Raw genomic sequence first — 57,671 nt, forward strand, 5'->3', positions numbered from 1 at the left:
TGAAGGACAAGCGTTACGAACCGGCGCGGCAACGCAAAATGGCCACGAAGTGGTTATGAGTACTGTTTTTATGTTAATTGGCGAAAACAGTCGTACTGTTGCAAACGCTACTGCACAAAAACTAAAAGAAATTAATCAATCGCTTCCTGAAGGTATTATTGCTACTGCGGTTTACGATCGCACTAAATTAGTGGATAAAACATTAAAAACCGTGCAAACAAACCTGTTAGAAGGTGCATTGCTAGTTATTGTGATTTTATTTCTGCTATTAGGAAATATTCGAGCTGCAATTGTTACGGCGTTGGTTATTCCCTTTGCAATGCTGATGACAATTACTGGTATGGTTCAAACGCGTGTTAGTGCAAACTTAATGAGCCTTGGTGCCTTAGATTTTGGCCTTTTGGTCGACGGGGCAATTATTATTGTTGAAAACTGTCTGCGCAGATTAAGCAATACGCATTCAACCTCGAAAACTCTACCCTTAAACGAGCGTTTACAAATAGTTTTTGAGGCCACAAAAGAAGTTATTCGCCCTGCTCTTTTCGGTGTGTTTATTATCACGGCCGTCTACCTACCTATTTTTGCGCTTGAAGGTACCGAAGGCAAAATGTTTCATCCTATGGCTATTACGGTGGTGATTGCCCTGTTGTGCGCAATGGTACTATCGGTAACGTTTGTGCCTGCTTGTGTCGCCTTGTTATTTAAAAAGCCGGTTAAAGAAAAAAAGAACATTATTATTTCTTCGGCGATATCCGTTTACAAACCAGCATTATCTTGGGTATTGAAACATCGCATGTCAGTGGTTTGTGCAGCCACGGTACTAGTTATTTACAGCGCTTTTACCGCTATGCGTATGGGCAGTGAATTCGCTCCTAACCTCGATGAAGGCGATATCGCCATGCATGCCTTGCGTATTCCCGGAACCTCGCTGTCACAAGCCATATCAATGCAAGAAGTGTTAGAAGAACGCATTAAGGAGCAGCCAGAAGTAGAATTGGTTTTTGCAAAAATTGGCACAGCCGACGTTGCCACTGACGCTGTACCTCCGAGCGTTGCAGACAATTTTATTATTCTTAAACCTCGCTCACAATGGCCGGACCCTAGCAAACCCAAAGCGCAAGTAGTTGCTGAGTTAGAAGCGTTAGTTACTGATATTCCGGGCAATCGCTATGAATTTCTTCAGCCTATTCAAATGCGCTTCAACGAGCTCCTGTCAGGCGTGCGGGCAGAATTGGCGATCAAAGTTTTCGGCGACGACTTAGAGAATTTAGCGAATCTGGGCAGTGAAATTGAAGCGGCAATTGAATCTGTAAACGGTATTGCTGATGTACAAGTTGAACAAACTACAGGTTTGCCTATGTTAGTGATGGAGCCTAAAACCGAGAAACTTCGGCAGTATGGCGTCACAAAGCAGCATATTCAGGAACAGCTAGCGACTGCTTTTGGTGGCCGTATTTCCGGTCAGTATTACGAGGGTGATCGCCGTGCGGATATTGTGGTTAGGTTGGAAGAAAACTTGCGCAACAATGTCGATGCAATGACACACCTTCCCATTCATATCGGCGACGGTATCAGCGTGCCACTGCAAGAATTGGTTTATTTGGAATCCGTGCAAGGTTACAACCAAGTAAATCGTGAAAATGGTAAACGTCGTGTGGTGGTTACTGCTAATGTTCGAGGAAGAGATTTAGGCAGCTTCGTCAATGATATACAAAATGCCATCGCCAATACTGTAGAAATACCGAGCGGCTATTGGATTGAATACGGCGGTACCTATCAAAAATTGCAGTCGGCGTCGCAACGATTATTGGTTGTTGTGCCATTAACACTGGCAATGATCATTGGCCTATTAATATTAGCACTGGGATCATTCAAAGACGCCATGATTATATTCACTGGTGTGCCACTTGCCCTGACTGGCGGAGTGGCTGCATTGATTTTACGTGATATTCCATTTTCTATTTCTGCTGCGGTTGGTTTTATTGCGCTGTCTGGTATCGCAATTTTAAATGGCCTTGTTATGGTGTCGTTTATTCGTGAACTAGTCCGAGAAAAGTTACCGTTAGATAAAGCAATTATCGAAGGTGCTTTAACACGCTTAAGGCCGGTATTAACGACAGCGCTGGTTGCATCTTTGGGTTTTGTTCCTATGGCTCTCAACACGGGTATTGGCTCAGAAGTACAAAGACCGTTAGCAACGGTAGTCATTGGTGGAATACTATCATCAACATTGTTGACTCTTTTTGTGATACCAGCGCTTTATCGACTGTTACACAGAGAAACTCATGAATACGAGCGAGAACTAGTCAATGCGTAAGAGTTTAAAATTTAAGTCTGTATTAACAATTTTACTGTCGGTACTTTCGGTATGTGTTTTTGCTCATGGGGTTGATGATAATACCCGCAGCTTTCTCGAAAGTAATACCGGCGTTCAATTGATTCCTTTTATGTACATTGGCGCAAAGCATATGGTAACGGGATACGACCATTTACTCTTTTTGGTAGGTGTTGTCTTCTTCTTATATAAAAGTAAAGACATTTTGCTTTATGTGACGATGTTTACCATGGGTCATAGCATCACCTTGATGTGGGGAGTGCTCGGTAATATCAATGTTAATGCTTACTTGATTGATGCCATCATTGGTTTGTCGGTAGTGTATAAAGGATTCGATAATCTGGGCGGATTCAAAAGACTATTGGGCTACCAACCTAATGTAAAATGGGCAATTTTAGTTTTTGGATTATTCCACGGTTTTGGTTTGGCCACCAAATTACAAGAGTTTAAGTTACCCGAGGCTGGCTTATTGGAAAATCTAATTGCTTTTAATATAGGTGTAGAACTAGGTCAATTTATCGCGTTAGCAATTATTTTGATTGCCATTAATTTTTGGCGTCATTCAAACACTTATGAACGATTTGCAACAGTCACAAATACCGCATTAATGAGCGCTGGTTTTATATTGATTGGTTTTCAAATCACAGACTTACTAATTTCAAACAACGGTTAAAATACAAGTAATGGAACAGTTAACGAGTTTATCGCAATTAATAAAATCGACAGTAGTGGCAATTACTGTCGCTGTAGCAATATTGGTGTTATTTGTTTTGCCCGCCGAATACGGTGTTGATCCTACCGGAATTGGTCAGCGATTAGGTTTAACTCAGCTTACTTTAACCAATAAAACGAATGATACAGGTTCAGAAGTATCATCGAATTCATACGTTGAAAAAGTAGTAGAAATTACTGTTCCAGCGAACAGAGGCATCGAATACAAAGTTAACATGAATCAACATGATAAATTAAACTATGAATGGGTAACGAACGGTACCCCTTTGTACTTCGATTTACATGGGGAGCCTAAAGGAGATACAACCGGTTATTTCGAAAGCTACGCCATAGCAACCGCTCACACCATGCAAGGTAGTTTTACCACACCTTTTGAAGGAACACACGGTTGGTACTGGAAAAATAACACTAGTCAATCTGTTGTTGTACGATTAATAATGAATGGTACTTTTGAAGTTATTGATGGACATTAACTTTCAACTTTCCTAAAGGGCTTGCTTATTAACAAAGCGTTTAACTGCTCGAATTAATTCTTTCGGTTTTTCTCTGTGCGGTACATGACCGCACTCTTCTATAATTAACATGCTGGCTTCGCCATTGGTGCGTGACGAGATGAATTCAGGAAAAGCAATGGAGCCGTATTCATCGTCGTCACCATGAATTACCAATGTCGGAAACTACAAACTTAATGTGCTGATAGCTGCTCTCAATTATCACGCCGGTACTTTTTCCAGTTTCACCGGAACGTATTTATGATAAGGCGTTTTGGTGAATGGATCGCAATGGTTCCCCAAGGTTAATTCATTTAGCGCAGGTCCATTTTGCTCACCTTTGTATTTGTTTCCATAACCGTGTGGCAAGGTTACCATGCCAATTCTCACTGAGTCATCGATATCAATAATCACATCCTGTTGACCATTTTTTGACATCACTCGGACAGTATCGCCTTCACAAAGGTCGAGTTTTTCTGCGTCTTGAGGATGAATTCGGAGTGCTCCGTGTTTATCTATTTTTCGCCATTGTGGGTTGCGAAATATTTGGTTTGCGTTGTAGGCTCGTCTCTCCCCTGCCATTAGGATGAACGGATAACCATCCATTAAATCTTTAGCATTTTTTAAGTTTCTTAATTCATCAAGTGCTCGGTCAATTTTGAGATGAATTTTTTTGTCTTTATTTTTTATAAAATGCCATAAGTCTTTGAATTCATGTTTGCTGATGATGGTTCCAGATTTGCTGGTGATTATTTTGTTAAATAAATTACCGCCAAGCGTAAATTTGTTTCCGTTAATGCCGCATCGTTTGACAGCTTCTGCGTGTTTGCTTGCGTAGTCTAACGCTAAAGGCAGTAATAAGGCTGCAGATTGCGCGCTTTTGGGTAATGCTTTACCCAATGTTTGATGAAGTATTGATGCACCATAAGGTGCTAATTTTTTGTTGGCTTGCACGGTTAGCATCAATGCCATCAAAAAAGGTTGATAACCAGCAACGGAGCCATACTTAGCAGCTTTCTCTAAAACCGGAAATCTCTTTGGCAATATACGCATTTTTATCAGTAACCGAGTATAAATTTCAGGCTCCGTCAAGCACTCCCCTATGGGATCTAAAAAGCCGTGACGAAAGTGAAAGAAATTCTCGGGGAATTCAGCGTTAAACCCTGTGGCTTCGCCTTTTTCAAATTGCGATGCCGCAGGCAGAATATAGTCGGCCAGTCGGGCTGTTTCAGTCATGGCCACGTCAACAACCACAAGAAGATCTAACTTTTCGAATGCTCTTGTGTATGCCTTTGAGTCTGCCATAGTTACAACGGGATTACTTGAATCAACCCATACCGATCGTATTCGATCATCGCCTTGGTGTTCAATTTCGTCAGGAAGAATATTCGGAGGATACATTCCTGAGATGGGTAACATTTTATGATGAGCCGTGAGTTTTAAATCTTTTTTGCGTTCATCAGTATTACCGAGCAATGGAATAAAAAGGGTGTGAAGATTATTCACACCTGGGCGACCAAAATTGCCGGTCACTAAGTAAAGTAATTTTTCAAGATAACCTGTGAGGGTTGAATGCAACGATTGCTGTAAACCCAAATCAATTCTAACGCAGCCTCTTTCGGCGGCGGCAAAATCACGAGCCACGGTTTGAACCAACGCCATTGGCACGTCTGCTTTTTCAATATGATCGGCAATGGGTATTTTTTGCAGTTCAGCTTCTAAAGCGTCAAAACCGGTGCAGTGCTTTGATAAAAACTCGGTATCGTGCAAATTTTCTTGTACGATAATCGCGAGTATTGCCGACATTAAATAGGCGTCCATACCCGGTTTTACCTGCAAGTGAATATCCGCCATTTTGGCGGTTTCAGATACTCGGGGGTCTACCACCACCATTGTGCGTGATGAATCTTTTTTGATGTGTTTTAACGTATCGCGGGCGTTGGGAATACCGTGAGCTTGGAATGGGTTACAGCCAATAAAAATAACGTAGTCGGCGTGTTCGACATCTTCGGTACAATGAATTCGTTGGTCACCGAACATTCTGCCATTTATCCAGAAGTCCATGGTTTTTTCTTGAGCTAATGATGTATAACGATACCGGCTCCCCATGGCTCTTAGAATTTGCTGACCAAATGCGCCACCTAAATGATTTCCCTGGCCTCCTCCACCGACAAACGCAAATGCGTCGCCACCGAAATCTGCCTTTATTCTTAATAATTTCTCAGCAATTTCTGAAAGCGCTTGATCCCAACTTATTTTTTCAAACGAGCCATTTGGTGTTTTCTTTAACGGATGAGTAAGACGGTCTGCGTGATTTTGATAGTGATCTAATCGAGCGGCTTTTTGACAAATATAACCTTTGGTCATGGGGTGTTTAGGATCACCCTTGATTTTAGCGAATTTGCCTTCGTCAACATCAATGGTAATGCCGCAATTTCTCGAACATAAAATACACGCTGAAGAATGGGTGTTTGCGCTGGTGGCCGCTTTCGCATTCATTGATTACCTCAGAAATTTTTATTGTGTTTATCGACTATTGTGTTTATCGACTATTGTGTTTATTGATTACAGTGTTTATCGATTACGGTGTTTATTAATTTTGGTCGCTGGCGCCGATTTTTAAGATTAAGACAACCTAAACAAACTCCGAGTAATGACGGTATTAGGTGCCTGATTTTTATCAGCTAGGGCGTTTCTTGAATCAAAAAATTAAGGGATACGCCGTTGCTTTCGCAAATCATTAAAACTAATCATTGGTTAAGAAATGCTTAACCTATCGAAATAGCATAGTCTGTTGACGATAGTTTGTATGTGAAGTATTGTAGTTCACATACAAAGTATATTGCCAATGATTGCTGTATCGCGCTTAATCCGCGTCCTAGAGGCCAGTAGAGGGTTACGCTGAGGCAATCAAGATGACACGGGATTTGGTCGCTGAAAGTGTGTATCTGATGGTACCGAACGGCTTGGAATAAGCCATCAAATGCGTCAACTAACCGTTCTGATTGAATGCGGGAATGGTGAGAGAATAATGTCTGATTACCAAAATTTAATGACGTTAATTACGTCAAGCAAGTCACTGAATAAACTGTCACTACAAGAGCAACCCGCTGCTTGGCTGACGACTTTAAGCCAATACTTCAATTCAACCAGCATTCAGTGTTCATTTATTGGTGGCTATTACGCTCACAGTGTGGGTTATGCGTTCTGCGCTGGGTATCAGAATGCGGTTAAGTCTTTGTTTGGTAACCAACGCAATGAGTTAGTGTCACTTTCAATAACGGAAAATGGCAACGCTCATCCAAGAAATATTCAAACAATCTACAATGTTGACAGTGGCACTCTTAATGGAGTCAAACATTTTGTGATGTTGGCAGATCAAGTTGACGAGTTATACGTGCTTGCGAAAATCAGTAAACGCGAGCTTTCAGAAGACCAACGCTCTTCTTTTAAAATACTTCATATTCGTTCTGATCTTGAAGGGGTAACCATACAGACTCAACCGCCTCTTCCGATGATTTCTGATATCAAACAAGGCTTTGCGCATTTTAAAAACGTACCAATTACGCCAGATAATGTGCTCAAGGGCGATGCTTACACCAACTATGTAAAGCCCTTTCGCACTTACGAAGATGTTCATGTGATCAGTGCTCTGTTGGGATACCTTTTTTCAGTGGTTAATCGCAACCCTTGGCCACAAGGTATAAATGTAAACATTACTGATTTGAAGATACGCCTTCAATCCATTAGCTCTTCAGATTTAACCGCAGCTGCTACGCACCTTGAGTTAGACGCAGTAATTTATAACTTTAAACAGCTCATCGAACAAATTGAAGAGCATTGGCAACGTTCTCAACCGCCGGAATACACGGCTTGGTTGCGAGATAAAGCCATTTTAAAAATTGCTGAGTATACGAGACGAAAAAGAACAGAAAGGGCCAAAGCGTTAATGAAAACAGCACAATAATAAGATTTTATAAAGCGGAAATATAATGCAAAAACCACCACCCATACAATGGCTGCCGGTGTTTGAAGCAGCGGCAAGATTATTGAATTTTAAAGAAGCATCAGAAGAATTGTGTGTTTCGCCATCGGCGGTGAGTCAACAAATAAAAATTCTAGAAGAATATCTTGGTGTTTCACTGTTTGATAGAAGCACAAGAAAACTCCGCTTAACGGATGCCGGTCAGTTTTATTATCAATACGTAGAAAAAATTATTAAAACCCACGTTAATGGCTATCGTCACTTTGAGCGGAAATACCGGCACCCTACTTTGCAGTTAAACGCCCCCATATTTGCGGCACAGGAGTTACTCATACCGAATTATCCGTATTTTAGCCAGTACTCTCCTGGTATCGATTTGCGGATCACCACCGGCAATAAAATTATTGATTTTGAAAGTGAACCCATTGATGCCGCACTGAGATTTGGTACCGGAAATTGGCCCGGTTTGGATTGTCGATTTATCATTGATGTAGAACCTAGATTAATATGCAGCCCTCAATATTTACAGCAACACGCGTTAAATCCAGACTGTTTACTCACACAAGAAGACCTTGAACAGCATACGTTGCTCTCTGTTTTTGAGGATTTAAGCGATTGGCAAGATCTGTTAACTCATGTGGAGCCCAGCAAAAAAATTGTCTGTGACTCGTACTTGTCAGTTATCCGTGCAACCGAAGAAGGCCTTGGCCTTGGTATTGGCCTAAAGCCCGTGGTTAATCATTTGGTGGACAATCAACGTTTGGTCTTTCTAAATACAAATCCCATGAGCACAGATTATTCTTATTGGCTTGTGGCACCGCATAACCGTGCTAATCCCGATCAAATTAATGCCCTGTATAAGTGGCTTAAGTCTCTGTTCGATACACTCTAAACCCTAACTTTAAAGGAGGATATTTTAATACTTGAATCTGTATATACTTCACATATAAACTTTATCCATAAAGCACATAAAGTTTGTTGAGAATTGATAATGGAAAAACGGCTATTCACTCTGATTAATGCAGCGCAACACCGCATGTTCAAATTTGCAGATCTAGAATGCGAAAACAGGCTTGGGTTGACTGTCACTCAGTCAGCCGCGCTGATGTTTATCGCAAAAAATGAAGGTTGCCAGCAAAAAGCGCTCGCAAACGCAACTGGACTTAACCAATCTGCGGTAACTGGGCTTATCAATCGCATGAAAAAAAATGGTCTTATTGAACGAAAAGCCTGTGCCGAAGACGGAAGAGCCTCAATGCTTTATTTATCAGAGAAAGGCCGTTTAAAACTTCCAGAGATTTTCCCACTGGTGGGTGAACTCAATGACAAATTAACAGCAAACTTTACCGACAAAGAAATCGATATTGTTACCCGATTTCTTAATAACGTTATCAGAGAATTTAAATAATTTACGTTTTCTACGGGAAGCGTAAAAAGGTAGTTAATATGAGCCAATTTCTAGCAATGTTCAATCAAATGGGGTCTGAGGTATTTTCTCAAGGCGTTGGGCAAGTTGCCCCGTATTTTGCAACGATTGATCCTCAGGTAGTTGAATTAAAACCCGGTTATTGCGAAGTACACCTTAAAAACCAAAAGAAAGTACACAATCACCTCAACACAATACACGCAATTGCAATGTGTAGCGCAGCAGAATTAGCCGGTGGAATGACCACAGACGTTTCTATTCCCAGCGGCTCACGTTGGATTCCGCAAGGCATGACGGTTCAGTATTTGGCGAAAGCTAAAACGGATTTAAAAGTTATTTGTGATGCTGCCGATGTCGATTTTTCTCAGCCAGGTGAAGTTATTGTTCATGTAGGTGCCTTTGATACCGACGGTACGAAAGTATTTTGCGCAGATATTACCATGAACGTTAAATCTGGCTGATTGTTACATTTACATCACATATTGGTATTTTAAAAGCCGCTCTATGCTAAATGGAGCGGCTTTTTTGTTGTTGATTTTGTTGGTTCGCCTCTTAGTTTCTTAGCAGTATTAGAAAAGTGATCTCCAATAAACGTTAATCAATGCGATTCATTAAATATGAATTAATGACAGATTAACTGTCGTAAATAAATACTAAATTTAGCGCCTAATTTTTATAGATATAATAACTGCATTAAAAATAGTGCTGCTTAAATTGCAATTTTCATTTACAGATAAGCAGTTAAAGACATGCGATTACCCGTTTATTGAAGGAGTCCTTTATGGCATTTAACACCGAAACCGTCGTCAGTGTTAAACATTGGAACGATACGTTATTTAGTTTTAAAACAACACGTGACCCAGGATTAAAGTTTCATAACGGGCACTTTGTTATGATTGGCTTGCAGGTTGAGGGAAAACCTTTGATGCGAGCTTACAGTATTGCCAGTCCGAATTACGAAGAGCATCTGGAATTTTTAAGTATTAAGGTGCCTGATGGTCCACTGACCTCTCGCTTGCAACATTTAAAAGAAGGCGATGAAATTATTATCAGTAAAAAACCGGTGGGAACGCTGGTGGTGGGTGACTTAACCCCGGCTAAAAACCTATATTTGTTTTCTACCGGCACCGGTTTAGCACCGTTTATGAGTGTCATTAAAGATCCGGAAATCTATGAACGATTCGAAAAAGTTATTCTTGTGCACGGAGTACGGTATGTAAGCGAGCTTGCTTATAAAGATCATATTCTGAAAGAGTTACCCAATCATGAATACCTGGCCGAAGAAATTTCAGAAAAACTCATTTACTACCCCACCGTAACTCGGGAACCCTTTCAAAACAGCGGCCGCTTAACCGACTTGATTACCAGCGGCAAACTTTGCTCCGATATTGGTCTTCCTCAACTTAACCCTAACACTGATCGAGCCATGATATGCGGCAGCCCGAGCATGTTACAAGATACTTGCAACATTCTGGATAATTTAGGGTTTGTGGCTTCCAAGCACACGGGAGACCCGGCCGATTATGTCATCGAGCGGGCATTTGTAGAGCAGTAACTCATAATAAATTATAGGAAGCTTATAGATGACATTCGTTGTTACGGAAAATTGTATTAAATGCAAATACACCGATTGTGTTGAAGTTTGTCCGGTTGATTGCTTTTACGAAGGGCCTAACTTTTTAGTGATTGACCCCGAAGAATGCATTGATTGTGCCCTTTGCGAACCCGAGTGCCCTGCCGAGGCAATTTTCTCGGAAGACGAGGTTCCTGAACATCAACAACACTTTATTTCACTCAATGCAGAGCTGGCATCTCATTGGCCGGTGATAAACGAGAAAAAAGCGTCGTTGCCGGATGCGGCCGAATGGGATGGTATTCCCAACAAGCTGCAACATTTAGAAAAATAAGAATTATGAATTCTATGTTTTCTTGGTAAAGAAAATAAAATAATGACGACCACAAAAATACGAATAATTTTTTAATTATATTAAATTAAAAAGTCAGTTCGCCCAGTGGTCGTCTGTATAAATGGTCGTCTATATAAGCGGTCGTCTGTATAAGCAGTTGCCTAACAAATAAAAATACTAGTCTTCCATTTCAACCACTATTTCAACTTCTACTGCCCAATCGTTCGGAATCACCATACCTACAGCAGAACGCGCGTGATTATCGTCAAACAATTTATTGAAGAAGTCGGTTGCACCATTGATCACACCTGAGGTGTTGTGGAAACCTTCAGCCACGTTAACCATACCGAGTACTTTCACCACTCGTTTGATTTTGTTGACGTCGTCGATGGCTCCAACCGCTTGTAGACAACGATAAGCGCAAAGTTCGGCGGCTTTATACGCGGTTTCTAGATCCACCTCTTGGCCTACTTTACCCTGGAATTTAACGTCACCTAACGCGGACACCTGCCCGGAGGTGAAAATTAAATTACCCGTGCGAACAGCTTGATGAAAGCCGTGAACTTTTAGACCAGCAGGCTCATAGTCATAGCCAAGTTCTTTTAATTTTTCGGTTAAACACGTTGTCATAACAACACCTTTGATGATTACAAAAGAATAAAAAAGCACCTGAAAGCTTTAAGCTTTAGGTGCGAAAGGCAAACTCATTGCACAATAGAGTTTAAAAAGACAATCGTCGGATCAAGACCAGATTTAATGCGCTAAGGTTTTGGCGCCCGGACGACGCGGATCTGACGCGCCGTAAAGTAGATTGTTGTCAATCATGATCGACTGAGTACTTCCAAGCACGCGAGTTTGCTCAAGAGCGTGACCTTTGTGCTCCAGCAGTTTTAGCGTGTCTGGGCTGATGCCGCGCTCAACGTTCAATACATCGGGATACCACTGGTGATGAATTCTCGGTACGGACGACGCCTCAGCTATGTTCATGCCGTGATCCACCACGTTGAGAATCTGCTGCAAGACAACGTTAATGATCTTGCTGCCACCGGGGCTACCCACCACCAAATAAGGGTGGCCGTCTTTAAACACCAGCGTTGGCGTCATGGAACTTAATGGACGTTTTCGAGCTTCAATGGCATTAGCACTGCCACCGAGTAAACCAAAGGCGTTGGGTGATCCAGGTTTGGCCGAGAAATCGTCCATCTCGTTGTTTAATAAGAAACCCGCACCGGCAACGACAATGCCCGAGCCATAACTAAAATTGAGTGTGTAGGTGTTCGAAACCACATTACCGTGACTGTCGGCAATGGAGTAATGCGTGGTGTCGTGGCTTTCGTAAGGAATGTCTGCTCCTGGCTTAATCTCATCTGAGGGACGCGCCTGATTCGGATTAATTCGCTCTGCCAGACGTTTGCCATAGGCTTTGTCACTCAATAACGTCAAAGGAACGTCTACAAAATCGGGATCGCCAAGGTATTCACTGCGATCGGCGTAAGCGTACTTCATGGATTCCGCGAGCACGTGCAAATAGTCGCTGCTGTTGTGACCCATAGCGGCAAGGTCGTAGTTTTCGAGAATGTTCAGCATTTGTATGACATGAATACCGCCAGAACTCGGTGGCGGCATAGAGACCACCTCGACATTGCGATAATTGCTGCGCACAGGCTCACGTTCTTTAACGACGTAATTGGCCATGTCTTCTTTCGTGATAATGCCGCCGTTTCGTTTTGAATCCTTAACGATTTTTTTGGCAATGGCGCCTTCATAAAATGCCTTGGAGCCGTGTTTAGCAATTTGTTTGAGTGACCAAGCCAGATCTTTCTGAACAAACCGCTCTCCGGCCTTATAAGCTGAGCCGTCGGCTTTAAAGAAGATGGCTTTTCCGGCTTTTGAACGTGACAGCTGGTTGCGACGACTTTTCAGTTCATCGGCGAGTTCGTGGCTTAAAACAAAGCCTTGATCAGCCAGTTTAATGGCGGGAGCAATCACCTCAGCAGGCGTCATGGTGCCGTATTTGCCAAGGGCGTGGAGCAATCCTGCAACTGTACCTGGCACACCCGCTGAGCGAAAGCTTTTGCGGGCAAGGTCAGTATTTACGTTGCCGTCACTGGCAATGAACATATCGCGACTGGCCGCCAGTGGCGCCATTTCTCGGTAATCAATTGCAATGGTTTTTTGTTCTTCTGCCAAATGCAGCAACATAAAGCCGCCGCCGCCCAAATTACCAGCCTTGGGCAGGGTTACCGCTAAGGCAAAGCCAACGGCAACGGCGGAGTCAACGGCATTGCCGCCCTGGCGCAAAATATCTAGGCCCACTTGGGTAGCCAAGGCCTCCTGCGACGAAACCATGCCCTTTTGACCAACTACCGGATGAAAAATACTTTGATGATCGATGATTGCCGCCGGTTCTGACCAGCTAACCGAGCAATACACAATCAACAACAACGACAACATTTTACGCAACATAATACCTAACCTCTTGGCCTGGATCTTCAGGCTAATTTCTTATGTCACCAAATATACCGATGCCCTGTAACCGCACATTTAAAGCGAGGTCTATGAGTGCTACAAATTGTTAATGGATTATTAATAAGCCTGTTTTCGATGTCTGGGCGGGCTATTATTGGCTCAATAAACCCAATTGGCACTCACAGCAAATCGCACACACGCGACTTATTGAAGGCGAAACATGTCTTTACACCCATTTCCAGTTCGTAAAAGTCTGTCCTATCAGCAAGCGAAAAACACCGTTATCACCGCATTTTTGATTGGCGTTGTTTTCAGCAGCTTTCAGATTGCTTTTGATTATTTCTCTTTGAACGAAGAAGTTAAAAGCTCGGTTGACGACATTCTGATTACGGCAAATCGCACCGCCTATCACGCGGCTTACAATCTGGATGATAACGGCGCTCAACAGATTGCACGTGGTTTGGTGAGTAACCCGGCAATTATCGAGGCGTTAATTGAAGATAATTTTGAAAACACGCTCGGCAGCGCCGCCAAAGAATACGATCACGAGGTCAGCCTTGTGTCTCGTTGGTTATTTGGCCCGCCCAAACAGATCGAAACCGAGCTGACGGGATCTTCGCTGACCGATCCTTGGGTTGGCCGACTGTTGGTTACAATTGATCCCGCCACCAGTGCTGAACATTTTATCCGGCGAGCCAGTGTGGTGTTGATTTCGGGTATTTTTAAAAATTTTATATTAGCGCTAGCTCTGATCGCACTGTTTTATTTCACCTTAACCAAATCCATTGTCGCTGCCAGTAATAACATTACCAGTAAAGAGAAAGAACGCCGAATTCCCATTGATGACAACCACCGGCACGATGAATTTGGCATGTTACTGAGCGCGTTTAACAATCATCTCGACATTATTGAGCAACAACATAAGCAAATTGTTGAAACCAATAACAATTTAGAGCGACTGGTTGATCAACGCACTCAGCAATTGGACGAGAAAAATAAAGAGTTAGATAAAGAAAAGAATTCAGCATTAGAAGCAAGCCAGGCGAAGTCGGATTTTTTGGCCATGATGAGCCACGAAGTAAGAACGCCAATGAACGGTATTATCGGAATGACCAATCTTTTGGATAAGGGACTTACTGACAATAACCTAGATCCCGAAAAAGAGCGGGAATACATCAGAGCTATTTTGGATTCCAGTAACTCCTTGTTGAGCTTACTCAATAGCGTATTGGATTATTCCAAATACGAAAGCACAACGCTGGAATTCGAGCAGCGGGCATTTGATTTGTACCTCCTGGTTAACGGCATTGTATTTCTCCTTTCTGCCTCGGCAGAAAAAAGACAAAATCTGCTCAGCATTAATATGGATGATCAGGTTCCGCAATTTATTACTGGCGATCCAGAAAAGCTTCGCCAAGTGTTATTAAATCTGATTACTAACGCCATTAAGTTCACCAGTAACGGTGAAATTTGCGTTTTGGTGCGTTGCAGTAATCACGTTGATGCCGCAGCTACCAGTCACTATCGTTTGCAGTTTGAGATTCGCGATACCGGTATTGGCATTAACAAAGATGATCAAAAGAAAATTTTTGAACCCTTTACTCAAGCCAGTTCCTCTATCAGCCGTCGCTATGGTGGCAGTGGTCTTGGTTTGGCCATTTGCCAACAGATTGTCGAACAACAAGGCGGTTGTATTAACATTCAAAGTGAAAAAGATTTGGGCAGTTCTTTTTTCTTTGAACTCGAATTTGAGGCGGCTGAACACAGCGAAGAACACCAGGAAGTTATCTGTAATGAAGTGGATCTTCCCGCGTTAAATATTTTGGTTGTCGATGACATTGCGATTAATCAAAAACTACTCAAAGGTCAGTTGGAGCGTGATAACCACCGAGTATTGATCGCCAACAATGGCAGCGAAGCTCTAGAGATTTTGCAGCAACACCCCATCGATTTAGTGCTGATGGATTTAAACATGCCGATTATGGATGGCCTTGAGGCCACTCGGGCAATACGCGCTAATCCGCTCATTGAAGCCACTGCTGTCATCGGCATTACTGCGCATCCGTCAAAGGAAAAGCAGCAAACATGTTTGGATGCGGGTATGGATTCGGTTATCAGTAAACCGCTTGATGCCAATAAGCTGCGCAATATCATGGCTCAGTTGCTGGATATCGATTTACGGCAGACAAAATCGGTGGAAAATAATCTGGCGGCTAATTTAGACAGCACGCTTATTGGCGAGCATAAAAACGCACTCGGTTTGGACCGCTGTACCACGCTTTACGAAGAAGCCATTTGTTCAGCCAAAGAGAGAATGGCGACGATAAAAGATTACTTGTCAAAAGTTGATCGAACTATGGCAGAGACGCACGCCCACGCCCTGGCGGGTCTGTCGGCTAATTTCGGTTTTACGGCTTTATGCAAGGCATCAACACGATTTGAAAACAGTGCAAAAGAAGCGGAATTTTCTCAGTTAACGCAACTGCACAAGGAACTTGAAAAAATAGCGGAAACAACCTTTTCGAATGTGGTTGCTTTGCTTGAGGAGCAACGTTTGAGAAAAAACGCTTGAGGAGCAACAACAGTGATACTTAATACACGGCTGCGTTACAGTAAAAACGTTTTTTTAGCTTTGATAATAAGTTGTTATCAATGTATTGCCTCGTACGAGGTTACTGCCAATGAACCGGTAATGGTTTTTACCGAAAACTTACCCATCACCTCTCCTACTGTGAATAATCCTTCCGGTGGTGAAGCCAGTCGTTTCGTAAAATTGCTGTTGGAAGAAGCTGGTATCGACTATCAACTGCACATTCTTCCTTGGCGAAGATCGTACCTAAAAGTACAGACGCATCCCAATACCATGATCTACCCTATGGCTCGCACACCCACTCGTGAAGATCAGTTTCACTGGGTCGGTGAGCTATTGCCAATTCAATATTATTTGTATCGCTTAAAAACACGCACAGACATAAAAATGGAAACACTAGCCGATGCCCGAAATTATAAAATAGGCGTCGTTAATTACTACGCAATGCATGAATACCTGTTGGATAAAAACATTCACAGTGTTGAACCAGTCAACAGCTCGGAACAAAACATTAAAAAATTATTGCTGGGTAGAATTGATTTGTTTGTTGCCAGCGACAGTGGCATTTTACCTATGTGCCGAAGAATAAACGTTGATTGTGAACTGATAACACCCGCGTTCAAACTGGCGGATGAAATATCGGGTTTGTACCTCGCCTTTAGTCAAGGAACCGACCCAGAATTAATAGAAAAGGCTAAGTTAGCCGACGCTAAATTAAAAGAACAAGGCGTGCACAGAGAAATTTTTTCAAACCGTTTTAACGATTTGGAAGGTTTTTACAGTTTGTGGTCGGATGATATCGAGATGACGATTCATCCGACCCAATAAATGATTGCGCTAAAAATTCCTTATTTATCGATTCCTTGAGTCAGCGCTCCCGGGCGACGAGGGTCCGAGGCGCCGAGAAGATATTCACCTTTCACCATAATTGATTGAGTGCTGCCCATGGTTTGGGTGATTTCTACGTCGTGACCTTTTTGTCGCAACAGCTCTGCGGTATCGGCATTAAAGCCCGGTTCTAACTCCAAGCGATCGGGATACCATTGATGATGAATACGCCGTTCATTAGTAGCCTCGGCAATGTTCATGTTGTGGTCAATTACGTTGGTAATAATCTGCATAACGGCATTGATGATACGACTGCCGCCAGGACTGCCTACCACCAAATAAAGCTTACCCTCTTTTAATACCATCGTTGGCGACTGAGAGCTTACTGGACGTTTGAAGGTTTCTACTTTGTTGGCTTCGCTGGCAATAAAGCCGATGGCTCCGGGAATTCCCGCTCTCACAGAGAATGTGTGCAACTGGTTATTCATTAAAATTCCCGTGCCTTTAATTACTTTACCAGCACCAAAAGAGGCAGAGAGCGTGTAAGTATTAGAAACCGCGTTGCCGTGGCGATCGACAATAGAATAATGCGTGGTTGAGGGGCTTTCGGGCGGTAGTACATCGCCTTCAATTTCGGTGGACGGAGTTGCGCGATTAAGGTCAATTCGATCGGCTAATTTCTTGGCTCGCTCTTTACTTACTAACCATTCGATCGGTACAGGATAGAAATCCGGGTCACCCATGTAGGTGCCGCGATCAGCAAAGCTCAGTTTCATTGCCTCAGCCATAACGTGCATGGTGTTGGCAGACCGACCCCACTGGGCCAACGGAAAGTGCTCGAGAATATTAAGCATCTCGATAATAGCGACGGCACCCGAGCTTGGCGGTGCCATAGAGACCACTTCGTAGCCACGGTAACTGCCCGTAACCGGTGGTTTTTCTTTTGCTTCATATTGCGCTAGGTCATCTGCGTCGATATGACCGCCGTGACGTTCCATGTCGGCAATAATTTTTTCCGCAATGGCGCCTCGGTAAAAAGCATCAGGGCCGTGCTTTGCGATTTGTTTTAGCGACCAGGCCAAATCAGGAAGCACTAATTTGTCACCCGCCTGATAAACCTCGCCATCTTTTTTAAAATAGGTTTTCGCGGTTGAAGGGTTTTCTTTGAGCCACTCTTGTTTTAAACCCAACAATTGAGAAAGGTCATAATTAACGGCAAACCCTTTTTTCGCCAATCGATAAGCGGGATCAATCAACTTTTTCCAGCTGATGTTACCACTGCCGTATTGCTCCCAGGCTTTGTACAATCCGGCAACGGTGCCGGGTACTCCCATTGCGTGCCAAGAATCTCTGGATTCTGGATCTTTTTGCCCGTCTTCCATTAAAAAATGCTGAGCGGTAAGACCTGTGGGTGCGGTTTCGCGATAATCGATGGTGGTAGTTAACGATTCATCGGCCAAGTGCAATACCATAAAGCCACCGCCGCCTAAATTTCCCGCGCGAGGTAACGTCACGGCCAACGCAAAACCCACGGCAACGGAGGCGTCTACGGCATTGCCGCCCTGCTCAAGAATTTCCAAACCCACTTGGGTCGCAATGGTGTTTTGAGAGGAAACCATACCAGAGCGACCGACAACCGGGTGGAAAACATCTTCGTAACGAACGATGCCTTTATTGCCCATATTGTAGGGACCACTATCGCTTTGTTGTGCCACGGTTGTGGCAGCGATTACAAAAGAGCAAGCAACGCTCGCTACTCGATTCAGAGAAAAAAGCTTCATGTTATTAATTGTCTGTATGCCTTAAAAAAAGAGCCTAATATCAATAATATTAGGCTCTGGTTATCTTACTAACTAAATAACAATGTCTCTTTTAGAACGTGTATTTAGTGTCGAGATAAAAGTAACGAGAACGGTTAGAGTGCAACTCACCTTCAAAACCAAATGCTTCATTGGCAAATGGAGGATCTTCATCAAACACGTTATTGATGCCAAGCCGTATTGAACTGCCTTCACCAAACACACCGCGATAGATACCAAACAAATTAACGGTGGTGTGCGAATCCACTTTCAACGCGTCGCCCGCGGCATTTGTTACCGTCGGTTCGGTGACAGAGCCAACGTAATTCACAAAGGTACTTGCGCCCCAGCGGTCGTCAGCACTGTTCCAGTTAAGTGAAGCTGACGCTCGCCATTTGGGTACAAATTCGCCTTCGATTTGCGAACCTACGGCCGAACCAAGCACGGAAGGATCAGCCCCTGCGGCTACCAGTTGCGCTGCGGCGTTGCCTGGCTCTTGATCGAAGGTGAGAATTCTTGCGCCATTGAGTTTCAGGTCATAAGAGCCTGTGTCGTTGTAGAAGCTGTAGTTCACGCCCAAATCAACGCCTTCAACGGTGCGCTTGTTGAGGTTTTCAAACCGGCGCGTAATGCGAAGAATCTCACCCAAAGGCTCGCCCTCTGCAGGTGCGGCGCGAATCACGTTCGGGTTAGACAAACCTTGAGCGCGCAATACCGCGTCGAGACGAGACTCGTTTTCATCGCTGAGTACACCCACGGTATCGGTGGTTTCGATCTCCCACCAATCGGCGGTAAGTACCAAATTATCGGTTGGTGTCACAACAATACCGAAGCTGAGGTTTTCGCTCTCTTCCGGTTTTAGATCTGCGTTACCCGAAGTTTCTAGAATGTAGTTACCGTTGGATGGCCCTTCATTGATGTCACCGGTGCCCAAGGCAATACCTTCGGCGTAATCGTCAACGCTGGTGGTAATTGAGGTTGCTGGGGAGTTCAATTGAATTAAATTTGGCGCGCGGAAGCCTTCTGAATAAGCACCTCTGAATTTCAGCCAATTGTTTACCTGCCAAGACAGTGCGAGTTTAGGACGGGTAATGTTACCGACATCGTCAAAGTCTTCGTAGCGAACCGCAACTTGAGCATCGAGGCTTTGAATCCCCGGTAGATCGGTTACTAGAGGGAGAATTAATTCGCCGTACAGTGAGAACACCGTGCGATCAGCTGATACATCGGGACGAACGCTGCTGCCTTGCAAACTGCTGACGTTGGTGACTTCGCCGGGTGCTAAATCCGTATCGAGTGGATCAATGAACGGCTGTGAGCCATCAAAAATAGCGCTGTTGTTTTCATCCAGTTCTTCTTTGCGCCATTCAATACCAGTACCTAAGGCGGCATCACCTGCGGGTAAGCTGAAAATAGCGGGGTTGGAGATTTTAAAATCCACCAACGTTAAGGTGGTTTTTACGTCGCGGGTTGCATCGACGATAAACGGGTCAATGCTGGATCTTGGGTTGACGGTTAAATCACGAATACTGGACGGATCAGCTGGATTAACACCGGTAAAAATATTGTAGGCGTCGGGGGTGTCTAGTGATAACTGAGCCTGTAGCAAAGGCGTGCTGATACGATTTTTTGCGGTATCTTCAACTTCGGCTTCACTGTAAAGCACCGCCGTATCCCAGCTCCAAACGCCCCAATCGCCGCGCAATCCGTTCAGGAAGCGATAGCTGGTGCTTTCCACTTCAATCCGTCTTGGTCCGGTATCGACTGGGCGAAAACTGTTTAGCTCAAAGCCCAGACCTTCTTCCGGCACAATGCTGGTATCTAGGCCAGGAAGACGATTTGGGTTGACGCGGCCATCGTCAAAAGTGACTGGACCGAATGGGTTGTAGTAATAATCCGCAGGCACATGAAAGCGACCGTTACTTAAAATGGCAGACTGTTCCCAGAAGCGTTCGGTTTTGGAATAGTAGTATGATGAGTCGTTGTAAAACTCTACGCCGTTATCAAACTCATGGCTTAAAAAGCCAAACAGATTAATGCGTTCAACGTCAGGCGTGAGTGTTCGGGTTTCATTGCGGTTTGGCCGCAGCGCACGGTCCTGACCACTGCTGTCGAGGCAGAGATCTTGTACGCCGTCGTTGTAGACCGTATCGGCACCCTCAAGCCCTCTTCCACCACAGTCGCCAACGCCCAAAACGCCGCCGCTGTCGGTTACTAAATCGAGTGGGCGAACGTGAAATAACCCTAAACCGTCGAAATCAACGCGAGCAAATGCTTCTAGACTGGATCGATTATCCAAACTGGTATCAGACCGGAATGCTTCCGGTGCTAACGGGCGTAAATCTTGGTTGCGTGAATAAGACTTTTCTGCGGCAGTAATGCCGTTTTTCTTGTCGTAACTGGCCGATACCGTAAGATTGGTTTGCCCTTCGTTGAATACAAACCCTTTCACGCCCGAAACGGTTAAATCGTCGCGGCTGGATGCTTCTTCGGTGCCCACCCGAATATTAAGTTCGCCGCCTTCGTAGTCTGTTTTGGCGACATAATTAACTACCCCGGCAACAGCATCAGAGCCGTAAAGAGCCCCTGCGCCATCGCGGAGTACTTCTACTCGTTCTAAGCCTAGAACCGGTAGCGTATTGGAATTCACGGAAGTGACTGGAACGCCGTCAATACTGGAAGTCTGAGTGATTGGGTGCAAAACCATGCGTCGGCCATTCAACAACACCAGCGTATTGCCTTCACCGAGACTGCGAAGATTAACGGATCCAACATCGCCACGAGCAGCATTGACCCCGGTAATTCCGCCGCGTGAAGCCCCGAATCCCACCGAGCCAATTTGAGGAATTGAGCGCAAAAGCTCATCGCCATCTAAAGCACCCGTTACGGAAATGTATTCACTGTCGAGAACAGTAACCGGTAAATCTCCAGCTACATCGACGCCTTTAATTTGGGTACCGACAACAGTGACTTCTTCGAGCTCGACATTGTCGCTGTTCGTCCTTGCGATTTCTTGAGCACCAGCCAGCGTACAGCTCATTGCCAACGCGCCGGCCACGGCGAGGGATAATCGATTTTTCTGAAACATCTTTGCTTCTCCCGTGTTTCCGATGCAATCGAACTTCCTTCGACAGCTACGGTCCACTTTTTTAATTAGTTATTGTGGTCGCTGATGTGCCTCATCAACTGATACTCATACTATCTAGAGCGCGTAAACCTTAAATGAGGAGTTAATGTCAGCTTGTGTCATTTTGTAAACAGGTCGCTAATTCACCTGCCTACCCCCCGATTTGATTAACAAGCCATTAACATTTACCGTTCAAATTCCCCTCGCTTTTAATTAGCTTAGATGCATATTTAGTCATCGAGAATTTAAAACAAACAAAACCATTGAAACTGAATTAATCAATAAATTTATTATTTGATTGGTTATTGAATTTTTCAGCAATAGATTTAGAAATGAAATTTTAACAAAGTAATCAGCGGATTTGTTTTATGACAATGGCCTATTTTTAGGTATTTATTTTTTGAAGTGACTGTATCGGAGTGACTATATTGAAATGATTGTATTTAACTAACTGTATTGAAGTGATCTTATTGAAATGGCTTTATTGACGTAATACTGTTAAAAATCGTTGAGATTTTGCTGGGATTTTAAGGGACCGTTACGGCCCCAATCGCGAAATATCATTTTTTAAAATACACAATGCATTAACAAATGCTAATGTGTTTCAACTTGTTTTTCTAATAGAAGTTCCATCATTGCTGTTGCTGCAAAATCAGCGACGTTAATTACCGCATTGCGCGGTGTGTGATCTCCAACCTCGTAGGTTAAAGCCGGTACATTCAAGTCTCTGTAGAACCAATTTTTTGAGACGCCGCGACTTAAATTGCCGGGCCGGTCTTCAATAAAGTAATCGGGAAATTGGTTGTTTATTCTGCCAACCCAACGATCAACAATATCGTAACGGTTCCCTGTTAGTTCACGATTTACGCTGTAAAAAATGTCTTTATGAGTGGAATGAAAGTCTAAGGCAAATCGAATACTCTGGCCCGGTTTGTTCGCCTCTTCCTTAAAAACGTTACTCGCGGCTTTAATTTCAGGCTGATAAATACTGTACCAATCCCGATTTAGATCGACGCCATTGATGTTATGTCGCCAGTGGCCATTAATAACACCGTCGGGATTCATTAATGGAATGATCAATGTTTTAACCTTTTCCCGATAGCGTTTTGATAGCTCGCTGTCGTCAGACAAGCGCCGCACAAACGCTAACTGGGCAATGGTGCCGGTGACTTCCGGTGGGTGTTGGCGGCCGATTAAAACCACGGTTTGTTTCGCTTTTGGATTGCCCAAGGTAAGCATTTCGATGGGTCGCCCCTGAACCGATTGGCCAATGATGCTGTGCTCAACAAACGTTTTTTGAGCGTAACGCTTCATCCAGAGTTGAATGTCTTGCGCTGAATAATTGAGTTCTTGAGCTGAAATCCATAATTTATCGGGCCCAACTCTGAGTTTTAGACTGGCTCTGCCGCTTTTAGAGACACTGTACTGGCGATCTGTAGCTGGCTGCCAGTTTCTTCCGTCATGACTTATTTTGGGGTGATAGCGATGGTCGCCGTCGCGATACTGGAACAACAGCGTTATTTTTTGCGGTTTGCTGGCAACCACATTGAATGAATACCAGGGGCTGTTATTAATTGGCGTATTTTCAGGCTCAATGCGTAGTAGAAATTTTCGCTTAGCCATTTGCTTAACGCCATTTAAGCGGGCAGAGTTAAAACGATTGCTAAATATGATTTGATCATTATTAAAACGAAATAATCGATGCTCAGGCTCAGAAACCGACGGTTGCGTAAGTGCATCAAACTCTGTGTTCAGATCAGCCAGAGCAAAAGATGAACAAAGAATGCTGAGCAATAAAAACCAACGCAAGCGCGTGTTACCTAATTTAGGCATGGATTAAACCTTTTTATTCGCCATTAAAAAAGGCGGCTCAAGGGCCGCCGAAGTACATAGAAATTTTAAAAAAAATTCTATGATAAGCTCTGACTAAGCTTCCTACTGCAAACTAGATAGTAATCAGCTAACGTAAATAACCGATGGGATGGTCATTACAATTTGTCACTTATCATTAATGAATTGTAAACGCGCAAAGTCTTAAGCGTATTTTCTCTGCGGATTAGTTGTAACCGAGCACGTAACACTTATCGTCTTCAGACTTTTCTGAGCGGGGCCGACCGTGACCGAAACGGTTCAAATTCTTTTTCGTACTGTTGCTCGCGCGCTGGCTAATCGCTTCTTTATGGCCATTTTCTGAGGGAGAGCCGATGTGCTTATAGTCTGAAACTTTCATTACTTTTACCCGCTACTTTGTGCTGCCAACGCCGTGGCCTTGCTCTATTATTTATTTATGGATTAGCAGTTAGGAATGAATTTATAACAACATATATAACAACAAGGAATTTGAAAAAAATATCAAATGTATCCAAGATATAATAATTCATGCATTATTGTAGATGCTTGAGAAATTCTGCCATTGACTGCTGAGAGGTCAAACTATAACAAGCAAAGCCGGGAAAACTATTACACTGCGGCAGCAGTATGTAAGAGTTGTTGAAATGAGATTAATCGTTTGTGAACAATAATAATGACTGAAAACATCCCTAGAATTTTAATCGTTGAAGATGAAGTTGCTAGCCTCAATTTATTGGCCAGTTACTTTGAAGCTGAAAATTATAAAGTATTTAAAGCAACCAATAGCGAAGAAGCCGATGTTATTTTGGCGAAAGATACCGTCGATATCATCCTATTGGACATCAATCTTCCCGGTAAAGACGGCCTTTCTTTAACTCGAGAAATTCGCAGCAAATCGGATGTGGGAATTATTTTGGTGACCCACAAAAGCGACGACATAGACCGCATTGTGGGTTTAGAGTTGGGTGCCGACGATTACGTCAGTAAACCGTACAACACGCGGTTGCTGTTCGCTCGCGTTAAAAACCTGTTACAACGGGTTAGAGCCAATCCGCTGTCGGGTCCAACCGGCCTTAAAAGCACCGAAGCTCTGGTCTTTAATCCGTGGACGTTACACGTTGGACGCCGTTTATTAGTTAATAGTGACGACGACAGTGAAGTTCAATTAACTGAAGGTGAATACAAGTTACTGATCACGTTGATCAACCATGCCGGTACTGTACTCAGCCGCGATCAAATCATGAATCGTATGGAGCGACGCGAGTGGTTTCCCACCGATCGAACCATTGATGTGATGATTGCAAGAATTCGGAAAAAACTCGGCGATGACCGCGATCATCCCAAATACATTAATACCGCTCATGGAACCGGCTATATTTTTATTGCCGACGTACGACCTGCCTAAATGGGCAGGATCGTTTACATCGTGTTAACAGCTATTAACCCCACAACATACTAAGGCAATAGCTCCGGCACATCCGCTTGCTAGACTGGTTCGACATTCTCAAACAGGTCGATAACCAATAATGGATAAGTACCAGACTGCTTCGAGTGCATCTAATTCAGGCTCGAAAGCCCTAGCCTCCCTCTTCCAGCGCCTACTGTCTCCTTCTTTGTGGGTGCTTATTGTCAGCATGCTGGCGGCCTTATTTGTGCATTATTCGGTTGAACCCGAGTGGCGTGAGCATAAAACCGTATACCAAGTTTATACTAATGATACAGGCGCTTTGGCTTATATGAATCGGGGCAAAGAAGTCTTGATTGGTACGCCCATTCCTTATGAATCCTCTACTTTGCGCCAGGAGGCTCTCGATACTCTTCAAGGTAAACCGAGTTCTGGGCATTGGGTTTCGGAGCCAGACAACAACGGCAATATCACGTATTCGTTTTTAGACGCAAAATTTCATTTTGGTTTTTGGTCGTTGTTGCCTGCTTTGGTGGCGATCTCGTTGTGTTTACTGACCCGCGAACCCCTTACCGCCTTGTTGGGCGGTATTGTCGTTGGCGCTTTCATGCTCGGTCGTTACGACATTACCGATGCTGTACTCATTCCCAGTCTTGCTACTGAAAGTGCTGCCGGTGTGCTCTTGCTTTATCTTTGGTTGTTGGGTGGACTGATGGGTATCTGGTCTAAAACGGGAGCCGCTCAAGCGTTTGCATCGTACATGACCAAACATTTTGTGCGCGGCCAACGCTCAGCCAAGTTAGTTACTTGGTTTTTGGGCGTTGTTTTTTTCCAGGGTGGCACCATGAGCACGGTACTGGTAGGTACCACCGTTAAACCTCTCGCCGATAAAGAAAAAATCAGTCACGAAGAAATGAGCTATATAGTTGATTCGACGGCATCGCCAATTGCCTCTGTGCTCGCGTTTAATGCTTGGCCTGCGTATATTCAAGCACTGATTTTTGTGCCCGGTGTTAGCTTTTTAGCAACAGAGGCTCAACGTCTACAATTTTTCTTCAGCAGTGTGCCCTTCAGTTTTTACGGTATTTTTGCGGTGTTGGGTACGTTATTACTGAGCCTCGGTATTACCCGATTTTCTGGTCAAGGCATTCGCAAAGCGCATCACCGCGCTAAGACCACCGGCCAATTGGACGCCGATGGTGCCAGACCACTCAGTTCGCGTGAGTTACAAATACCTCAAGTACCGGAGGGTTACACCCCGCATGTTTTGGAGTTTTTTCTGCCGATTATCGCCTTAATTGGTATTGCCGTTGGTACATTTGTGGCAACCGGTTCACCACAGGTGAATTGGGCATTTGGTTTTGCGTTGTTACTCGCTGCATTGATTGCGCTCAGCAAAGGCATGACACTGAATCAACTGTTAGAAGGTGTGGGCGAAGGTCTTAAGGGCGTGGTACTGGCATCCATTATTTTAATGTTAGCAATTACTGTGGGTGCTATCAGTAAAGAGATTGGTGGTGGGTTGTATCTCGTCGAACTGCTCGGCGGCACAATTCCCTACTGGAGTTTGCCATTTTTCTTAGTTTTATTAACGATGATTACAGCATTTTCTACCGGTACCAGCTGGGGAACTTACGCCATTGTATTTCCTCTAGCAATCCCGCTGGCCTGGGCGATTTCACAACAAGGGGACATCACACAGCCCATGTTGTACATGTCAATTTGTTTTGTTGCCGTTCTCAATGGCAGTGTTTTTGGTGATCAATGCTCGCCGATTTCAGACACCACAATTCTTAGCGCAATGACCACCGGCTGCGATTTAATGGATCACGTTAAAACACAGTTAATACCGGCGTTAATGGCAATGGCATTGGCGACATCACTGTGGACGTTGATCGTTTTATTCTTTGCTTAAAATAAGATGTCGATAAAAATTTTAATTTCTTACATCTGGTTTACAAGTCAGAAAAAACTGATCAACAAGTGTTGTCTATAATGAGCGCGTTTTAAATCCAGGTATAAAAAGTTATGATTGATCGATCTAAACACGTAGTGATTGTTGGTGCAGGCGTTATTGGCTGTACTTGTGCACTGGCGTTGGCTGAGCAAGGCTATAAGGTGTCTGTTGTTGATCGTAACAAATCAGTTGCACAAGGCGCTTCACAGCGCAACGGTTCACAGTTGAGCTACAGCTATTGTGACGCTTTGGCGCAGCCATCCATTTTAAAAACCATTCCTGGACTTTTGCTTAATAAAGACGACGCCTTTCGAGTAAGCTATTCACTCGACCCAGACTTTATTAGCTGGTGTTTGAATTTTCTTAAAAACTGCACTGAGAAAAAATTCCAACAAAACACCGCAGCAACGCTTGCCCTCGCATTAGAATCTAAGGGACAAATGTTAGCCTGGCAGAACAAATACAACTTTGACTACCAGCAACAACAAGTCGGCAAGTTGCATTTATACACCGATGCCGTCGCTTTTGATAAAGCTCGCAGAGCAAGCACTTTTAAAAATTCTCATGGTGCTCACCAAATCCCAATCGATGGTCAAGCAGCACTAGAAATAGAACCCGCCCTGCAACAAATGAATGCCAACATTATTGGTGCTATTCATTCGCCCGATGAAAGTGTTGGTAATGCAAATATTTTTTCAGAATTGGCTGTGCAAAAAGCCATAAGTATTGGCGGTGGTGACTTGTTTCTGCAAACGGACGTGTTGGATTTATCCGTCAAAAACGGTCAATGCCACGCGTTAAAAACCAGTAACGGTGATATTAACGGCGATATTTTCGTTTTTTGTACAGGTTATGAAAGCGACCAACTTGCAAAAAAATTGGCCGCAAAGCCCAAGGTTCAACCCATGGCCGGCTACAGCCTTACCTATCCGGCTGGACCTAATACACCCAAAGTCAGCTTAACAGATACCGACAAGCGCATGGTGTTATGTCGCTTAGGTGATCAATTACGAGTTGCAGGTATGGCGGAGTTGGGTAAGCATTATAAGGTGGCACCGGCAAAGAGAATTGCAACACTAAAACAAAATCTATTGGACCGTTTCCCTGACGCTGGTGATTATACGCAAGACGGCGAACCTTGGGTGGGAATGCGTCCCATGACTTGTGACAGCCAAGCGGTAATTACCAAAACAGCGCTAAAAAACGCCTATCTTAATACTGGCCACGGTATGCTTGGTTGGACACTGGCGGCAGGCTCTGCGCAACGTTTGGTTGAGCTTATCAAGCAATAATCGTACAGTAATTTTGAAGTGAATCAGAGGCTTCTATATTATTACCTTTGCGTTTGAATATTTTTCTGACGGAATGGTTTTAACTAACAATGCCAATGTTTTTAACACCGCGATAAAAGCTGAACGCCGTTTGTGAGATTTGACTCGCGTGCCTCTTGATCAAAGGTAATACATATAATCCTTTTACCTTTAGATAATAAAGTGTGTAAATTATCAGCACTTTCTAGTCCAAAGGAATTACTACTGTCTTGGCATTGGGAAAAACAATCCTAGCTTCTTGTGCTATTTCTTTTGAGTTAAAACCATTGAAGAATAAGTCTATAACCCCTTTATCTTTTAAAAAAAGGCTAATTACAGCAGCTTCTTGTATCAGCTCGACGCTGTCTTTCCGAATTTGAACAGTTCTAGGACCAAATGGCCAAGTGCCTAGAGAAGTAGTAATTTCAATTCGATCGTCAAGATCACGAAAAATCCTTTTCTCAATATTGTGATATTTTTTCTTTATATATCTTTGAGTTAAGTACGGCGTCAAAGATGCAATAAGAAAAGAACTCAATCCAGTTATTAAATATTCCAAGATGCCTACCCTAGTATCTCTGATGATTGGGCTAATTAAAGACGCACTGCGACTTCTGATTTGGCCCACTTGTTGTACGTTTTGAATATCATAACAATTATTTTAAAACGTCTTAAGTTTCTTTACTAATCTAGCCAGTTCACAAATATCTTCTTCTCGAATTACATCAGCCATTATTTTCATTTAGAGATGTAACTTTGCCGGTAGAAGTAGGTTGAGCTTTTAATACATCAAGTTGCCATTCTTTGTATTATCGGGAATTTTCTGTATTGAATCCCAATGTTCCACTATTTTTCCGTGTTCATCAAACCGAAAAAAATCCATAGTCACGTATTGATCATTGCCGGGCCAAATTTGGTGAGTATGCAATGCGACTAGATCGCCCTCCGCAACAGCTCGTATGAAATTGATAGATTTATCAGGATAATCTCTAGACATTTCACTGAAGTAATCTATAAACGCTTGTTTTCCATTTCCAACTAGAGGGTTGTGCTGAATGTATTCTGAGCCAACATAAAGCTCCACAGCCTTTTTCGGTTCACCAGAATACGCCATTTTATAAAACTCGATCGCATTCTGTTTATTTATTTGTAGATCTTGTTTCACCTAAACCACCTTTTTGAATTTTGGATTGTTGTATTCAAATATCAAAGAAACTCCGAATTTCCTTTACTAGTCTCACTGGATCTTCTTCGATAACCAAATGACCTGTATTAGGCACCGTCACAAGTTTGGAGTTTTCAATTTTACTTTGAAGCAAGTAAGCTTGTTCGCAAGGTATCCACTGATCTTCCTCTCCCCATAAAATTAAGACTGGCGCGTTTATATCAGCAAGTTTGTTTTGAAATTCATCTGTGAACTTTGAGTCTGCTTGCGCAATTTGTCTGTAAAATTCTGACTTTCCACACGTATATGTGAGTATAAAAACGCTATTTATGAGTATGTAGAGCTTATAAGGGGGTTACGGCTGTTTACTCTTAAGCGCATATATAGAAATTTATTCCTTGTACTTTCCTGCTAGCAGTTTCCCCTCCAGTTCTTTTTTACCTTGATTTTCATCTACTTTCACAAGTAAAGGAGTTGAACCAGCCGCGAACTTAGTATCGACTTTCCACCTAAAGTAATATGTTTTCCCAGCTTCCACGTCTAATGTATGCAATTCTTTGAATTCTGGATTTGAGTTTGTGCGTATGGCGCCAATAGCTTTTATAGCATCGAGAAGTGCACTACTCGCAGACGTTGGGGCATAAAGCGGGCTCACTAGTCTAGCAGCGCTAAAAACGACTTTGCCAGGTGCGACCGAATGTGCATAGTAGGTGTTATTTGAGATGACGGCTAAATTTTTTCCGTGATCAGCTAATATCCATGAGTTGGCAGAACCAGTAAAATTGTTTTCTCTGTAGATAAAAATTAAAGCTTTAGATGGTTCAATGCTTATTTGGTTTGAGTCAAAAACCGGGCCTCTCGGCTTTGAGGCGCAGCCGCACATGAAAATAACTAATATTAATAAGGTGATATTTTTCATACAAAGATCTTTAATCATTGATTAGAGTTAGCAGCCTAAGCTAGGCGATCGCTAGTAAGTCCAACCCAAACTGTTGGCCCGTGAAGTACACAAGTTCTGCCACTCCCTGAAAGTCTAGCTCTTCGTGGTCGGCGTGTACTTGAGCAATTTGTTAATCGTTTACCCCAGAAAGAGATCCAAAAAATAGAATAGAAATAATAACACAAAGAATGACAATAATTTTTGAGCGTTGGTACTTGCAAGCTAATTGGTATAAATTTGGATCACTTATTTTTGAAAGCCCTTTCGATGAAATCCACTTGGATAACTGTGTTGAGTAACCTGAAACTTCACCCATAGCACTGCCTAAATGAAGCTCATTCCACAGGCTAGGATGATTTAAAGCTATGTGTTTTACGATTTTATGACGAGCTATAACCCATTGGCTTGTGCCATAAATAGGTACAACAATAATTACAGCTAAAATTAGAATTTCCACATTACTATACATTTAAGATTGTTATAAATTGTTTCTTGTAGTTGATTGTCTTGTGATTACATAGCCTTAAATCGCAAAACCAGTCATGGAAAAGACATCAAACCTCGGGATCTGGTTAGCACTGGTTACTCCACAACTGTTTACATTTAAAACCATACTTAATAAGCTCATCGCTTACTAACTTTGATTCTTTAACATTTTCAGTAAAAAAGCATGATTCTTCATTTTTAAGAGCTTTATCGATAATATTTTTTGAATCTCGCATATTTAAGCCCGATTTAGCTTTTATCAGTTTTACTGCAGCCACCTTATTAGCACCTTTATGCCAGCCATATACAGAGATCTTTTTAGTCAGCTCACCTAATGGATCACCGCATGACTCGAATGCCTCGACATATTGCTCTGTGGAATACGCTGAGCCAGTTTCAAAAACCGTGCCTGTTTTTTTACATACTAGAAGCGGCCCAAAACCCACACTCATATCTCCAAAATAGCGAGACTTTATAAAATCCTTACTTTGGTAGTAAAAAGCAAAGCAAGTAGGAAATTCTTGAGTTAGCTCATTCATTAATGAGAAATTCTCTGATTTTTCGACTATTTTCCTAGTAACGATCTCTTTTGCTTCGATTTTATTCATGATTCTTAAGTGTTAATGATTCCAACAGTAGCCGAACACAGTATGGACCAACGCACACACTGGCGTCGGTGATTAGATTTATTTTGAATTTTAGATTCTTGGCACATTATCCATAAACGTTACAATTTCATTAGCTACATTGCCTAGCGCTTTAGCAACGGCTTCTAGTTCAGCTTTTTTAATAGTTTCACTAAAGCTAGTATCACTTGAAGATTTTATTGCTGTGAAATTCTCAGTGCTTACTACCGACTTCACAATAATTCCCGAACGAATATCAAGAAGCACTGCCTCAACAGAGCAATACGATTTGTTTTCGTTGGGATCGATAAATCTGTATTTTTGATAAGATTGACATGAGCTTCTGTAGGCGAGTAATAAATCTGCTTGGATGCGTGCAGCAGCTTCTCTTAAAACGGGTACGGTTCTTTTTTCCGAGACCAGCATTGCTGGCAAAAATGAAGCATCATATACTCGGCTCGTTGCTCTAAGTCTAGTAATTAGTGATTCAACCAACGAGTCGTTCAACTGCGTAAAATCATTTGAGTAAAACCGCCAATAATTATCGGTGCTAAGCTTCAAGATTGCGATTCTGTTCTTTTCAGGAAGTTTTACTTGATAATTTAATAGTTCGTTTATCTTTTTATCATCATCCCCAAAAATAACACCCTCAACCAGCCCATTATTGGATGTTGTGGATGTTTCTTTATGGTAGCTTCCAGGCCGATCGACTGATCCAACGGTGGCGCAGGCCTGAAGAAGTATGCAGGCAATGACTACATATATTATTTTCATATTTTTCCTTACTTAATATTTATAACGCTTGGATAAATTCAAGGCGCGTGGCGACTTTTGATTTACCCACTTGTTGTACATTTCGACTACAAGAATTACATTTACTAAGCCTTAATTTACCACGAAACTGCCGGGCCTGAGAGCGAAAATTCACTGCAAATCAACCTGGTGACAGAAAACATCGGTTGAAACATTAAATATTCAATAATGATTAACTTGACCAAAGAAGAACAACCAGAAAAGTGTATGAAAATTGGAAATATCATGTAACACTTTAGTTTATTGAAATTTCAGCAATAAAGAGTTTCAATTGTGAAAGACAGAAAAGTAAATTAAAGCAAAAAGAGTTTTACGGAGTGCGTAAAATGCGCATATAAGCGGTGGAGTAAAACAGATTTCAGCAATCGATAGGGAATGTATTTAACGTAGTTCTCATACGTATTGAATTGTATTTGAGAGGAAGTTTATCAACTTTTATTAGACAAAAGTTTTCTAATAAAAATAGCTTGCTCGTCAGTTATAGCACATGAATAATTGAACAGATCTTATTCTAGAGCATTTTCTATGACCGATAAGAAGCTTATTTGAGATTTTCGCTATGAGTTAATTTTAACGCCGTATTTATCCATTTCTGTGCCGCAATTCTTACAAGTCAAGCCACCCCATAAAGCTTGCTTTAAGTTAGTAGGTTTACGGATTTTTGGCATGACCTCTTTGCAATTAGGACAGCATACTTTCTCTAGGTTGATACCTATTTTTCCGTTTCTTGGCCAATGTTTTAGAAATAAACGGCTTATTAGTACTATAAGTATTGAGGCAATTACTATTATTGTTAAGTCATTCATAGGTAAACTAAATACTCATAACGAATATAGAAAGGTTTCTGTTTAAGCATTCGACAGTCTATGCTTATTAGTGGCACTCACTGTTATTCTCTACTGAAAAATAGTACTTAGCGATAAAATTTGGGGCCTGCGGAGGTGCAAGTAACTTTGAGTACTAGACGTTGAGTGGCTCATATGGATATTTTTTATTTGTTTAAAAGCCATCTTGGCATTCTTGAAGCGTACCGGATGAACTCATTTGTATACTTAATATTTTATAATCAGGTACATAAAGTTTAGCGGTAATGTAGGGCAGCCCGGTGCTTTCATCTAATTTATTTGAATTTGCCCATCCAACTAAAACAACTTCTTCAGGTCGGGAAGAAGACAATTGAGAAGCTAAATTTAGAGCAGCTTCCCCATTTGTTTTGATAGTCCTAATTGCTCCGCACTCATGATCACAATTTCCAGTGGCGCATTCTGGAGTGTCTAAGTCTTCATTCTGGCACGCTGGATTCCAACTAAAAATTAGCGACCCAGCCTCAAGTGGGGTTGTGTCCTTCTTTTCAGAAAGTTCACTTACGCCATACAGAATAAAGCCGAAACTCTCCAAATAATTTTCGTCTATCCCACAATTTTCGCTAGCAAAACAAAAGCTACTGAGCGTAGAGATAAGAAGCAATAATACGTAATTCTTCATGGGTATCTAATGCCGTAATTTGCACTAAAAGTAGCGAATCCGCAACATTGCTTTGCTATGAGACTCATACGCATGATTGCCGCCTAACATCAACAACACTCAAATCAATTGTACGAATTGCCTCATCAAACCGCTCTATTCCTTTTGCTTTTATCAAATCGTATTCTGCTCCATGAATTGGCACAACCCACAATAAACTGACATGCTGTAACCCAATATTAAAGCAGGATAATTCTTCAGGCTCTCCAGATGGCTCGTCGAACAACAAGGCTTTTGGCCAACCGGCAGGTGCAAGTGGACTTTCTGGTACCAGTGTTTCAGCTTTAGCATTTCTGCCAAGAGTTTGTAGCAAATATGACGAAATATCGAATATGTAGTTTTCTATAGTTCAGATTGCTCATCTAGAATATAAGTAGGTATCGCTAAAAATAGTTCAGTATTACATTGCTTGCTATTCGACATGGTACACGCTGATAAGCCAACGGTGGCATACCTTTGAATCAACTCACCTGGAAATGTATAAAGCTCAACGTTTTCTTCATCTTTAGACATGATTCGACGAAACTCGGGCATGCCCCAATACTTTATGTAGTTAGAGAGGATTATTGACCTACGGATATCAAATTCTAAACTCATTTTATCAATCTACTTTTCTGATAACGCTGTGGTAAATTGCGGGTATTTAGTTGATTTTTTCGCGATAACTGGGCGACAGTCACCAAAACAAGCGACGGAACAACCGTTAATTTGACTACCTCGTTAGCTCTGTACCGCCAAAAATACAAACACAGCCATACAACCTATAAACCAGACAACGTGACCCTGATATCCACGATACAAGACGGACTGATTCGGACGTTTGGGATTGACATAGATAGTTATATTACTTCCCTTGACGATACCCGACAGCATTTTAGATGCGTTGCTATAGTTATTAGACCAAAGGTCACCATACTTAATCTTACTACCTTTATAAGAAGAGCCCATGTATGAGTAATGATATTTTATACTAGGCTTACTCTCCTCGACTCCGTCATTTACCCGAGTATCGATACGGACATCCGTAACTTTTGCTGTATGTGCCCGCCAATTATCGGAGGCTCTTCCTTTTAAAATCTGATAAATTTCATATAGGAATATGAAAAGCGTTATACACCAAAAAATAACCTTCCCATATATTCCGAGTTCTATTTTCATACTTTTTAGCTAGTGAGCTCTTAATTGATTTAATTGTTATGTGTCGGTATTACTGGCCTTGATTTGCCTTCCAACCTTCAACTCCACCTTCAAGGCTCTGTACAGAGATTCCTGCCTCATCAAGAATATGAGCGACCTTTTGGCTTACCCACTTTCCGGCAACGCAATACACAACGACCTCTTTGCTCTTATCAATTTGTGCTATCCAGTCAGGAATATTCTCAGGGTTTTTGTATTCAGCTCCCGGAATGAGAGTAGGATCATCTTCGAAATCTTCGTGCAAACGCACATCCAATATTACGACTTCGCCGCTTTCCTGGAGTTTAGCCAATTGGTCAACAGTCAGAGACTTACTGTATTCGGGCCTGAAATCGTTTCTGAACTCGAAGTCTTCGATCTGGCTCAAGGCTGCAGAAGAGACTATAGATACGATGATTCCTAATATGAACTTTTTCAATGTTTGTTCCTTCGCGTAGTAGGATATTTAGATGAGATACATAATGCCCTGCCAACAGATCAGGGTTGTTGGTTGTTTATACTATTAAAACACAAAATGAGCGACGCAATAGAGAGTCAAACAGCGCCAGCTGATGGTTGCGTAGTTTGTTATGGGTTGCCGCGAGCCCCCGCTATTTGCCAACCCTTAAAGCAACCCACAACCATGCCAATACAACCAATAAACAGCCCCCAATTACCTAGATAAATAGCAATTGGCGCTATCATCAAAAAAGACAAACCCATAAAAGCAGATAAGAACTTAAGGCCTCCGATAGAAAAAAGCCCGCCATTTTTATTGGGTCGATTTAGTAATAGTCGATAGGATATTAAACCAAACCAATATGTGAAAAATAATAGAGCTAATCCACCAATAACGGTTACATACTTCAATCCGCTACTTAAAGTGAACTTGAAAAGTGAAATGATAAATATCGCTGTGATAAAAGCAGTTACGAGACCTACAATGACTTCAATAAATCTTCCTGGAGGTTCTTGATATTGATTCATTACGATTACGCATCATGTCTGCAATAGAATTTGAAACCCACAGAATAATTATTCCGTGTGATTGCGTTTGTTATAAGTAGTCGCCAGTTTGAACTTGCTCAAGCTGATTAGGATGCAAATCAAAATAACGCTCTCTCACTTTACAGGAGCTAGCATCAATTGTTTCTAGAGTACTAGAGCTACAAATTAGGAGTCTAAATGGTGATTTTTGATCGTGATTTGTACAACCCCAATCGTATGAAAACTTGGATTTTCTCGTGCATTTGTATTTGCTATTCATCTCGAATCTAAACACGGATTTTTTGTCGCCTCGTGAGGCAAGAATGTCAACGTGCGTAGAACTTTCCAATTGATTGAGAACCAATATATCCCAAGTTTCGCTGACAACTCCCTTTGTTTGCACTTTGCTAGTCAAATTGGCACCGTTTTCTGCAAAGATTCCCACTTATCAACAATAGAGAGAATCCATTTTTTATTTCTAAAAGTTTAAAAGGCCCCGATACGATTGTTAAGCTTGCTGTTAAAGAAGCTGCCCTAAATCTAATTGAACTTAAATATACAAAGTTAGATTTGTAATGCGTTACATAGGAATTAATTTAATACAGCTTTCGTAAATTGCTTTCAAATTGTTTCACAATAGGATCATTGCAAGCAAATTGGCTCTGTATTTGTTCGACACCTCTTACCACTTGCAAACGGTAGTCAGGGTAACCTGAGTTTAATAACATACTTGCCAATCTAAATGCTTCTGGGTTCATTGTGCCGACTTGCCTAAAAACATGTGCAAATTCTTTATTGACTTTATAAGTATAGATTTTGGAAAATCCATTAGTACGCCACATTTCAACACCAAGCATATTTGTTGCAACCAAGCCAGGAACCTTTTCTTCTACACCAAAAGTTTCAGCATCACTGCGCAAGCATTTTGCAAAGCGGTTTTCATAGTGAAATAAGTATTTAGCTGATACTGAGTCATGAATATTAAGAGCACTGAGTGCTTGACTAATGATACCACCGAGAAGACCCGGGTTATTATTGGTGGCCAGTGCATATAGCTTTTGCAGACTTATTGCGTAATTGTTATTGGCTTGTTTAACAAGCTCAAATTCACCGTGGTAAATAGCATTTAAATATTTATCTCCCGCTAAACCAGTGAACGGGCCATTCATATTAAATTTTGGTGTATAAACAGTCGATGCTAATTTTTGTTGGTGATTGTATTGTCTGACTTTTGCTATCTGTTCGTTACGTTTTTGTTTCGCTTCTCTTAATGCTTTACTTTTTTGTTTTTGTGCGTGTCTTGTAATCCATTGTTCTCTTGCGGTGACATTGCCAAGATTTTGTGTTGCTTGTATGTTCCCAGATCCGTCAATACTTCTAATGAGAGCAAGCCCAATAACGGATACTGCCTGTCCTTTGTGCTTGCATAGCTTCTCAAAAGTATTAACGGTTTCATTGACTAAGCTTTGAAGATTATTTTGAAAGTGCTCATAGCTTGAAGGATCGTTAATTTCATAACCCGCCTGTACCGATACACGCATCTGTGGTAAGCAAATGGACTGTTTGAGGATTAAACCACTAATAGGGCCTTTGTCAGTCATTACGGATGCAATTTTCAGGTAGCCATTGCCCATGTTTTCTAATGACGAAAACGGACCTTTAGCGTTTGCGAAATAACCCGCACTCAAACCTAACAATAAAATGGCTAAGTGAATAAGTTTGTAAGTATTCATAATATACTTGGCCTTTGCCTCTTATAAATCGGACTAGCTTCATTTAGGAGTTGGGCTACGTTTTTAACTGAGTGATTGTTACCGTGTATCAATAGTTATAAATCAAAGGCGTCGTCCATTAATTGTAAAAACAATAAGCAAATTCTGGACACATAATGCCCTCATAAAAGGCTAGCAACTTGTTGTGAGTCCAGCGTACATAGTGCACGATTTTTGATGGCTTTGTTATGAATTTTTACATACTCATAGCCCATAAAGGAATTTCAGGTGCCGCTGATCGGCGTGTTCCTATGTTTGAGCTAAACGTGCACTATTATGGAACTAAAAGTCTCTAGGAACTTGGGTATTTGAGGACGATAAACCATTTTTACTTTGAAGTTTTTATCTGATTTACACGAATTAAGCAGCTTACAAATTTACCACTTTTCTTATGCTGCCTAATAGCGACTGCATCTTCATTCATTCCATGATACGCCTCAACAATATGTGCCTCTGCTCCATTTTCATTGATTACTCTACTTTGATGTATAACGCTACGTTAAATGTCGAGCTGACAAGCGAGTCAGCACGCTGTGTTAGCTCTTATGCTTTAGTGTTTATAAGTATCAATATCAACGAAAGCACCAATTGCCCCCAAAAATTCTATTGTTTCGACTTCAAATCCAATTGCAGGGGTAGAATGCTCTTCATTTCCTGAAAAGGTGAGAACTATCTGAAATCGTGGTTCCACCTTAAATAGGGTTTTGGCCGCTATTATTAGGTCTAATTTAGGCTGAAGGACACTAACTATTTGAGCAGACATTTTAAATATGTCGATATGCTCTTTAACAATTCGCTCTGTTGATAATTCCCATGAACTCATATTGGGAAGCTTCCCAGGAATTTTTGATCCCTTTCGCTTGATATTTGTGGGCTCCAAACCAAGAAATTCGGTTATCTCTTGTGGATTGAAGTCATCTCCATCAAAGGCAAAATAAACACGCCCTTCATTGTTTTCCACTCTGTTCTCCTTGAGAGCTAACGCCGCAGTACAACGGATAGCACCGAGACTGTAGCGAGAATTCACATTTCGTATTTCTACCTTAACGCTTTGCATTGCGGCGTGCGTTAGCGCATCCAACGGATGGCCAAATTCTTTGTGGCCGGAACGAATAACAGCAACTTGTTAGTATTGGGTTCACTTATATTCTTTTGATATCGCAAAATTCATAACTGCAAATGTCGTTTTAGGAGTTGGAGACTCATTGTCATTGATAACGTACTTAAATTGTCTAACGGCCCCATTGCAGATTTATCAAAAACAGATAATGGACTTGAATCAATTACGCTGATGTTCTCAGTAATTCCACTTTTAGATATGTTATATTTAACTGCGACCCACCCTTCTATTCCTTTAGACAATTCTCTTCTAGGATAAAGAGGTTTGGCATGAACAGTTTTTTTCCAATTTACTTTCGTATTCGGATCTATAAAGTAAGACAAGCTTGGTTTGGGTCTTGGTGGAGGCTGTATAGCATTTGAAATACAGCCAGATAGCATTAATAATAGAACTATTACAGCACTAAACTTGATCACAAAATCCTTACTCGATAAAAACACTTGCGACGCGGTACGAGTTCGGCACAGAAAGCGCGATTTTTAATGGCCTTGGTAACGCTTTTTTCTGCGTTAAAATACACTCTTAAAAATACAACTACTGTCGCCACTTTCTACAGCAAACTCTGATTCCCAGATTGAGTTAACGTTAATACCGCAATAGCCAAATAGAACTGACTTACCAATAGTTATATAGGATAGTTCGAATTCATAATCTTTATATGACTTCGTTTTATTAGCGATTTGAAGGTCGAGTTCAACAACCTTACCAAGCAAACTTCTGAGAACTAGTTTATCGTTCTCGGATAGCACTGACTTACCTTCAACTATTATAGTGAATTCACAATTATCCACTTCAATGTCGTAACAAAGATCACTTTCATCTACGTACCAACCTTCTTCCTTGAATCCCTCTAGGAAGTTAGGCGGATTCTTTTCATTAAGTGTATGTATATTGTTGATCATAATGTAGTACATAGCTTTGTTAAAACTATTTATCTGTATAGTAAACCACAAATTTTGTTGATCTACTTTCAATGCCAGATATTAGCTTATAGGTCCTAGTAATATTATGGCAATATACCGGTTTGTAGCTGACTAAGTATTTAGCAAAATCATCTGCGCTAAACCATACCGAGTTTTCATTACATTTAGATCCAGAGCTGACTAAACAATAAAGATTGGGATGTCTAGGTTTGTTTCCAAATGCTGACTTTTTGGCAGGTTGTGACTTATCTGGTTTAGTCACGTATTTCGACGAATCAACTGATAACGTTGAGTATTCTCCTTGCTCATTTTTGCAAGATAAAGCTACTTCTGAGAAAAGAAATCCTGAAAGTAAAATAAGTAAAGTGTATCGATTCATAGTGAGTTTTAACGCCTCAATATGGGGAGCACATATGCGTGGCTATACTTAGAGGAGAATGAGCGCAAGCCGTGCGTTTTGTGTTCATATCATAAGTGACTTGTTAGCAATTTAGCTAAGACAAACACCCGTTTTACCGTGCAAAAGAGGAACGGGTATATTAGGGTTTTCAACCTGATAGTAGATTGACAATATTTGCCATTTGTCACCCGCTAAATACAGTTGGATACTATTTACACCAACAAAGTCAGGATCAATTTGATCTCGTCGGTAGCGACTTTCCACTACGCTATAGACATGAGCAAACCTATCGTAAATCTGCATCTTTCTTGCTACTTCACATTCATAAAAACCTGTTTCAGACTTTTTATCCAACATTTGAACAAAATCGTTTGCTGACCAAATTTTTAGTTCGGGTGAATCGTTCTTTGTACTTGCTCCATATATTACAGCGTTAGGATGTAGTAATTCTTTTAACTTAGTAATATTCGGCTTTTGTTGAGGATCACTAGAAAGAGACTGCCATAGTTGTTGCACTGCATTTTCTGGGCTGGTTTCAGCTAACAAGGATGCCGAGAGGAATAGAGAAAAAATCAGAAGGTATTTCATTTTAATGCTTCACCATTTTGGTCTATCTATAAATTTCAAACCAATTGAATTGCTAACCCCCGCTAAACGTCAGCCACGCAGTGGTGAGTCCAAGGCAAAAGCAGTGCTGTTACCTTGTGTTTGAGCGATTTGTTAGATTTTATTTTTTCACTTCATCTTCGAATCTAGAAATTAGAATCTTCTTCGTCGAGATTTCCAGTAGATAATTGCGACTCCAAATACTTCATGTATTTATTAAATGCCGCAAAGGATAATTATATATTTTTAGCCCAACCTCTCTGGGAGGCATGGTTCTTGGTTTGTGCATTTGAGGGTTAGTTGTACTTCCATGCCTAAATAAATCAATAGGCAGTTTTTCAAAATACAGTTCTTCGATTATTTAACCCGCTATGGTTCCTTATTATCTGAATAGGATCTAACACCACAATTACCGGCGGGCGCTGCTACGCAGCCAGCAGCTTGGATAGATTGCCTTGTTAGCATCTCGCCGCTGCCACTACTTCAACAAATTGATTAAAATGATCGGCCGATTCAAAATTTGAACTAGCTACAGTTAATCGAGAATCCGACATCCTAATTTCAAATAACTGGTTTTTACTCAGTGAAACGACCTCAATCGAGACCACTGTGCTCAAATCATGTTCTCGATGCGCAGGAGACCATATGGGCCCGGGGGCAGAAACGAAATTACCATGCACAGTAATTTTGGGTTCGATTACAAACCTAGAAATTATACCAACGACTCCTAGCGATCCAGTGAGAAACATTATCATTGCTAAGGTCCAAATAAAAACAAGCCCAGGAGTTCCCGATAAGCTTGACCTTCTTGATTCAATTGTACCCGAATAATTTAACGCCTCATTTAATGCAAAAGCGAACAAACCGTAACCAATAATAATTAGAATCAATATAACCGCCCACTTTTGCTTATACGTAAATTCCATCTCTTCAGTAATGGTCATTCGATCTCCTTTTTTGGTGCTCACGCCCAAAGCAAGCGTGTTTACGCATCACTTTGCCTTTGATTGTTAGCAGTGGGGAACAGGAACCGCTTAGATTCATGCGCTATTGCTTCCAGCTGCCCTGCCTCGATTATCATTGCCACTTCGGAGCTCCAAAATGGCTCCCAGTTACCAGACCACACCTTTATTGTGAGAGTGATGTGCCCGGTGCTGTCAGACTCAGCCGACATTTTATATTCACCCTCTAGGGCTACCCACTCTTTCTCGCCTTCCCAACCTTGCCAGTTGGCGGCTAGCATAGAGAAGAAATCCAATGGGCTTTCACCACATGGTGAATTACAAACACGAATAGTCGAGTTCATGGCCCTACCCGCTAGAGATAGTGAGTAATACTCAAGCCAGCCCTCAGAATTCATTTCTGGTGAGTGGAACTCAACCGATATTTCGTTATCGCTACTGATCTTCATCTTTGGTGGCTGCTAACACTCGCAATATAAGTTGGAAAACCGCACCAGCGGTTTCCGAAGGGATTTGCCTGTGTACCTGCGCTTGTTATGAGCTGACATAGTAGTTACTGCCCATACCGTCTACTTTATAGATTGAGCCATTAGATACTGCTTGTTCAACGGCAAATTTTATTTTTTGTTCGGTGTTTAACGTCGATTTGATGTTGTTTTGACTGACGAAATTAAAAAGGCGCCAAGCGTCAAAGCCATTAACCTCTCCATTATGACCGAAGTCAAAATCTATCTTAACTCCATCAATATTAATTTCCATTCCGATGCCATGCGGACGAATTTTATAGCCCCCGCTTTGATAAGCCTTATCACGGATCTTCTGCTTGCAACGTGTGGTAAAGTCCATTGCCGACTTTGGGCGAGGACAGTTAAACTTCGATTCAAAAGGATATCAACCGCAGCTTTTTGGGCTTCATTAAACTTGTTGATGATCTCCCACAACTCTCTATCCATGCTTTATCTCTGGTGTGCCCCACAAAAAGTAGACAGTTATCTAAGCAGCTAATACCGTTTGTTCCTCGAACGCTACTGGACTTAAGTAACCATTCGCTGAGTGTCTTCTTTTTCGGTTATAAAATATTTCGATGTATTCAAAAATATCAGCTTTCGCCTCTTGAACACAACGATAATCTTTCGCGTAGATCAACTCGACTTTTAACCGACTAAAGAACGACTCCATCGGCGCATTATCCCAACAGTTTCCCTTGCGACTCATACTCAACTTTAACCCGTTTTTTTCGGCGAAATCGATATATTTCTGAGCGCGATATTGAGTGCCTCTATCCGAGTGAACGATTAAACCTGGCTCACACTTACGCTGCTTCAAAGCATCCTCTAGCGCCCTTTTCGTCAGCGCCTCTGTCATAGTATTATCCAACGCCCAACCCACAATTCGACGACTATAAAGATCCATCACCGTCGCTAGGTATAACCACTGATTATCAACCCAAATATAGGTGATATCCGATGTCCACTTCTGGTTTGGGACGTCAGCTTTAAACTTACGCCACAGTAAGTTCTCGGATACATTCACCACTGTACGGCTGTGATGGCGGTAGTTGAACCCTCTACCATTACGTGCCTTTAAACCTGCACCCTGCATGATGTCTGCGATGTAATTCGTCGAACAACCGTATCCGAGCGCTTTTAGTTCATCCGTTATACGACGCGATCCGTAGCGCGCTTTAAAGGCTTTATAGGTTTCTTTGACTTGCCGCGTCATCTGCTCACGGCGTTGGCTGCGTGGACTGGGTAAACGATCTCGCCAGCGACCATAACCACCTCGACTCACAGATAAGGTTCGACACATCAATGATAGAGAATACTCACCCTCATACTCTTGAACGATTGCGTACTTCACTCTTGGTTTTTGGCAAAGTACGCCGCAGCCTTTTTTAAAAAATCCATCTCCTCTTGCAGTCGTTTATTTTCTCTACGCAAACGTCGCAGTTCTTCGCTTTCTTTTTTTGAGTAATCGACGCCATCAACAGAGTTAAATTGTTTATCAGAAAGGCGGGTAAATTGACGTTTCCAATTAGCGATTTGTTGGGCACTTACACCCAACTCTTTGGCAACTTGCGCTTGAGTAGCCCCCGGTTTTTCCGACCGCTTTACCGCCTCTCGACGAAATTCTTCTGTGTAAGATTGATATTTTTTACGTGCCATTTGAGCACCTCCACTTTCAGTTAAATATAACTATAGAAGGTGACTACTAATTATGGGGCAGTCGGAGCCATAACGCCTAAATCAGGTGCGCCGTAGGCGTCACTTGGATTTACTTGTTATGCCAAGTCGAAATTTATGAAAAACGCTATTGAGTGTAGAGAACTTTTGAGAACATCAAGACAGATATCGTCTGTGTGTATATTAAGATTGTCATCTTTATAATTGTGATGAGCAAAGTAGTTTCTTGATGTCACAAGCTTGAGAATACTACTGAAATAGTGTTTTTGTTCTTTACTCCAGTTCTTTCCAGTCTGGCTGGCATTTATTTTACCAAAAATATTCTCTGGCTTATTGTTTAACTCGGTTAATCGCCATTTTTCTTTATCTGCTATAGAAAGTAAAATATTGGCTTTTTTCGAAGAGACGTTTAGATCAGCAAATGTCTTTATAACATCTCTTAATGCGTAGGGAGGTTCTTGTAATGAGAACCTTTGAAAAATCATTCTAATTATGATCTCTGTTCTTATTGTTAGTACAAGGAGATTATCCAAGATTCTAGGTTGTCTAAACTCTACTAAATTATCACTACTTTCGATATCTTCATGCATGTCATGAAAAGCTCTAATCCAAGGGTAAAATCCGTCAAGAGATTCTAGTTTATTGTATATTATTTCTGCAGATAGTGTGGATTCAAAACTATTTAGCTCGGTTGCATAATGTGAGAAAAGAGTTATAAATGTGTTTTTAAAATCATGCTCCTCAAAGTCAATGACCGTTTTTATTTGTGGGTAATCTTCTATAATCTCAGATTCGCATTCGCATAGACCTGCAATGATTTCATACAAATAATATATATCTCGCTTTAGCAGTCTTAATGCTGATTGATATAGCTTAGAGTTGTCTTCTTCGTATCTTTTTTTCCAGTCGATGTATTTTTCTACAAGCTTTATCAAATCCTCGTGAAGATTTTCTTTTGTACAGTTAGATATCGATAAAATAAATTTTGAAATTTCACCATAACTCCATGACTTATGTGTGCTCGACATATTGTAGAAAGTTATTAGTGTTACATATAGTGATAATCTATTAAATGTTTCTTCAAATCTTGAAGTCCAGTATTTATCCCTTCTTTTCATTTCTTTGATGAAAATATTCTTTCCATCTTCGGATGAAACCCACTTTTCAATATTTTTACAATTATCTAAGGTCTCTAAAATAGGGTATATTTTCCAGTATTGAAAATAGCATTCAGATGAATAGAAAGATGCCCCATTAGAATGTTTGTTTTTCTCAATAGGCTGCCATTCATCTATTTTGTATTTGTCAATAAAACTTGATTTGTATTCTGTATCATAAAGATGTAAAAAATCTTCTAGCTTATCTTCCTGACTTGGGAAAATGCAGATGCTATAGCGCCCTACATCACTGCACATATTTTCATTGGAAAATCTTGCTTTAAATTTGGGAAAGTTTTCCCAGTTTATAAAATACTCTTTTGGGAACTTTAGGATTGTATTTGGCTTTAGCGCATTTTCTTTTATAAGATCTAAAACCCTTAAACCGTATGGGAATCTGCTTACGCTGATGTATTTCTTTAAAAAATTACCAAACCGTCCATTGCAAACCTTTAGTGAGTTATCATTGATCAAACCGATATCTAGATACCTACAATAAAGGTTTAATCTGTCATGTTTAATATTTCTGTACATGTGTTTGTTGAACTCCGTAGGGCATAACGCCTAGGTAAACGGCATGATTGCGGGAGTGAAACTGGGTGCGAAAATGGCCGAAGGCTGGCACCAAGTTGAACGAAACAAATCATGTCCGATTTGACCTGATTGTTATGCGAGTCATAGAAATGATTTACTTTGAAAATTCAGTAAATCAATCATCTTTTTCATGAGCTTTTTGAATAAATTCATAAATTAGCGTAATGACTAAAGTGGACAATGTTATGAGCGTTGTTATTGCCAATACTAAAGTGCTAAGCCGATTTTGGTTCCCTTCAATTATTTTTAAAAACGATTTACCTTCTATAAAATCGCTAATAATTGAGGTGGCAATATCTTCATTAGTGAAATATTTTAGAGCATAGAAACAAACTCTAATCGAAGAGCTTTGTTCAAGTGAGCGATTACTTTCCTCTAAAGTATATTTCCCCTCCTGTAGTCCTGAAATTAAATCTTCCAATACTATCTTAGGATTGCTGCTCATTTTTCCCTCCAAAAATATTTGTTTGACTGTTGTACATTGTCATATATACCTCTTTTAGAGCACGTGCGGCTTCTTCTGCTGTCTGAGCATTGGAAAGAGGTATTTCCATTAAACGAAGGGCCATATTCCTCTCTCTAAATTTCTTTGTCATGGCAATTGCTGGAATGACTGTTACCTCTAAAACAGTAGCCAATAAAGCATTCTCATCTGAGAAATATATATATCCACCTGAAAAAAACAAAAATACTGAGAATATGTATAACATGTACTCAGGAATTTTGTTTTCTAGGATTGCTTGATCAATCACTTGCTTAGCACTTCGTATGTAACTCATATCAATTGCCTTTACTTACAAATTACTAAAAATTCTAGATATCGCATAACGCTTAGCATCAGCGGCGCGCGCCTTTGGCGCGTGATCTTGCCCCGTTAAAATGGACACGCTCTTTTTCATGCGGTTATTCGCTCATATTCTATCGGTGAACAGTAACCTATTCCCGAATGCAGCCGTTTTCTATTGTAGTAATCATTGATGTATCGGGCCAAGCCATACTTCAAATCTTCTGCCGTAGAAAATGTCATATTACGAATAAGTTCTGCTTTCATCGAATGAAAAAATGATTCCATGTGTGCATTATCAGTACACTTTCCTGGTCTACTAAGACTGTGTTCAATTCCATGCGTTCGGAGTTTTTTTTGATATTCCGAACCTCGATATTCAACGTCACGGTCTGTATGTAAAATCAGCCTTTTGGGCGGCCGTCGTTTACATAGAGCATTTCTTAAGGTTCTTCGCGTAATTACAGTTGTTCTCTTCGCATCAAGACTCCAACCCACAACACGACGTGAATACAGATCCATAATGACTGATAAGTAGTGCCATCGATTTTTCATCTTCAAGTACGTTATGTCCGCTACCCATACCTTATTCTTTTCTCCAGGAACCGCTCCCTCTGGGCGAAGATTCTCACCTGAGGATAAAAAGCGCTTCATGCCAAGCGCTCTATATGTCACCCGTGTCACTCGGGCAATCAACCCCATTTTTATCTGAAATCTTTTTGATGTGCTGCTTAAGTAGCTCATCTGACTTGTGTCGATTCGAGGGTTTCCTATTACACCCATCATAGTAACCGCTACGAGACACACCCAACCATTCACAAGTACGTTTGATGTCTAGTTCTTGTCTGAATCTCTTGATGAATCGATATCTTGCTGATGTTCCTCCGCAAGAAACCGTTGCCACTTTTTTAGCAAGTCAATCTCCTATTTAAGTTTCTTGTTCTCTTCCTCAAGCCTTTTAACTTTTGAAAGTTCTTTCGCTTGCATACGATTGGACTCTGTTAATTTCTTGCGTTTATCTGCCACGATCTTTCCTTCACGATATTCTTTACGCCATCGTGACAGCATAAACGGATGGGTATCAAGTGCAGTAGCCACTTCCTGAACTTGAACACCTTGAATCAAACTAAGTTGAACCGCTTTAACTTTAAATTCAGTTGAGTATTGCCAAGTTTTTCTTGGTTGAGTGTATTTGGGCATTGGACACCTCGTCTTGTTTGACTTGGGTGTCCGTTAAAGCGGAGGAAGATCATGGCGATGCTGGTTTGACTTGTTATGTTTTGACACAGAACTTAAGAGCGATATACGCCGGGTATATTTCGAAAGGCTTACTTTCACCTACGCTTTTGGTTTCGGCACTAGAGTTAACAAGACTTCCACGCGAAGAAGGTTTTTTAGGTAATAGCTCACCGCTAGTATAAGTACTATGCACAATTGGAAGCTCAAAGTTTATATTGGGCAAATTGCTCTCGGTAAGCGAATATTTATTTGTACCTCCAGTACCCAGATTTAGTGTTCGTGCTGAAGGATCGGATTGACCAACAGCAGCAAATATACCTTCCGTTTGCATCGGTGAAATCTGCCCATCCACCAGGACAGCCAGTTAAGTTGAAGGCAGAGACAGCACCTGATGGAACAAGAGAATTACCAACATCTCTGATTCCTGAGAATGACCACATTATTGCTGCTGTGATTAATGATGCTAAAACTCCTACCGTAATTTCTTTCGTCAAAATTTTCTCCTTCTTCGATGCCCAGAAACATAACGCCGCTAGAAGGGGCCGAAAAATCAGAGTGAAACGGCGGTTTTTGGTCCCTCTGGGCTGGCCTTGTTAGGCGAGCTTAAATTTAGCTTTGAATGATTTAAAACAGTATTCATTGAATTCAATCAGGTTTTCTGAAACTTGAGAAACATAGTCAATGTCGACTCCAGTTCTGACATTTCTTTTCTGGAAACCTGTTCTCTTGCAGTAAAGATCATTCGTTCTACCTTTATTGTGAATGACTAGGTTTCTTCTATAGCTGGCCTCTACAATATTTTCCCAACTTTCAAAATCAGATAGTTTTATATTAAATTTTTCAAAGAAATATTTATCAACATCATCAATACTTCCATAACCTAGTTGATCCACTTCCTTTTGAGCCAAATTCACTATGAGTGATTTCATTGAAGTAAAACTTAATACCTCATCGTAAGAAATTTTATTCTTGCTTTTTAGCGAGAATTTTCTATTAGTTAATATATTAAAAAGATAGTCCTTTAGCATGGCTTCTTGATAAGCAATCAAATATGAGAGAGTCATCTCCGTCAAGAAGCTTTTGTGCTTCATCGGCACGACGAAATTATTGATAAGTTCGCCTACAGCTTCAGATTTTAAGGATAAACTTTTCTTCCTTTTTGACTCTGATGATATAGACTCATCCAAAAACTCGGCTAATTTCTTTAGATCATCTTTGTCATTCTCCTTCAGTTGAACCTTTGGTTTCCTTTTTTGTTTTTTGGTCAATGACTGCTCAGTAGTATTCACAAACTCCAATATAAGCTTAAGCTCGCCTTTATATTGTGATCTAGTTCTCTTTAAATCCTCTAATAAACTCATTTTCTCTTCTTATTCGCCTAACATCTTGATACACGCCCCAACGACGCTTTCCCCAAATATACCGTCACAGCAACCTATATTTCGAGTGAATTTTTTCCAACGCTATCCTGAATACCGCATAAGGTCAACGTCTCAACCAATTTGGCGCATAAATCATTTTTATTTTACGTCATCCCGACGTATTTCCCCCAAATAGCGCAATCAGTTAACGTTATGATTCTTACTGCATTGCTGGGTTTTCTAAAAAATTACCCAAATAACTGTATTGAGCTTGGTTTTTTAGGTTGGTCTTTTCGGAGGGATTTTTGAGAATTTTTAAACAGGTTTTTGTCGAATGTATTCGATGCCCATTCATTAGAATCTAATGCGGCTTATAGATGAACTATTAACTTTTATTTTACACGGAAAAATTAACAGAGTTATCGCACCCCTACTCGATCGGTTCAAAAATCTGCTTTTCTGCCTGTACGATTTCATCTAAAAAATCCGCAACTACGGATATTTTTTTCATGCTTTTCATGCTTTCATGTCTTACTGTCCAATAGCTTCGCTGTAGTTTTTTTTCTGGAAAAAGCGCAATTAAATTGTCGTCGTTATAAACGGCAAAATCATGCAATACGCCAATGCCTGCGTTAGAGCGAACCATTTCTTGTTGTGCTATTGCACTGGAAACTTCTATTTTCGAGTTCCAATCATTTAAATATTCTTCGTTATAATTTAGCTGTTGAGAAAACAATAAATCTTCTACATAGCCAATTAATGTATGGTTTTTAAGGTCTTGCAGTTTTGTGGGTAATCCATGCAATGCTAAGTATTCTTTTGATGCGTATAAACCCAATGAGTAGTCGGTTAATTTACGTATTCGTAACCTTCCCTTTACTGGTCGCCCTACCATAATCGCAATATCCGCTTCTCGCTGCGATAAAGAAAAGCGTTGCGGAACAGGTACAAGCTGAATTTTTAATTTTGGGTATCGTTCAGACAAACGATGAATGCGTGACGATAAAAAAGAAATACCAAAACCGTCGGGTGTGCCAATGCGAACGGTTCCTGCCAGAGCATCATCGCCCGTTAATTGCGATGTCTGAATTTGCATAAACTCGGTTTCTATTTTTTCAGCGCGACCGAGCAATGCGTAGCCTTCTGGGGTGAGCTTGCAGCCGGTGGTACTGCGCTCAAATAATTTGTAGTTCAGTGCTTCTTCAAGCGAGGTGATTCGCCGCCCTAATTTGGCTTGACTGGTCCCTAAGCGATTTGCTGCGCCAAGCATCTGGCCCGCTCGGGCGACTGCCAGAAAGTACTTAACATCGTCCCAATTCACGGTTTGATCCTCGTTTATGAATAACAGGTATCAAATATTATGTATATAAATGACTAAATCAAGTTCGTATCCTGCCTCTAACCAACACGGAGACAGATTATGACGATCAACAACTACATCAATGGCGGCATTGTTAACAGTACATCGGCCCGCACTCAGTCGGTATTTAACCCCGCCCGAGGCGTCGCAGAAAAAGAGGTTGTTCTCTCTACCGTTGACGAAGTCAACACGGCCGTTGCCGCGGCTAAAGCTGCTTGGCCTGAATGGTCAAAAACACCGCCGCTGCGCCGTGCACGTATTCTCGATAAGTTTAAAAGTATTCTGTGGGAACGCGGAGACGAGCTTGCCAGTGTATTGGCGTCGGAGCACGGTAAAACCCACGATGACGCACTCGGTGAAGTCACCCGTGGTCTTGAAGTGGTTGAGTTTGCGGTCAGTGCGCCGTCGTTCATGAAAGGCGAATTTTCAGAGAACGTCGGCAGTTCGGTAGACAGCTATAACATTCGCCAATCACTCGGTGTCTGTTGCGGTATTACGCCGTTTAACTTCCCGGCAATGGTGCCGATGTGGATGTTTCCTGTCGCTTTGGTCACTGGCAATACGTTTGTACTCAAACCGTCCGAGCGCGTGCCTTCTGCGGCATTACTTTTGGCTCAATGGTTAACGGAATCGGGTTTGCCAGACGGCGTTTTCAATGTGGTAAATGGCGATAAAGAAGCGGTAGATGCCCTATTGCACCACCCCGATGTAAAAGCGGTCAGCTTTGTGGGATCTACACCCATTGCGAAGTACATTCATCAAACAGCAACGGCAAATGGCAAACGTGTACAGGCACTCGGTGGTGCAAAAAACCACGCCATCATCATGCCCGATGCTGACCTTGAAATGACGGCCAATGCGCTGATGGGTGCGGCTTTCGGTTCTGCCGGAGAACGCTGCATGGCGATTTCGGTTGCGGTTCCCGTAACCGACGCGGTTGCCGATGCCCTGATCAAAATACTGGTTCCTAAAATTCAAGCCTTAAAAGTGGGGCCTACTACCGACAAAGCCTCTGAAATGGGTCCGTTGGTTACTGAGCAGCATTTGGCAAAAGTAAAAGGTTACATTGATCAAGGCGAAGCCGAAGGTGCCAATGTGGTTGTCGATGGTCGAACCTTTAAACAAGATCAAGAAGGGTTTGAGAACGGCTATTTTGTTGGCGGCACATTGTTGGATAACGTCACTGAAGATATGACGGTTTGGCAAGACGAGATTTTTGGTCCGGTGCTTTCCATTGTTCGCAAAAACTCTTACCAGGAAGCACTCGACTTAGTGCACAGCCATCAATACGCCAACGGCACTGCAATCTTCACACGCGATGGCGATACCGCGCGCAACTTCGCGCAAGATGTTGAGGTCGGCATGATTGGTGTGAATGTGCCTATACCTGTGCCAATGGCTTTTCACAGTTTTGGTGGTTGGAAAGCGTCTATCTTTGGCGAGCACCACATGCACGGTATGGAAGGTGTGCGTTTTTACACAAGAATCAAAACAACAACCATGCGCTGGCCAACCGGCCAAAGAACCAATCCAGAGTTTACGATGCCAACCTTGGGTTAACTCAGGTTAATTGATCCGTTTATTAGCGTGTTATTGTGGTCTGTAAAACTATCTTCCCCTCTGATTTTACGGACCGCTTCGAGAGGTTTGTAGTGCACAAGCCTCTCTGTTTCTCTGCAAAAATGCACAGCCAACCACACAAATACGCATTTAAACTGTGACAGACACATTCTACTATGTCTTCACAGACGGGATCAGACCTACGCAAAAAACAACGCATAACAATAAAAACTTAGCAGCCTTACGGGTTGATAGCTTTGCTTTTGAGTATTGGAGAACGCGACATTATGGCTACGTCCACAGTAGATGAACTCAAAAAAGGCCCTTTACACGGTGTTACGGTACTCGACTTCTCTCGGGTTCTCGCCGGTCCATACTGCACCATGGTCTTGGCAGATCTGGGCGCCAGAGTCATTAAAGTTGAGAAGATCGGCACCGGTGATGACACCCGAGAGTTCGGTCCTTTTGTAGAAAAAGAATCCGTTTATTTCAGTTGTTTCAATCGCAACAAAGAAAGTATCGTTTTAGACATTAAATCGCCTCGCGATCGCGAGATGCTAGAGCGACTGTTAGACGAAGCGGATGTGCTTGTCGAAAACTTCCGCCCAGGTGTAATGGAACGTTTAGGTTACGGCCCCGAACGGCTGGCGCAAACACACCCACATTTAATTTACAGCTCTATCTCAGGTTTTGGTCATTCAGGCCCTTACTCAGAACTGCCCGGCTACGATATGGTGGTTCAAGCTATGGGTGGAATCATGAGCTTAACTGGCTATCCCAACGCTGAACCAGCGCGCGTCGGCACCAGTTTTGGCGATTTAGGAGCCGCGCTTTTTGCGGTTATCGGTATTATCTCGGCGCTGTACAGTCGCACCAAAGACGCCCAAGGTACACGCGTTGATATTGGCATGTTGGACTGCCAAGCGGCCCTGATGGAAACCGCACTGGCTCGCTACGATGTCGAAAATAAAGTGCCCACTCGCACCGGCGATTGTCACCCTTCCCTAGCACCATTTGAAAGCTTCCAAGCCAAGGACGGCAAAATTGTGATTGCAGCAGGTAATGACACGCTCTTTATGTTGGTTGCAGAGGTCCTTGGCAATCCTGGTTTGGCCATGGACCCACGATTTTTGACGAACGATTTACGCTGTCAAAACCGGCCCGATATGGTTCGCGAGATGGAAGCGTTGTTGCAGAAGCAACCGATTCAATATTGGATCGATGCTTTGAACGAAGAAGGTGTGCCCTGCGCGCCGATTAATACCATCGATAAAGTTCTGGATCACCCGCAACTTGCCTCACGAGATATGATTGTTCAGGTACAAGGGCAGTCAGAAAAGCCCTTTAAAACCGCAGGCAACCCAATCAAGATGACCGGAGTCGTCGACCTAGACCCCAATACGCCAATCAGTGCACCAGGACTGGGTCAGCACACCGAAGCCATCATTGCCGAACTGATGAGCCGTCACAACGCTTACAGTTTTTCCGGTACTGATGCAGAAAGTGAATCGTAACGCTGCCCCTCTTCTATTTTCTAGGAATTAAAATAATGACTAAAACACAGACTAAAGCCGCCAGCGCGCAACAAAAAGAATCCGCCAAACCTCAAACACCAGAAACTATTATTGTTGAAGTTCGAGAAAAAGTCGGCCTTATTACTTTAAATCGCCCTAAAAACCTGAATGCGTTAAATCGCCAGCTGTCTGTAGAAACCATGGACGCGCTGCGCGCGTTTGATCGTGATCCGCAAATTGGCGCCATTGTAATTACCGGGAGTTTACGCGCATTTGCCGCTGGTGCTGACATTGAAGAAATGGCCGAGAAAAATTTCACGGAATTTTATATGGATGATTTTCTGGGCGAATGGGATGGCATGTCGAAGATCTCTAAACCGGTTATCGCCGCTGTTGGTGGTTATGCTCTTGGTGGTGGCTGCGAGCTTGCGATGATGTGCGATTTTATTATCGCTGCCGAAGACGCTCAGTTTGGCCAGCCTGAAATTAAATTGGGGATTCTTCCGGGTATTGGCGGCACACAGCGTTTAACGCGATCTGTGGGCAAAGCCTTGGCTATGGATTTGTGTCTTACGGGGCGTAATATTTCTGCACAAGAAGCAAAAGACGCCGGTTTAGTGGCCCGCGTAGTTCCTAAAGAAGAATTATTACAAGTGGCTTTGGAAGCCGCACACACCATTGCCGGCTACAACGCACCTGCCGTTAAAATGGCAAAAGCTGCGGTAAATGCCGCGCTAGAAACAACATTAGGAGAAGGTTTACGTCAAGAGCGCTTGTATTTTCAGGCGTCGTTTGCAACGGAAGGCCAAAAAGAAGGAATGAATGCGTTTGTGAAAAAGCGTGCGCCGGTATTTCGTAATCGTTAATGTTTTGAATATTTTGATGAAACAAAAATTAGGTAGGTTAATGCCTACCTAATTTATATTTATACATTTTTTTAAAGAACCCGCTTTAAGAACTTTGCTTTAAGAAACTCTTCTTTAAGAAACTTACTGTTAAAAACCTACTGTTAAAAACAGTCACCTTAAAACGTATTGTTTTTTATTCTGGGCAAAAATGTAATTTATTTTTTCTCACAATTGAAAAAATAGCATCTGTTAGCGCTCTAACGCTGGACAACCGATTTAATTCAATGGGGATCAACAACCAATACGATCTCGTAAACGCGTACTGCTGCGGCAATACCCGAATAAAACGGTCATCGCCCTCCGCCATAAAATGCGGAAGCACACCAAATCCCCCGCCTTCGGCGACAAACTCCAATTGTGACATAACCGTCGCACCCTGAAACGGGTTGTTGAGATCACGACCGATTTCTCCATTAAAATCCAGCTTCTCTGAATACAGAATATCAGAGATATAACTCGCAAACGGATGGGTTTTTATGGCCTCGATATCAGTTAGATCAATATCGTTTTGTTCGACGTAGCGTTTTGAAGTGTATAGAAATAACTGATAATCGGTAATTTTTCGGCACAATAAATCTTTGCGTTCAGTGGGTTCTAAGGTAATAGCAAGATCCACTTCGCGTTTGAGTAAATTATGGGTTAACGGCACCGGTACTAACTGAATTTTAATATCGGGATTTTGATGGGTAAATTCGGATATTTGCGGTGCAAGAAAAGAATTACCGAAACCATCCGGAGCACCCACCCGCAGCGTTCCCGATAAGCTTTGGCCGGATAAGTTCACCCGTTCTTTGGTGAGTTCGGTGGCATCTTCAATTTGTTGCGCAATGGGTAAGATGCTCTCGCCAATGGGAGTCAGATGAAAGCCATGTTCATCCTGTTCTAACAACTTAACCTGCAACGCTCTTTCAAGCGCATTAATGCGCCGAGATACCGTTGTGTGATTGACTCCCAGTGCCTTAGAAGCCCCCAGCAGCCGGCCTTTACGGGCAACTTCTAGAAAATACCTTAAGTCGTTCCAATTTAGTTTTTCATTGCTCATATGTGCAAAATAACACAGCTAGAAGCAAAAAAAATCATTTTTTTACGCGCAAACAATCAGCAATATAGCAGTCAGAACTTTTAGCCGAGTCGATAACTTATCGGTTTCAATGGTTACTGGCGACACAGCCTCTCTCTGTTGCGCTGTAACCGTTGCAAACCGTCGTATTTTAGACGACGCAAGACCTATTAATTGAGAGGCGACGTTACATGAATAAGAATAAGCCATTGGAAAATTTTGGATCGTACGACTATGTCATTGTTGGCGCAGGCTCTGCGGGCAGCGTGTTGGCCAACCGTTTAAGTGAAAACCCCAATAACAACGTTTTGCTTCTTGAAGCCGGCGGCAGCGACAACAAATTCTGGGTCCACGTACCGGTGGGATATCTTTATTGCATGGGCGACCCAAAGACCGATTGGTGTTTTAAAACCGAGCCAGAAAAAGGTCTTAACGGGCGAGCACTGAACTATCCGCGCGGGAAAGTACTTGGCGGCTGTTCATCCATTAACGGAATGATTTACATGCGTGGACAAGCGCAAGATTACAATCATTGGGCCGCGCTTGGAAACAAAGGCTGGAGCTGGAATGACGTTCTGCCCTACTTTAAAAAATCTGAGCGTCATTACGGCAGTAATAATGAATACCATAACACTCAAGGTGAGTTATACGTTCAACAGCAGCGCTTAAACTGGCCAATTTTAGACGCCGTGCGTGACGCCGCCGAAGAAATTGCCATTCCTAAAATAGACGATTTTAACAATGGTGATAATGAAGGCTCGGGTTATTTTCCGGTAAATCAAAAAAATGGCGTGCGTTGGAACTCCCGTAAAGCATTTTTAAATACCGCTAAAAAACGCTCAAACTTGCGCATTATTACTGGCGCACAAGCAAAAAAACTTCGCTTTAATGGTAAAAAAGCCACCGGTTTGGAACTGGTGGTTAATGGCCAAGAAGGATACGTCACCGCGCATAAAGAAATTTTGCTATCGGCCGGCGCCATTGGTTCACCGCAAATTTTGCAGTTGTCGGGTATTGGCCCGGCAGATGTTCTTAACAACAATGGCATTGATGTTTTTCATGAATTAAAAGGTGTTGGCGAAAACCTTCAAGATCACCTGCAAATTCGTACCATTTTTAAAGTTCAAGGCGCCAAAACATTAAACGAATTACAATCTACCCTACTAGGAAAAATGTCGATTGCAGCAGAATACTTATTTAAACGCTCCGGTCCAATGGCAATGGCGCCGAGTCAGTTAGGTATTTTCACCAAATCCTCAGAACAATTTAACACCGCCAATATTGAATACCACGTGCAACCGCTCTCGTTAGAAAAATTTGGCGAGCCATTGCATTCGTTTCCGGCAATTACCGTATCGGTGTGTAACTTACGGCCAACCAGTACCGGCACCTGCCACATTACTTCCAATCATTACAAACACGCACCGGCAATCAAACCAAATTACTTGTCAACCGACATCGACCGCTTAGTCGCAGCCGACAGTATTCGCCACGCGCGTAAATTAATGAACACACAACGCATGGCGCAATTCAGTCCCGAAGAAATTAAACCCGGTCCTCACATCGCCAGCGACCAAGAATTAGCGAAGTCAGCCGGTGATATCGCTACCACAATTTTCCACCCCGTAGGAACCGCAAAAATGGGATCAGACGATATGGCCGTTGTTGACGATCGTCTTAAGGTTCATGGAATTGAAGGATTACGCGTTATCGACGGATCAATTATGCCAACCATTGTGTCTGGTAATACTCACGCCCCAATTACCATGATTGCAGAAAAAGCCGCAGAGATGATTTTAAACGATAATTAAATTGGTTTTTTTAAGGATGCTTTTGGTAGCTTTAAACGGTGATGTTTGAAGCTATCAGCCTATCTTTAAGTAAAAAGAAATCAATCTTTGAGAAAAAATTGAGTTATCTGTTTTTATAATTATTGAGGAGTAAGCTATTAAGTGGAGTGATATTACTTAGCTTCAATAAATACTTCCATCCAAAGCTGTCGATAACATTCGCATTTATAAATTAATTTATCGCCTTTGTACAACCGCAATCAATGCTCGACTACCTCCTCCAAACTCCAGCTTTCAGCACGCGCTTTATCATCGTGTAAAACCACGCCGTAATGATTGCTCATCACCGCGTAAGCACAAATATCGATAGCGTAAACGTAGGATAAAAAACGAATACGGGAGACTAACCACTGTTTGCGATGATCGAAATTCTCGCCCGTTTAATCATC

53 protein-coding genes and 3 pseudogenes (2 of these 56 cut by a window edge) are annotated in these 57,671 nt (G+C 42.0%); 18 read left to right on the plus strand and 38 right to left on the minus strand.

What is annotated here, in order from left to right; translation table 11 throughout:
• The 3 genes in view from LU361_RS15355 to LU361_RS15365 are tightly spaced (at most 10 nt apart) and all read left to right on the plus strand, a layout consistent with a single transcriptional unit that may run on beyond the window.
• Window positions 1-2,317, plus strand: partial view of an efflux RND transporter permease subunit gene (locus tag LU361_RS15355; RefSeq protein WP_233089768.1) — the 3' portion only. The gene continues 815 nt to the left of window position 1, outside the view; 2,317 of the gene's 3,132 nt are visible here — the last part of the coding sequence; the start codon falls outside the window, past its left edge; its stop codon occupies window positions 2,315-2,317.
• Complete coding sequence (locus tag LU361_RS15360) at window positions 2,310-3,008, plus strand: HupE/UreJ family protein (protein ID WP_233089769.1); 699 nt, start codon at window positions 2,310-2,312, stop codon at window positions 3,006-3,008. The genes LU361_RS15355 and LU361_RS15360 overlap by 8 nt, the downstream gene beginning before the upstream one ends.
• Before the next feature lie 10 nt (window positions 3,009-3,018).
• Entirely contained in the window at window positions 3,019-3,540 is a 522-nt protein-coding gene (locus LU361_RS15365; protein WP_233089770.1) for a hypothetical protein, read from the plus strand.
• Window positions 3,541-3,552: 12 nt separating this feature from the next.
• Here the strand turns inward: LU361_RS15365 and LU361_RS15370 are convergent, their stop codons facing one another.
• Window positions 3,553-3,735 (minus strand): alpha/beta fold hydrolase, encoded by a 183-nt coding sequence (locus tag LU361_RS15370; protein ID WP_233089771.1) that lies wholly within the window; start codon window positions 3,733-3,735, stop codon window positions 3,553-3,555.
• A gap of 45 nt (window positions 3,736-3,780) precedes the next feature.
• On the minus strand, window positions 3,781-6,057 hold the full coding sequence (locus tag LU361_RS15375) for a molybdopterin-dependent oxidoreductase (RefSeq protein WP_233089772.1): 2,277 nt from the start codon (window positions 6,055-6,057) through the stop codon (window positions 3,781-3,783).
• Window positions 6,058-6,589: 532 nt separating this feature from the next.
• On the opposite strand from LU361_RS15375, the gene LU361_RS15380 reads away from it, so the two are divergent.
• The 6 genes from LU361_RS15380 to fdxA all read left to right on the plus strand — a co-directional run bounded on the left by LU361_RS15380 (window position 6,590) and on the right by fdxA (window position 10,876).
• On the plus strand, window positions 6,590-7,525 hold the full coding sequence (locus tag LU361_RS15380; protein ID WP_233089773.1) for an acyl-CoA dehydrogenase family protein: 936 nt from the start codon (window positions 6,590-6,592) through the stop codon (window positions 7,523-7,525).
• A 25-nt stretch (window positions 7,526-7,550) separates the two neighbouring features.
• Window positions 7,551-8,435: a LysR substrate-binding domain-containing protein gene (locus LU361_RS15385; RefSeq protein ID WP_233089774.1), complete on the plus strand. Its 885-nt coding sequence runs from the start codon at window positions 7,551-7,553 to the stop codon at window positions 8,433-8,435.
• A 99-nt stretch (window positions 8,436-8,534) separates the two neighbouring features.
• A complete protein-coding gene (locus LU361_RS15390; RefSeq protein WP_233089775.1) occupies window positions 8,535-8,951 on the plus strand; it encodes a MarR family winged helix-turn-helix transcriptional regulator in 417 nt (138 codons plus the stop codon).
• A gap of 38 nt (window positions 8,952-8,989) precedes the next feature.
• The gene (locus tag LU361_RS15395) at window positions 8,990-9,430 is read left to right on the plus strand and encodes a hotdog fold domain-containing protein (RefSeq protein WP_233089776.1); all 441 of its coding nucleotides are present in this window, start codon (window positions 8,990-8,992) and stop codon (window positions 9,428-9,430) included.
• Window positions 9,431-9,750: 320 nt separating this feature from the next.
• Window positions 9,751-10,524 (plus strand): ferredoxin--NADP reductase, encoded by a 774-nt coding sequence (locus LU361_RS15400; protein WP_233089777.1) that lies wholly within the window; start codon window positions 9,751-9,753, stop codon window positions 10,522-10,524.
• A 28-nt stretch (window positions 10,525-10,552) separates the two neighbouring features.
• Window positions 10,553-10,876: a ferredoxin FdxA gene (gene fdxA / locus LU361_RS15405; RefSeq protein WP_233089778.1), complete on the plus strand. Its 324-nt coding sequence runs from the start codon at window positions 10,553-10,555 to the stop codon at window positions 10,874-10,876.
• A gap of 177 nt (window positions 10,877-11,053) precedes the next feature.
• Here fdxA and LU361_RS15410 read toward each other — a convergent pair whose 3' ends face one another.
• Window positions 11,054-11,506, minus strand: coding sequence for a RidA family protein (locus tag LU361_RS15410; RefSeq protein ID WP_233089779.1), 453 nt, complete (start codon window positions 11,504-11,506; stop codon window positions 11,054-11,056).
• A gap of 123 nt (window positions 11,507-11,629) precedes the next feature.
• Window positions 11,630-13,342 (minus strand): gamma-glutamyltransferase, encoded by a 1,713-nt coding sequence (gene ggt / locus LU361_RS15415; RefSeq protein ID WP_233089780.1) that lies wholly within the window; start codon window positions 13,340-13,342, stop codon window positions 11,630-11,632.
• 223 nt (window positions 13,343-13,565) lie between these two features.
• Here ggt (LU361_RS15415) and LU361_RS15420 point away from each other — a divergent pair, with 223 nt between their 5' ends.
• The gene (locus LU361_RS15420) at window positions 13,566-15,917 is read left to right on the plus strand and encodes an ATP-binding protein (RefSeq protein WP_233089781.1); all 2,352 of its coding nucleotides are present in this window, start codon (window positions 13,566-13,568) and stop codon (window positions 15,915-15,917) included.
• Between the two features lie 12 nt (window positions 15,918-15,929).
• Window positions 15,930-16,763 (plus strand): substrate-binding periplasmic protein, encoded by an 834-nt coding sequence (locus LU361_RS15425; protein WP_233089782.1) that lies wholly within the window; start codon window positions 15,930-15,932, stop codon window positions 16,761-16,763.
• A 20-nt stretch (window positions 16,764-16,783) separates the two neighbouring features.
• On the opposite strand, the gene ggt (LU361_RS15430) is transcribed toward LU361_RS15425, so the two are convergent.
• From ggt (LU361_RS15430) to LU361_RS15445, 4 genes are all read right to left on the minus strand, one after another.
• Complete coding sequence (ggt, locus tag LU361_RS15430; protein WP_233089783.1) at window positions 16,784-18,544, minus strand: gamma-glutamyltransferase; 1,761 nt, start codon at window positions 18,542-18,544, stop codon at window positions 16,784-16,786.
• 91 nt (window positions 18,545-18,635) lie between these two features.
• Window positions 18,636-21,650 (minus strand): TonB-dependent receptor domain-containing protein, encoded by a 3,015-nt coding sequence (locus tag LU361_RS15435; protein ID WP_233089784.1) that lies wholly within the window; start codon window positions 21,648-21,650, stop codon window positions 18,636-18,638.
• 633 nt (window positions 21,651-22,283) lie between these two features.
• A complete protein-coding gene (locus LU361_RS15440) occupies window positions 22,284-23,522 on the minus strand; it encodes a M14 family metallopeptidase (RefSeq protein WP_233089785.1) in 1,239 nt (412 codons plus the stop codon).
• A gap of 223 nt (window positions 23,523-23,745) precedes the next feature.
• Window positions 23,746-23,919 carry a hypothetical protein gene (locus tag LU361_RS15445; protein ID WP_233089786.1) on the minus strand — a complete coding sequence of 58 codons (174 nt, stop codon included), beginning with the start codon at window positions 23,917-23,919 and terminating at the stop codon, window positions 23,746-23,748.
• 294 nt (window positions 23,920-24,213) lie between these two features.
• Between LU361_RS15445 and LU361_RS15450 the strand changes: the two genes are divergently transcribed.
• From LU361_RS15450 to LU361_RS15460, 3 genes are all read left to right on the plus strand, one after another.
• The gene (locus LU361_RS15450; RefSeq protein WP_233089787.1) at window positions 24,214-24,945 is read left to right on the plus strand and encodes a response regulator; all 732 of its coding nucleotides are present in this window, start codon (window positions 24,214-24,216) and stop codon (window positions 24,943-24,945) included.
• 121 nt (window positions 24,946-25,066) lie between these two features.
• Complete coding sequence (locus tag LU361_RS15455; RefSeq protein ID WP_233089788.1) at window positions 25,067-26,860, plus strand: Na+/H+ antiporter NhaC family protein; 1,794 nt, start codon at window positions 25,067-25,069, stop codon at window positions 26,858-26,860.
• Between the two features lie 113 nt (window positions 26,861-26,973).
• Entirely contained in the window at window positions 26,974-28,194 is a 1,221-nt protein-coding gene (locus LU361_RS15460; protein WP_233089789.1) for an FAD-dependent oxidoreductase, read from the plus strand.
• 223 nt (window positions 28,195-28,417) lie between these two features.
• On the opposite strand, the gene LU361_RS15465 is transcribed toward LU361_RS15460, so the two are convergent.
• From LU361_RS15465 to LU361_RS15585, 28 genes and pseudogenes are all read right to left on the minus strand, one after another.
• Entirely contained in the window at window positions 28,418-28,771 is a 354-nt protein-coding gene (locus tag LU361_RS15465; RefSeq protein WP_233089790.1) for a hypothetical protein, read from the minus strand.
• Between the two features lie 222 nt (window positions 28,772-28,993).
• Window positions 28,994-29,377: a nuclear transport factor 2 family protein gene (locus tag LU361_RS15470; protein WP_233089791.1), complete on the minus strand. Its 384-nt coding sequence runs from the start codon at window positions 29,375-29,377 to the stop codon at window positions 28,994-28,996.
• A 34-nt stretch (window positions 29,378-29,411) separates the two neighbouring features.
• Window positions 29,412-29,714 carry an alpha/beta fold hydrolase gene (locus LU361_RS20390; protein WP_350338023.1) on the minus strand — a complete coding sequence of 101 codons (303 nt, stop codon included), beginning with the start codon at window positions 29,712-29,714 and terminating at the stop codon, window positions 29,412-29,414.
• A 54-nt stretch (window positions 29,715-29,768) separates the two neighbouring features.
• Window positions 29,769-30,296, minus strand: a complete 528-nt coding sequence (locus LU361_RS15475) for a DUF2846 domain-containing protein (protein ID WP_233089792.1) — start codon at window positions 30,294-30,296, stop codon at window positions 29,769-29,771.
• A gap of 151 nt (window positions 30,297-30,447) precedes the next feature.
• A complete protein-coding gene (locus tag LU361_RS15480; RefSeq protein WP_233089793.1) occupies window positions 30,448-30,774 on the minus strand; it encodes a hypothetical protein in 327 nt (108 codons plus the stop codon).
• Window positions 30,775-30,889: 115 nt separating this feature from the next.
• Complete coding sequence (locus LU361_RS15485; RefSeq protein ID WP_233089794.1) at window positions 30,890-31,411, minus strand: hypothetical protein; 522 nt, start codon at window positions 31,409-31,411, stop codon at window positions 30,890-30,892.
• Window positions 31,412-31,501: 90 nt separating this feature from the next.
• Window positions 31,502-32,203, minus strand: coding sequence for a hypothetical protein (locus LU361_RS15490; RefSeq protein ID WP_233089795.1), 702 nt, complete (start codon window positions 32,201-32,203; stop codon window positions 31,502-31,504).
• A gap of 1,038 nt (window positions 32,204-33,241) precedes the next feature.
• On the minus strand, window positions 33,242-33,727 hold the full coding sequence (locus LU361_RS15495; RefSeq protein WP_233089796.1) for a hypothetical protein: 486 nt from the start codon (window positions 33,725-33,727) through the stop codon (window positions 33,242-33,244).
• Window positions 33,728-33,791: 64 nt separating this feature from the next.
• A complete protein-coding gene (locus LU361_RS15500) occupies window positions 33,792-34,079 on the minus strand; it encodes a suppressor of fused domain protein (RefSeq protein WP_233089797.1) in 288 nt (95 codons plus the stop codon).
• Between the two features lie 407 nt (window positions 34,080-34,486).
• Window positions 34,487-34,924, minus strand: a complete 438-nt coding sequence (locus LU361_RS20395; RefSeq protein ID WP_350338020.1) for a DUF3592 domain-containing protein — start codon at window positions 34,922-34,924, stop codon at window positions 34,487-34,489.
• Between the two features lie 49 nt (window positions 34,925-34,973).
• Window positions 34,974-35,381 (minus strand): rhodanese-like domain-containing protein, encoded by a 408-nt coding sequence (locus tag LU361_RS15505; protein WP_233089798.1) that lies wholly within the window; start codon window positions 35,379-35,381, stop codon window positions 34,974-34,976.
• A gap of 149 nt (window positions 35,382-35,530) precedes the next feature.
• Window positions 35,531-35,929, minus strand: a complete 399-nt coding sequence (locus LU361_RS15510) for a hypothetical protein (RefSeq protein WP_233089799.1) — start codon at window positions 35,927-35,929, stop codon at window positions 35,531-35,533.
• 596 nt (window positions 35,930-36,525) lie between these two features.
• Window positions 36,526-37,662 (minus strand): hypothetical protein, encoded by a 1,137-nt coding sequence (locus LU361_RS15515; protein WP_233089800.1) that lies wholly within the window; start codon window positions 37,660-37,662, stop codon window positions 36,526-36,528.
• Window positions 37,663-38,251: 589 nt separating this feature from the next.
• A complete protein-coding gene (locus tag LU361_RS15520) occupies window positions 38,252-38,662 on the minus strand; it encodes a DUF4279 domain-containing protein (RefSeq protein WP_233089801.1) in 411 nt (136 codons plus the stop codon).
• 206 nt (window positions 38,663-38,868) lie between these two features.
• Entirely contained in the window at window positions 38,869-39,201 is a 333-nt protein-coding gene (locus LU361_RS20400) for a TonB family protein (protein WP_350338024.1), read from the minus strand.
• Between the two features lie 129 nt (window positions 39,202-39,330).
• A complete protein-coding gene (locus LU361_RS15525; protein ID WP_233089802.1) occupies window positions 39,331-39,723 on the minus strand; it encodes a hypothetical protein in 393 nt (130 codons plus the stop codon).
• A gap of 511 nt (window positions 39,724-40,234) precedes the next feature.
• Window positions 40,235-40,732 carry a hypothetical protein gene (locus LU361_RS15530; RefSeq protein ID WP_233089803.1) on the minus strand — a complete coding sequence of 166 codons (498 nt, stop codon included), beginning with the start codon at window positions 40,730-40,732 and terminating at the stop codon, window positions 40,235-40,237.
• Between the two features lie 476 nt (window positions 40,733-41,208).
• The gene (locus LU361_RS15535) at window positions 41,209-41,694 is read right to left on the minus strand and encodes a hypothetical protein (RefSeq protein WP_233089804.1); all 486 of its coding nucleotides are present in this window, start codon (window positions 41,692-41,694) and stop codon (window positions 41,209-41,211) included.
• Window positions 41,695-41,735: 41 nt separating this feature from the next.
• Window positions 41,736-42,161 (minus strand): DUF6228 family protein, encoded by a 426-nt coding sequence (locus tag LU361_RS15540; protein WP_233089805.1) that lies wholly within the window; start codon window positions 42,159-42,161, stop codon window positions 41,736-41,738.
• A gap of 85 nt (window positions 42,162-42,246) precedes the next feature.
• A pseudogene (locus tag LU361_RS15545) lies at window positions 42,247-42,576 on the minus strand (DUF6896 domain-containing protein); the annotation flags it as partial.
• Window positions 42,577-42,705: 129 nt separating this feature from the next.
• Window positions 42,706-43,572, minus strand: a complete 867-nt coding sequence (locus LU361_RS15550; protein WP_233089807.1) for an IS3 family transposase — start codon at window positions 43,570-43,572, stop codon at window positions 42,706-42,708.
• Window positions 43,569-43,877, minus strand: a complete 309-nt coding sequence (locus tag LU361_RS15555; RefSeq protein ID WP_233089808.1) for a transposase — start codon at window positions 43,875-43,877, stop codon at window positions 43,569-43,571. The genes LU361_RS15550 and LU361_RS15555 overlap by 4 nt, the downstream gene beginning before the upstream one ends.
• A gap of 116 nt (window positions 43,878-43,993) precedes the next feature.
• Complete coding sequence (locus LU361_RS15560) at window positions 43,994-45,586, minus strand: hypothetical protein (protein ID WP_233089809.1); 1,593 nt, start codon at window positions 45,584-45,586, stop codon at window positions 43,994-43,996.
• A gap of 175 nt (window positions 45,587-45,761) precedes the next feature.
• Window positions 45,762-46,091 (minus strand): hypothetical protein, encoded by a 330-nt coding sequence (locus LU361_RS15565; protein WP_233089810.1) that lies wholly within the window; start codon window positions 46,089-46,091, stop codon window positions 45,762-45,764.
• Window positions 46,075-46,425: a hypothetical protein gene (locus tag LU361_RS15570; protein WP_233089811.1), complete on the minus strand. Its 351-nt coding sequence runs from the start codon at window positions 46,423-46,425 to the stop codon at window positions 46,075-46,077. Before LU361_RS15570 ends, LU361_RS15565 begins: the two co-directional genes overlap by 17 nt.
• A 116-nt stretch (window positions 46,426-46,541) precedes the next feature.
• Window positions 46,542-47,630: pseudogene (locus LU361_RS15575) on the minus strand (IS3 family transposase).
• A gap of 632 nt (window positions 47,631-48,262) precedes the next feature.
• The gene (locus LU361_RS15580) at window positions 48,263-49,030 is read right to left on the minus strand and encodes a hypothetical protein (RefSeq protein ID WP_233089812.1); all 768 of its coding nucleotides are present in this window, start codon (window positions 49,028-49,030) and stop codon (window positions 48,263-48,265) included.
• A gap of 430 nt (window positions 49,031-49,460) precedes the next feature.
• On the minus strand, window positions 49,461-50,351 hold the full coding sequence (locus LU361_RS15585; RefSeq protein ID WP_233089813.1) for a LysR family transcriptional regulator: 891 nt from the start codon (window positions 50,349-50,351) through the stop codon (window positions 49,461-49,463).
• Between the two features lie 99 nt (window positions 50,352-50,450).
• Here LU361_RS15585 and LU361_RS15590 point away from each other — a divergent pair, with 99 nt between their 5' ends.
• The 3 genes from LU361_RS15590 to LU361_RS15600 all read left to right on the plus strand — a co-directional run bounded on the left by LU361_RS15590 (window position 50,451) and on the right by LU361_RS15600 (window position 54,330).
• Window positions 50,451-51,950 carry a CoA-acylating methylmalonate-semialdehyde dehydrogenase gene (locus LU361_RS15590; protein WP_250647783.1) on the plus strand — a complete coding sequence of 500 codons (1,500 nt, stop codon included), beginning with the start codon at window positions 50,451-50,453 and terminating at the stop codon, window positions 51,948-51,950.
• Window positions 51,951-52,237: 287 nt separating this feature from the next.
• On the plus strand, window positions 52,238-53,464 hold the full coding sequence (locus LU361_RS15595) for a CaiB/BaiF CoA transferase family protein (protein ID WP_233089814.1): 1,227 nt from the start codon (window positions 52,238-52,240) through the stop codon (window positions 53,462-53,464).
• A gap of 35 nt (window positions 53,465-53,499) precedes the next feature.
• Window positions 53,500-54,330 (plus strand): enoyl-CoA hydratase-related protein, encoded by an 831-nt coding sequence (locus LU361_RS15600; protein WP_233089815.1) that lies wholly within the window; start codon window positions 53,500-53,502, stop codon window positions 54,328-54,330.
• Between the two features lie 175 nt (window positions 54,331-54,505).
• Here LU361_RS15600 and LU361_RS15605 read toward each other — a convergent pair whose 3' ends face one another.
• The gene (locus LU361_RS15605) at window positions 54,506-55,414 is read right to left on the minus strand and encodes a LysR family transcriptional regulator (protein ID WP_233089816.1); all 909 of its coding nucleotides are present in this window, start codon (window positions 55,412-55,414) and stop codon (window positions 54,506-54,508) included.
• A 209-nt stretch (window positions 55,415-55,623) separates the two neighbouring features.
• On the opposite strand from LU361_RS15605, the gene LU361_RS15610 reads away from it, so the two are divergent.
• On the plus strand, window positions 55,624-57,243 hold the full coding sequence (locus tag LU361_RS15610; protein WP_233089817.1) for a GMC family oxidoreductase: 1,620 nt from the start codon (window positions 55,624-55,626) through the stop codon (window positions 57,241-57,243).
• A 242-nt stretch (window positions 57,244-57,485) separates the two neighbouring features.
• Here the strand turns inward: LU361_RS15610 and LU361_RS20445 are convergent.
• A pseudogene (locus LU361_RS20445) lies at window positions 57,486-57,671 on the minus strand (alpha-amylase family glycosyl hydrolase) (its annotated part continues 35 nt past the right edge of the window); the annotation flags it as partial.

Source organism: Sessilibacter corallicola (assembly GCF_021290925.1).
GTDB lineage: Bacteria > Pseudomonadota > Gammaproteobacteria > Pseudomonadales > Cellvibrionaceae > Sessilibacter > Sessilibacter corallicola.

Bases quoted from the DNA above. Each gene is read 5' to 3' on its own strand.
- ggt (WP_233089783.1), bottom strand. From the start codon at position 18,544: ATGAAGCTTTTTTCTCTGAATCGAGTAGCGAGCGTTGCTTGCTCTTTT.
- LU361_RS15535 (WP_233089804.1), bottom strand. From the start codon at position 41,694: ATGACCATTACTGAAGAGATGGAATTTACGTATAAGCAAAAGTGGGCG.
- LU361_RS15475 (WP_233089792.1), bottom strand. From the start codon at position 30,296: ATGAAAAATATCACCTTATTAATATTAGTTATTTTCATGTGCGGCTGC.
- LU361_RS15510 (WP_233089799.1), bottom strand. From the start codon at position 35,929: ATGAATCAATATCAAGAACCTCCAGGAAGATTTATTGAAGTCATTGTA.
- LU361_RS15590 (WP_250647783.1), top strand. From the start codon at position 50,451: ATGACGATCAACAACTACATCAATGGCGGCATTGTTAACAGTACATCG.
- LU361_RS15610 (WP_233089817.1), top strand. From the start codon at position 55,624: ATGAATAAGAATAAGCCATTGGAAAATTTTGGATCGTACGACTATGTC.
- LU361_RS15365 (WP_233089770.1), top strand. From the start codon at position 3,019: ATGGAACAGTTAACGAGTTTATCGCAATTAATAAAATCGACAGTAGTG.
- LU361_RS15595 (WP_233089814.1), top strand. From the start codon at position 52,238: ATGGCTACGTCCACAGTAGATGAACTCAAAAAAGGCCCTTTACACGGT.
- LU361_RS15600 (WP_233089815.1), top strand. From the start codon at position 53,500: ATGACTAAAACACAGACTAAAGCCGCCAGCGCGCAACAAAAAGAATCC.
- LU361_RS15375 (WP_233089772.1), bottom strand. From the start codon at position 6,057: ATGAATGCGAAAGCGGCCACCAGCGCAAACACCCATTCTTCAGCGTGT.
- LU361_RS15555 (WP_233089808.1), bottom strand. From the start codon at position 43,877: ATGGCACGTAAAAAATATCAATCTTACACAGAAGAATTTCGTCGAGAG.
- LU361_RS15530 (WP_233089803.1), bottom strand. From the start codon at position 40,732: ATGAAATACCTTCTGATTTTTTCTCTATTCCTCTCGGCATCCTTGTTA.
- LU361_RS15515 (WP_233089800.1), bottom strand. From the start codon at position 37,662: ATGAATACTTACAAACTTATTCACTTAGCCATTTTATTGTTAGGTTTG.
- LU361_RS15490 (WP_233089795.1), bottom strand. From the start codon at position 32,203: ATGAAAATAATATATGTAGTCATTGCCTGCATACTTCTTCAGGCCTGC.
- LU361_RS15565 (WP_233089810.1), bottom strand. From the start codon at position 46,091: ATGAGCAGCAATCCTAAGATAGTATTGGAAGATTTAATTTCAGGACTA.
- LU361_RS15580 (WP_233089812.1), bottom strand. From the start codon at position 49,030: ATGAGTTTATTAGAGGATTTAAAGAGAACTAGATCACAATATAAAGGC.
- LU361_RS15455 (WP_233089788.1), top strand. From the start codon at position 25,067: ATGGATAAGTACCAGACTGCTTCGAGTGCATCTAATTCAGGCTCGAAA.
- LU361_RS15400 (WP_233089777.1), top strand. From the start codon at position 9,751: ATGGCATTTAACACCGAAACCGTCGTCAGTGTTAAACATTGGAACGAT.
- LU361_RS15485 (WP_233089794.1), bottom strand. From the start codon at position 31,411: ATGAATAAAATCGAAGCAAAAGAGATCGTTACTAGGAAAATAGTCGAA.
- LU361_RS20400 (WP_350338024.1), bottom strand. From the start codon at position 39,201: ATGCTATCTGGCTGTATTTCAAATGCTATACAGCCTCCACCAAGACCC.
- LU361_RS15420 (WP_233089781.1), top strand. From the start codon at position 13,566: ATGTCTTTACACCCATTTCCAGTTCGTAAAAGTCTGTCCTATCAGCAA.
- LU361_RS15380 (WP_233089773.1), top strand. From the start codon at position 6,590: ATGTCTGATTACCAAAATTTAATGACGTTAATTACGTCAAGCAAGTCA.
- LU361_RS15495 (WP_233089796.1), bottom strand. From the start codon at position 33,727: ATGAAGAATTACGTATTATTGCTTCTTATCTCTACGCTCAGTAGCTTT.
- fdxA (WP_233089778.1), top strand. From the start codon at position 10,553: ATGACATTCGTTGTTACGGAAAATTGTATTAAATGCAAATACACCGAT.
- LU361_RS15450 (WP_233089787.1), top strand. From the start codon at position 24,214: ATGACTGAAAACATCCCTAGAATTTTAATCGTTGAAGATGAAGTTGCT.
- LU361_RS15385 (WP_233089774.1), top strand. From the start codon at position 7,551: ATGCAAAAACCACCACCCATACAATGGCTGCCGGTGTTTGAAGCAGCG.
- LU361_RS15605 (WP_233089816.1), bottom strand. From the start codon at position 55,414: ATGAGCAATGAAAAACTAAATTGGAACGACTTAAGGTATTTTCTAGAA.
- LU361_RS15460 (WP_233089789.1), top strand. From the start codon at position 26,974: ATGATTGATCGATCTAAACACGTAGTGATTGTTGGTGCAGGCGTTATT.
- LU361_RS15560 (WP_233089809.1), bottom strand. From the start codon at position 45,586: ATGTACAGAAATATTAAACATGACAGATTAAACCTTTATTGTAGGTAT.
- LU361_RS15525 (WP_233089802.1), bottom strand. From the start codon at position 39,723: ATGATCAACAATATACATACACTTAATGAAAAGAATCCGCCTAACTTC.
- LU361_RS15435 (WP_233089784.1), bottom strand. From the start codon at position 21,650: ATGTTTCAGAAAAATCGATTATCCCTCGCCGTGGCCGGCGCGTTGGCA.
- LU361_RS20395 (WP_350338020.1), bottom strand. From the start codon at position 34,924: ATGAAAATAGAACTCGGAATATATGGGAAGGTTATTTTTTGGTGTATA.
- LU361_RS15410 (WP_233089779.1), bottom strand. From the start codon at position 11,506: ATGACAACGTGTTTAACCGAAAAATTAAAAGAACTTGGCTATGACTAT.
- LU361_RS15445 (WP_233089786.1), bottom strand. From the start codon at position 23,919: ATGAAAGTTTCAGACTATAAGCACATCGGCTCTCCCTCAGAAAATGGC.
- LU361_RS15440 (WP_233089785.1), bottom strand. From the start codon at position 23,522: ATGCCTAAATTAGGTAACACGCGCTTGCGTTGGTTTTTATTGCTCAGC.
- LU361_RS15390 (WP_233089775.1), top strand. From the start codon at position 8,535: ATGGAAAAACGGCTATTCACTCTGATTAATGCAGCGCAACACCGCATG.
- LU361_RS15570 (WP_233089811.1), bottom strand. From the start codon at position 46,425: ATGAGTTACATACGAAGTGCTAAGCAAGTGATTGATCAAGCAATCCTA.
- LU361_RS15395 (WP_233089776.1), top strand. From the start codon at position 8,990: ATGAGCCAATTTCTAGCAATGTTCAATCAAATGGGGTCTGAGGTATTT.
- LU361_RS15360 (WP_233089769.1), top strand. From the start codon at position 2,310: ATGCGTAAGAGTTTAAAATTTAAGTCTGTATTAACAATTTTACTGTCG.
- LU361_RS15540 (WP_233089805.1), bottom strand. From the start codon at position 42,161: ATGAAGATCAGTAGCGATAACGAAATATCGGTTGAGTTCCACTCACCA.
- ggt (WP_233089780.1), bottom strand. From the start codon at position 13,342: ATGTTGCGTAAAATGTTGTCGTTGTTGTTGATTGTGTATTGCTCGGTT.